At 67.3% G+C, this 54,746-nt stretch carries 59 protein-coding genes (1 of these 59 cut by a window edge); 8 read left to right on the forward strand and 51 right to left on the reverse strand.

Annotated features, from left to right (window positions below; translation table 11 throughout):
* Positions 1 to 209 carry the 3' end of a hypothetical protein gene (locus E1742_RS03865; RefSeq protein ID WP_134383635.1) on the forward strand. 757 nt of this gene lie to the left of the window's left edge, so 209 of the gene's 966 nt are visible here — the last part of the coding sequence; its start codon lies beyond the left edge, outside the window; its stop codon occupies positions 207 to 209.
* Between the two features lie 25 nt (positions 210 to 234).
* On the opposite strand, the gene E1742_RS03870 is transcribed toward E1742_RS03865, so the two are convergent.
* Positions 235 to 522: a putative quinol monooxygenase gene (locus E1742_RS03870; protein WP_134383636.1), complete on the reverse strand. Its 288-nt coding sequence runs from the start codon at positions 520 to 522 to the stop codon at positions 235 to 237.
* A gap of 96 nt (positions 523 to 618) precedes the next feature.
* A complete protein-coding gene (locus E1742_RS03875) occupies positions 619 to 1,833 on the reverse strand; it encodes a sugar MFS transporter (RefSeq protein ID WP_206076727.1) in 1,215 nt (404 codons plus the stop codon).
* 345 nt (positions 1,834 to 2,178) lie between these two features.
* Here E1742_RS03875 and E1742_RS03880 point away from each other — a divergent pair, with 345 nt between their 5' ends.
* Complete coding sequence (locus E1742_RS03880; RefSeq protein ID WP_134383638.1) at positions 2,179 to 2,361, forward strand: hypothetical protein; 183 nt, start codon at positions 2,179 to 2,181, stop codon at positions 2,359 to 2,361.
* A 23-nt stretch (positions 2,362 to 2,384) separates the two neighbouring features.
* Here the strand turns inward: E1742_RS03880 and E1742_RS03885 are convergent, their stop codons facing one another.
* The gene (locus E1742_RS03885; RefSeq protein WP_134383639.1) at positions 2,385 to 3,191 is read right to left on the reverse strand and encodes a ferritin-like domain-containing protein; all 807 of its coding nucleotides are present in this window, start codon (positions 3,189 to 3,191) and stop codon (positions 2,385 to 2,387) included.
* 57 nt (positions 3,192 to 3,248) lie between these two features.
* Entirely contained in the window at positions 3,249 to 4,631 is a 1,383-nt protein-coding gene (locus E1742_RS03890; RefSeq protein ID WP_166793411.1) for a PQQ-dependent sugar dehydrogenase, read from the reverse strand.
* Between the two features lie 416 nt (positions 4,632 to 5,047).
* Here E1742_RS03890 and uraH point away from each other — a divergent pair, with 416 nt between their 5' ends.
* A complete protein-coding gene (gene uraH, locus E1742_RS03895; RefSeq protein WP_134383641.1) occupies positions 5,048 to 5,458 on the forward strand; it encodes a hydroxyisourate hydrolase in 411 nt (136 codons plus the stop codon).
* Positions 5,459 to 5,517: 59 nt separating this feature from the next.
* Here uraH and E1742_RS03900 read toward each other — a convergent pair whose 3' ends face one another.
* Together E1742_RS03900 and E1742_RS03905 are read right to left on the reverse strand one after the other, a co-directional pair.
* Positions 5,518 to 6,012, reverse strand: a complete 495-nt coding sequence (locus E1742_RS03900) for a KGG domain-containing protein (RefSeq protein WP_134383642.1) — start codon at positions 6,010 to 6,012, stop codon at positions 5,518 to 5,520.
* 462 nt (positions 6,013 to 6,474) lie between these two features.
* On the reverse strand, positions 6,475 to 7,569 hold the full coding sequence (locus E1742_RS03905; protein ID WP_134383643.1) for a type IV pilus twitching motility protein PilT: 1,095 nt from the start codon (positions 7,567 to 7,569) through the stop codon (positions 6,475 to 6,477).
* 239 nt (positions 7,570 to 7,808) lie between these two features.
* Between E1742_RS03905 and E1742_RS03910 the strand changes: the two genes are divergently transcribed.
* Positions 7,809 to 8,498: a response regulator transcription factor gene (locus tag E1742_RS03910; protein WP_134383644.1), complete on the forward strand. Its 690-nt coding sequence runs from the start codon at positions 7,809 to 7,811 to the stop codon at positions 8,496 to 8,498.
* Between the two features lie 8 nt (positions 8,499 to 8,506).
* Here E1742_RS03910 and E1742_RS03915 read toward each other — a convergent pair whose 3' ends face one another.
* The 35 genes from E1742_RS03915 to E1742_RS04085 form a co-directional block, all read right to left on the reverse strand.
* Complete coding sequence (locus E1742_RS03915) at positions 8,507 to 8,956, reverse strand: lytic transglycosylase domain-containing protein (protein WP_371860200.1); 450 nt, start codon at positions 8,954 to 8,956, stop codon at positions 8,507 to 8,509.
* Positions 8,957 to 8,976: 20 nt separating this feature from the next.
* Positions 8,977 to 10,341, reverse strand: a complete 1,365-nt coding sequence (gene pilV, locus E1742_RS03920; protein WP_166793412.1) for a shufflon system plasmid conjugative transfer pilus tip adhesin PilV — start codon at positions 10,339 to 10,341, stop codon at positions 8,977 to 8,979.
* A gap of 8 nt (positions 10,342 to 10,349) precedes the next feature.
* The gene (gene pilM, locus E1742_RS03925; RefSeq protein ID WP_134383647.1) at positions 10,350 to 10,835 is read right to left on the reverse strand and encodes a type IV pilus biogenesis protein PilM; all 486 of its coding nucleotides are present in this window, start codon (positions 10,833 to 10,835) and stop codon (positions 10,350 to 10,352) included.
* Between the two features lie 31 nt (positions 10,836 to 10,866).
* Positions 10,867 to 11,439: a type 4 pilus major pilin gene (locus E1742_RS03930; RefSeq protein WP_229466502.1), complete on the reverse strand. Its 573-nt coding sequence runs from the start codon at positions 11,437 to 11,439 to the stop codon at positions 10,867 to 10,869.
* Positions 11,440 to 11,514: 75 nt separating this feature from the next.
* Positions 11,515 to 12,591 carry a type II secretion system F family protein gene (locus E1742_RS03935; RefSeq protein WP_134383648.1) on the reverse strand — a complete coding sequence of 359 codons (1,077 nt, stop codon included), beginning with the start codon at positions 12,589 to 12,591 and terminating at the stop codon, positions 11,515 to 11,517.
* On the reverse strand, positions 12,581 to 14,137 hold the full coding sequence (locus E1742_RS03940; RefSeq protein WP_134387993.1) for a GspE/PulE family protein: 1,557 nt from the start codon (positions 14,135 to 14,137) through the stop codon (positions 12,581 to 12,583). Before E1742_RS03940 ends, E1742_RS03935 begins: the two co-directional genes overlap by 11 nt.
* Positions 14,138 to 14,223: 86 nt before the next feature.
* Complete coding sequence (gene pilP / locus E1742_RS03945; protein WP_134383649.1) at positions 14,224 to 14,733, reverse strand: type IV pilus biogenesis protein PilP; 510 nt, start codon at positions 14,731 to 14,733, stop codon at positions 14,224 to 14,226.
* A complete protein-coding gene (gene pilO2, locus E1742_RS03950) occupies positions 14,723 to 15,985 on the reverse strand; it encodes a type 4b pilus protein PilO2 (protein ID WP_134383650.1) in 1,263 nt (420 codons plus the stop codon). Before pilO2 ends, pilP begins: the two co-directional genes overlap by 11 nt.
* Positions 15,986 to 15,989: 4 nt before the next feature.
* Positions 15,990 to 17,750: a PilN family type IVB pilus formation outer membrane protein gene (gene pilN / locus E1742_RS03955; protein WP_134383651.1), complete on the reverse strand. Its 1,761-nt coding sequence runs from the start codon at positions 17,748 to 17,750 to the stop codon at positions 15,990 to 15,992.
* On the reverse strand, positions 17,747 to 18,349 hold the full coding sequence (locus E1742_RS03960; RefSeq protein WP_229466504.1) for a TcpQ domain-containing protein: 603 nt from the start codon (positions 18,347 to 18,349) through the stop codon (positions 17,747 to 17,749). Before E1742_RS03960 ends, pilN begins: the two co-directional genes overlap by 4 nt.
* Positions 18,350 to 18,481: 132 nt before the next feature.
* Positions 18,482 to 20,512 (reverse strand): type III secretion system outer membrane ring subunit SctC, encoded by a 2,031-nt coding sequence (gene sctC, locus E1742_RS03965; RefSeq protein ID WP_134383652.1) that lies wholly within the window; start codon positions 20,510 to 20,512, stop codon positions 18,482 to 18,484.
* A complete protein-coding gene (locus tag E1742_RS03970) occupies positions 20,509 to 20,925 on the reverse strand; it encodes a hypothetical protein (RefSeq protein WP_134383653.1) in 417 nt (138 codons plus the stop codon). The genes sctC and E1742_RS03970 overlap by 4 nt, the downstream gene beginning before the upstream one ends.
* A 4-nt stretch (positions 20,926 to 20,929) precedes the next feature.
* A complete protein-coding gene (locus E1742_RS03975) occupies positions 20,930 to 21,163 on the reverse strand; it encodes a hypothetical protein (protein ID WP_134383654.1) in 234 nt (77 codons plus the stop codon).
* A gap of 58 nt (positions 21,164 to 21,221) precedes the next feature.
* Positions 21,222 to 21,821: a FliH/SctL family protein gene (locus E1742_RS03980; RefSeq protein WP_134383655.1), complete on the reverse strand. Its 600-nt coding sequence runs from the start codon at positions 21,819 to 21,821 to the stop codon at positions 21,222 to 21,224.
* Positions 21,818 to 22,411, reverse strand: coding sequence for a hypothetical protein (locus tag E1742_RS03985; RefSeq protein WP_134383656.1), 594 nt, complete (start codon positions 22,409 to 22,411; stop codon positions 21,818 to 21,820). The genes E1742_RS03980 and E1742_RS03985 overlap by 4 nt, the downstream gene beginning before the upstream one ends.
* Positions 22,408 to 23,241 carry a type III secretion system inner membrane ring lipoprotein SctJ gene (gene sctJ, locus E1742_RS03990; RefSeq protein WP_134383657.1) on the reverse strand — a complete coding sequence of 278 codons (834 nt, stop codon included), beginning with the start codon at positions 23,239 to 23,241 and terminating at the stop codon, positions 22,408 to 22,410. Before sctJ ends, E1742_RS03985 begins: the two co-directional genes overlap by 4 nt.
* Before the next feature lie 4 nt (positions 23,242 to 23,245).
* Positions 23,246 to 23,650 carry an EscF/YscF/HrpA family type III secretion system needle major subunit gene (locus tag E1742_RS03995; RefSeq protein WP_134383658.1) on the reverse strand — a complete coding sequence of 135 codons (405 nt, stop codon included), beginning with the start codon at positions 23,648 to 23,650 and terminating at the stop codon, positions 23,246 to 23,248.
* 70 nt (positions 23,651 to 23,720) lie between these two features.
* On the reverse strand, positions 23,721 to 24,122 hold the full coding sequence (locus E1742_RS04000) for a hypothetical protein (RefSeq protein ID WP_134383659.1): 402 nt from the start codon (positions 24,120 to 24,122) through the stop codon (positions 23,721 to 23,723).
* Positions 24,119 to 25,225: a type III secretion system export apparatus subunit SctU gene (sctU, locus tag E1742_RS04005; RefSeq protein ID WP_134383660.1), complete on the reverse strand. Its 1,107-nt coding sequence runs from the start codon at positions 25,223 to 25,225 to the stop codon at positions 24,119 to 24,121. Before sctU ends, E1742_RS04000 begins: the two co-directional genes overlap by 4 nt.
* Positions 25,222 to 26,028, reverse strand: coding sequence for a type III secretion system export apparatus subunit SctT (gene sctT, locus E1742_RS04010; protein WP_229466506.1), 807 nt, complete (start codon positions 26,026 to 26,028; stop codon positions 25,222 to 25,224). The genes sctU and sctT overlap by 4 nt, the downstream gene beginning before the upstream one ends.
* A gap of 9 nt (positions 26,029 to 26,037) precedes the next feature.
* Entirely contained in the window at positions 26,038 to 26,301 is a 264-nt protein-coding gene (sctS, locus tag E1742_RS04015) for a type III secretion system export apparatus subunit SctS (protein WP_134383661.1), read from the reverse strand.
* 25 nt (positions 26,302 to 26,326) lie between these two features.
* On the reverse strand, positions 26,327 to 26,986 hold the full coding sequence (gene sctR, locus E1742_RS04020) for a type III secretion system export apparatus subunit SctR (protein ID WP_134383662.1): 660 nt from the start codon (positions 26,984 to 26,986) through the stop codon (positions 26,327 to 26,329).
* Positions 26,980 to 28,044, reverse strand: coding sequence for a type III secretion system cytoplasmic ring protein SctQ (gene sctQ, locus E1742_RS04025; RefSeq protein WP_134383663.1), 1,065 nt, complete (start codon positions 28,042 to 28,044; stop codon positions 26,980 to 26,982). Before sctQ ends, sctR begins: the two co-directional genes overlap by 7 nt.
* A 47-nt stretch (positions 28,045 to 28,091) precedes the next feature.
* On the reverse strand, positions 28,092 to 28,727 hold the full coding sequence (locus tag E1742_RS04030) for a hypothetical protein (protein ID WP_134383664.1): 636 nt from the start codon (positions 28,725 to 28,727) through the stop codon (positions 28,092 to 28,094).
* A 2-nt stretch (positions 28,728 to 28,729) separates the two neighbouring features.
* Positions 28,730 to 29,215 (reverse strand): hypothetical protein, encoded by a 486-nt coding sequence (locus E1742_RS04035; RefSeq protein WP_134383665.1) that lies wholly within the window; start codon positions 29,213 to 29,215, stop codon positions 28,730 to 28,732.
* The gene (locus E1742_RS04040) at positions 29,212 to 30,585 is read right to left on the reverse strand and encodes a FliI/YscN family ATPase (RefSeq protein WP_276528546.1); all 1,374 of its coding nucleotides are present in this window, start codon (positions 30,583 to 30,585) and stop codon (positions 29,212 to 29,214) included. Before E1742_RS04040 ends, E1742_RS04035 begins: the two co-directional genes overlap by 4 nt.
* On the reverse strand, positions 30,582 to 31,598 hold the full coding sequence (locus tag E1742_RS04045) for an FHA domain-containing protein (protein ID WP_134383667.1): 1,017 nt from the start codon (positions 31,596 to 31,598) through the stop codon (positions 30,582 to 30,584). Before E1742_RS04045 ends, E1742_RS04040 begins: the two co-directional genes overlap by 4 nt.
* Before the next feature lie 17 nt (positions 31,599 to 31,615).
* Positions 31,616 to 32,020 carry a hypothetical protein gene (locus E1742_RS04050; RefSeq protein ID WP_134383668.1) on the reverse strand — a complete coding sequence of 135 codons (405 nt, stop codon included), beginning with the start codon at positions 32,018 to 32,020 and terminating at the stop codon, positions 31,616 to 31,618.
* Positions 32,017 to 32,988, reverse strand: a complete 972-nt coding sequence (locus E1742_RS04055) for a hypothetical protein (RefSeq protein ID WP_134383669.1) — start codon at positions 32,986 to 32,988, stop codon at positions 32,017 to 32,019. Before E1742_RS04055 ends, E1742_RS04050 begins: the two co-directional genes overlap by 4 nt.
* A 63-nt stretch (positions 32,989 to 33,051) precedes the next feature.
* Positions 33,052 to 35,142 carry a type III secretion system export apparatus subunit SctV gene (sctV, locus tag E1742_RS04060; protein ID WP_134383670.1) on the reverse strand — a complete coding sequence of 697 codons (2,091 nt, stop codon included), beginning with the start codon at positions 35,140 to 35,142 and terminating at the stop codon, positions 33,052 to 33,054.
* A gap of 33 nt (positions 35,143 to 35,175) precedes the next feature.
* Positions 35,176 to 35,475 carry a hypothetical protein gene (locus E1742_RS04065; protein WP_134383671.1) on the reverse strand — a complete coding sequence of 100 codons (300 nt, stop codon included), beginning with the start codon at positions 35,473 to 35,475 and terminating at the stop codon, positions 35,176 to 35,178.
* The gene (locus tag E1742_RS04070) at positions 35,453 to 35,905 is read right to left on the reverse strand and encodes a hypothetical protein (protein ID WP_134383672.1); all 453 of its coding nucleotides are present in this window, start codon (positions 35,903 to 35,905) and stop codon (positions 35,453 to 35,455) included. Before E1742_RS04070 ends, E1742_RS04065 begins: the two co-directional genes overlap by 23 nt.
* The gene (locus E1742_RS04075; RefSeq protein WP_134383673.1) at positions 35,902 to 36,231 is read right to left on the reverse strand and encodes a hypothetical protein; all 330 of its coding nucleotides are present in this window, start codon (positions 36,229 to 36,231) and stop codon (positions 35,902 to 35,904) included. The genes E1742_RS04070 and E1742_RS04075 overlap by 4 nt, the downstream gene beginning before the upstream one ends.
* A gap of 93 nt (positions 36,232 to 36,324) precedes the next feature.
* The gene (locus tag E1742_RS04080) at positions 36,325 to 36,816 is read right to left on the reverse strand and encodes a hypothetical protein (protein ID WP_189569140.1); all 492 of its coding nucleotides are present in this window, start codon (positions 36,814 to 36,816) and stop codon (positions 36,325 to 36,327) included.
* Positions 36,817 to 36,841: 25 nt separating this feature from the next.
* The gene (locus E1742_RS04085) at positions 36,842 to 37,630 is read right to left on the reverse strand and encodes a dynein light intermediate chain family protein (protein WP_134383674.1); all 789 of its coding nucleotides are present in this window, start codon (positions 37,628 to 37,630) and stop codon (positions 36,842 to 36,844) included.
* 303 nt (positions 37,631 to 37,933) lie between these two features.
* Here E1742_RS04085 and E1742_RS04090 point away from each other — a divergent pair, with 303 nt between their 5' ends.
* Complete coding sequence (locus tag E1742_RS04090) at positions 37,934 to 38,617, forward strand: sigma-70 family RNA polymerase sigma factor (RefSeq protein ID WP_229466508.1); 684 nt, start codon at positions 37,934 to 37,936, stop codon at positions 38,615 to 38,617.
* 78 nt (positions 38,618 to 38,695) lie between these two features.
* Here E1742_RS04090 and E1742_RS04095 read toward each other — a convergent pair whose 3' ends face one another.
* The 6 genes from E1742_RS04095 to E1742_RS26080 all read right to left on the reverse strand — a co-directional run bounded on the left by E1742_RS04095 (position 38,696) and on the right by E1742_RS26080 (position 43,455).
* Complete coding sequence (locus E1742_RS04095) at positions 38,696 to 39,115, reverse strand: hypothetical protein (RefSeq protein ID WP_134383675.1); 420 nt, start codon at positions 39,113 to 39,115, stop codon at positions 38,696 to 38,698.
* A gap of 95 nt (positions 39,116 to 39,210) precedes the next feature.
* A complete protein-coding gene (locus E1742_RS04100; protein ID WP_134383676.1) occupies positions 39,211 to 40,758 on the reverse strand; it encodes a methyltransferase regulatory domain-containing protein in 1,548 nt (515 codons plus the stop codon).
* A 242-nt stretch (positions 40,759 to 41,000) separates the two neighbouring features.
* Entirely contained in the window at positions 41,001 to 42,635 is a 1,635-nt protein-coding gene (locus E1742_RS04105) for a hypothetical protein (RefSeq protein ID WP_134383677.1), read from the reverse strand.
* A gap of 180 nt (positions 42,636 to 42,815) precedes the next feature.
* A complete protein-coding gene (locus E1742_RS26075; protein ID WP_166793414.1) occupies positions 42,816 to 42,977 on the reverse strand; it encodes a hypothetical protein in 162 nt (53 codons plus the stop codon).
* An 8-nt stretch (positions 42,978 to 42,985) separates the two neighbouring features.
* Positions 42,986 to 43,198, reverse strand: a complete 213-nt coding sequence (locus E1742_RS04110) for a hypothetical protein (RefSeq protein WP_134383678.1) — start codon at positions 43,196 to 43,198, stop codon at positions 42,986 to 42,988.
* A gap of 104 nt (positions 43,199 to 43,302) precedes the next feature.
* The gene (locus E1742_RS26080) at positions 43,303 to 43,455 is read right to left on the reverse strand and encodes a hypothetical protein (protein ID WP_166793415.1); all 153 of its coding nucleotides are present in this window, start codon (positions 43,453 to 43,455) and stop codon (positions 43,303 to 43,305) included.
* A gap of 302 nt (positions 43,456 to 43,757) precedes the next feature.
* On the opposite strand from E1742_RS26080, the gene E1742_RS04115 reads away from it, so the two are divergent.
* Together E1742_RS04115 and E1742_RS04120 are read left to right on the forward strand one after the other, a co-directional pair.
* Positions 43,758 to 44,156, forward strand: coding sequence for a hypothetical protein (locus E1742_RS04115; protein WP_229466510.1), 399 nt, complete (start codon positions 43,758 to 43,760; stop codon positions 44,154 to 44,156).
* A gap of 75 nt (positions 44,157 to 44,231) precedes the next feature.
* Positions 44,232 to 45,191: a phytanoyl-CoA dioxygenase family protein gene (locus E1742_RS04120; RefSeq protein ID WP_134383679.1), complete on the forward strand. Its 960-nt coding sequence runs from the start codon at positions 44,232 to 44,234 to the stop codon at positions 45,189 to 45,191.
* Between the two features lie 159 nt (positions 45,192 to 45,350).
* Here the strand turns inward: E1742_RS04120 and E1742_RS04125 are convergent, their stop codons facing one another.
* Positions 45,351 to 47,285: a hypothetical protein gene (locus tag E1742_RS04125; protein WP_134383680.1), complete on the reverse strand. Its 1,935-nt coding sequence runs from the start codon at positions 47,283 to 47,285 to the stop codon at positions 45,351 to 45,353.
* Between the two features lie 192 nt (positions 47,286 to 47,477).
* Here E1742_RS04125 and E1742_RS04130 point away from each other — a divergent pair, with 192 nt between their 5' ends.
* Positions 47,478 to 49,352, forward strand: coding sequence for a hypothetical protein (locus E1742_RS04130; protein ID WP_134383681.1), 1,875 nt, complete (start codon positions 47,478 to 47,480; stop codon positions 49,350 to 49,352).
* A 77-nt stretch (positions 49,353 to 49,429) separates the two neighbouring features.
* Here the strand turns inward: E1742_RS04130 and pelA are convergent, their stop codons facing one another.
* From pelA to E1742_RS26335, 3 genes are read right to left on the reverse strand one after another with little or no spacing between them, the layout of a single operon-like run.
* Entirely contained in the window at positions 49,430 to 50,680 is a 1,251-nt protein-coding gene (pelA, locus tag E1742_RS04135) for a pectate lyase (RefSeq protein WP_134383682.1), read from the reverse strand.
* A gap of 29 nt (positions 50,681 to 50,709) precedes the next feature.
* A complete protein-coding gene (locus E1742_RS04140) occupies positions 50,710 to 52,326 on the reverse strand; it encodes a family 43 glycosylhydrolase (protein WP_134383683.1) in 1,617 nt (538 codons plus the stop codon).
* Positions 52,327 to 52,333: 7 nt separating this feature from the next.
* Entirely contained in the window at positions 52,334 to 54,334 is a 2,001-nt protein-coding gene (locus E1742_RS26335; protein WP_229466512.1) for a TonB-dependent receptor, read from the reverse strand.
* Positions 54,335 to 54,746: the final 412 nt, after the last annotated feature.

A 54,746-nucleotide genomic window follows, 5' to 3' on the forward strand; every position in this document is an offset into this window, starting at 1 on the left:
CGATCCACCTCACATTGGCAGGCATCGACGACTACGCCGGCCGAGGCTTGTTGACCAGCCGACTGGCGGCAGGCCGCTCCGGCAAGAATTACGTGCGCGTGTTCGCGTGGGGCGCCATCGAGGCCGTTCCCGGCAAGCCAGGGTACCGGATGAAGCTGGCGTCGCTGGACAACCTGGTGGTCAAGGTGATCGCGAAAAAAGTGGAGTGAGACCGAGACCGATCCCGCGTACGTCTCAGGCGACCTTGGTCAGCTTGTCCACCCGGATTTCGGCCTTGCCGCCGATAGCGCCCACCAGGGCCAGGAAGTGCGGCGTCGCCTCATGCTCGGCCAGGGCCTCGGCACCGGTCCACTCTTCCAGCATCACGAAGCGTGCCGCGTCACTGTTATCGACGTGCAGTTCATAACGCAGGCAGCCCCCTTCGGCGCGGCTGGGCGGGACGACCTGCTCCAGCGCGGCGCGCACGGCGTCCTGCTGGCCCGGATTGGCGATGATGGTGGCGACGACGATCAGATTGCTCATGGGGGCTTGGGTGTGAGTGAAAAAACAGGATTGTAAACGCAGACGGCGATGGCTGCAGGCGCAGCCATCGCCGTCTCGATTGAAGCGGCTACCGCGTCAGTCCGGGAACGCGTTGGTGGGCTTGGCGCCCCACACGGCGTAGAACAGCACGTACAGCTCACAAGCCGCCGTCAGCAGGAACGAGTTCTGCAGACCGTAATGGTCGGCCAGCCAGCCCTGCACGACCACCAGCGCACCGCCGGCGATCGCCATGATCAGCAGACCGGCGCCTTCTTCCGTCAACGGACCCAGGCCGCGGATGCCCAGCGTGAAGATGGTCGGGAACATTACCGAATGGAACAGGCCCACGGCAATCAGCGCCCACATGGCGGTGGGGCCCGTGGTGAACGTGGCGATCAGCATGACGATGAACGCACCGACGGCGGCGCCACCCAGCACACTCTCGGCCGACATCTTGCGCATCAGGATACTGCCGGCAAATCGGCCCACCATCATGCCGCCCCACAGCAGGAACAGATAATGCGACGCCTGCTCGTGCGTGACGTTGCCGATTTTCGGCTGCGAGACGAAGTTGATGAACAGGTTGGCCACGCCGATTTCGGCGATCAGGTAAATGAAGATGGCGGGAATGCCGAACACCAGGTTACGGTGGCGCCACAGCGAATGGCTGCCGCGCTGCGCCTTCTCGACCCGCTTGCCGCCCATGGCCGGCAGCGGATAGCGGGCAATCGCGATGGCCAGCAGCACCAGCACGGCGGCCACGATCAGATAAGGCAGTTGCACGGCCTGCGCGTCGGCCAGGCGTTCGGCCTGCGTCAGCACCTGTTCGGAGGTGGCGGTACCGCCGGTCGAGCGGCCCAGGATCAGGTAGCCGCCAAAGAGTGGAGCCAGCGTGGCGCCCAGCGAATTGAACGCCTGCACCAGGTTCAGGCGCGACGACGCCGTGTTGGCCGGGCCGACGACGGCGACATACGGATTGGCCGCGACCTGCAGGAGCGTGATGCCGCAGGCGATCACGAACAGCGCGAACAGCGTGACGCCATACGATGGCAGCCGGGCCGCCGGGATCATGCCCAGCGCGCCGACAGCCATCATGCACAGGCCGATGACCATCGATTTCTTGTAGCCGACCCGTTCGATCAGCTTTGCCGACGGAATCGAGGCGACGAAGTAGGCAATGAACCAGACGGACTCGATCAGTGTCGTCTGCGTATAACTCAGCTCGAAGACGCTGCGCAAGTGCGGCAGCAGCGTGTTGTTAATGACGGTAATGAAGCCCCAGATAAAGAACAGGCTGGCCAGCAGGGCCATGGCTGACTTGTAGCTGGAGGCGGTCGCGCCATTGGCTGGAGCGACAGAGGATGCGGATGTGATTGGCCCAGGCACGGATAGTCCTTTCGGATCATGAAAGACGCTATCGTAGAGCGTGGCTTGATGAATTACCAATGACAAATTTGTACCGAGCTATATCAAAATCGATATGGCTGTCATCACGAAAACAGAGATCTGCTCATGGTTTGATCACTGCGAAGCCTCCAGAGGGTGTCCAATGGGATTTCAACGGGGTTCCAAGCTGACATGCGCAATCGGCGTGCGCCTACATCGCCTCAGGGGTGCCTGCTCCATAATCGCTCCGAACGCAATCAAGGAGCATGCATGGCGAACATTGAATTGCATCAACGCGCAACGTCCGACCTGCGTGCGCAATGGCAACCGGAGAGCACTGCCTCATTCAGCGTCACCCATGCCGACCTGCTCGACCTGTTCGAGCGCTGGGAAGTGCTGGCCGATGCAGGCAGCGAGCCGCGCATCGACGTGGCCGTGCGGGCCCCTCTTTAATGAATCCTCAGTGACTCGCGCATTTAATCTCTGAATCGCGCCAGCTCCGCTTCGCTGAAGCCTGCCAGCCTGCGGGCCGGCAGATTGAACGGGCCTTTGACGTGCGGGGCACGGTAGCGCACGACAAGCTCGTCGTAGGTCTTCTCCGGGTCGAGGCCGCGCTCGGCGCACAGCTGCCCATACCAGCGGTTGCCGATCGCCACGTGGCCGACTTCGTCGCGCAGGATGATGTCCAGGATGCGCGCCGCCGCTTCGTCGCCCGCTTGTGCAACCTTGGCGCGCAGCGGCGGGATCGCATCCAGCCCGCGCGCTTCCAGCGTGCGCGGGACCAGGGCCATGCGCGCAACGATGTCTTCCCGGGTCCGCTCGACCATTTCCCACAGGCTGTTGTGGGCGGTGAAGTCGCCATAGGCGTGTCCCAGCGTCGCCAGGTGGGCCGCCAGCAGCGAATAGTGATATGCCTCTTCCTTTGCCACGCGCAGCCAGTCCAGGTAATACTCGACGGGCATATCGCGGAAGCGCCACAGCGCATCCAGCGCCAGGTTGACGGCATTGAATTCGATATGGGCCAGGGCATGGATCAGCATGGCCCGCCCTTCCAGCGTCCCCATCGAACGCCTGCCGACCTCGCGTGGCGGCACCAGTTCCGGCCGCGCGGGCCGGCCCGGCACTGTACCTGCCACCTCCGGCAAAGACGCTGTCGGGTCCACCGGCAAGGAACCGGCGGCGCTGGCTTCGGCCATGGCAGTCACGGCGGCCGCTTTGACGGCCGGCGCGGTTTCAATCAGACAGTACAGTGCGCGGGCGCGCAGTTCGGAAGGCAGGGGCATGGCGGCGGCGGCGACAGGGCAAAAACGCGCAGTGTAGCAAACCGCCACCCCCGTGAGCTAACGCGGCGCGTCGATCCTCATCACGGCACCTGACGTGCCTGTCAGCCGGCCACCCCCACTCGTCAACAGATAGAGTTCCCCGGCAGCGTCCTGCCCCATCCCCAATATGGACAACCCCAGCGGCTCGCGCCGCATCACGTTGAGCTTCTGTACCACGTTACGCGGCCCCAGCGTGAGCAGCGTGCCGCTGCCGCCCGAGCCCACGTAGTCGGCAAAGACGTATTGCCCGCTCAGCGCGGGCATCGACGTGCCCGTGTAGACAAAGCCACCGATGACCGCCTGCCGCGCGACCGGCGCGCCGACGCCATCCGCGTGGTCGTACTCGGCGATCGGATCGATCAGCCCGGCAGGCAGCCCAGGGCTGGACTGGTAGACGAAGCCGGGCCCGGTGCCGTTGGCATCGAACAGGAAGCTGCCTTCCTTGATCCGCCAGCCATAGTTACCGCCAGCGACGATATGGTTGACTTCCTCGATGGCGCCCTGCCCGACGTCGCCCACCCATAGCGTGCCGCCCGGCCCGAACGACATGCGGAACGGATTGCGCAAGCCGTAAGCGTAAATCTCGTCGGCGCCGGCCCGGGCCACGAAGGGGTTGTCGGACGGAATACCGTAGGCGCCGTTCGCCGCGTTATCCCCGAGCGGATCGATGCGCAGGATCTTGCCCAGCACATTGCCCGGCGCCAGGCTTTGCGCGTTGCCCTCCGGCGCATGGCCGGGACCCTGGTCGTCGCCGGCGCCGCCGTCGCCCAGTGCGATGTACAGCATGCGGTCGGGCCCGAACGCCAGCGCGCCCGCGTTATGGTTGGCTTGCGGCTGGTCGATGCGCATCAGCACGCGCGGACTGGCGGCGTCGACATTACCGGCCGCATCCGTGCGCCACTCCGTCAGCACGCTCTGGTGGTTCGGTGCCACGCCCGGCGGTTGCGTGCTGAAGTCCGGCGCCATGGCGGCCGGCTCGGACGTATAAGTATACAGGCGCCGGTTGGCCGCATAGTCCGGGTGGAAAGCCAACCCCAGCAGCCCGCGCTCCTCGAACTGCCCCAGCGGTACCAGCCTGCTGCGTACGTCCAGGAAGAGTTGCTTTTCCCCCTTCTGCCGCGCGCCGGCGCCGATCGCTGTCTTCCACACCAATCCCACCTGGTCGACAACATACAGGTGATCCGTCTCGCCTGGCGCCACGGCGGTGGCAACGGGCGACGCCAGACCGTGCAGCACCGGGCGTAGCGCAACCGTCACAGCGCTGACAGCCAGCGGTCCCGGTACCGGATCGTCCAGTCGCGTGTTTTGCGCCAGTGCCGGGGGCCCGGCCAGCCCGGCCATCATGGCCAGAACGACAACTTTGTCGAGCAAGGGGCGAATCGCGTTTGCTTCACGAACCATGGTTGCCTCCGTTGTGTGGGATTGTCGGAAAAGCATGCGCTTCTATCGGGCGCTCGACAAGCGCTATATATCAGGCGGCGGCGATCCGAGTGGCAGGTTCGCGCCATCGTCGCTGTGGGGCCAAAGGATCGACAGTGCGGGCTCTGCCAGGCTTCGTGGCGGGCGCGCGACAAAAAAAAGCCGCCCCAAGGGGCGGCAAAACTACTCTCGCCAAAGCGCCGGCACCGGCCGACGCTTCATGGAATCAGGATAACGCCGCAGTGCCTTGCGCCTTATCAGGCGTCCGCCAGCAACTTCGTAGGACGGCGACGCACCGGCCGGTCGGATCGTGCGGTCGCATGGCTCGATGACAGAATTGTCATCCTCACGTCAGCCTGCCGCGCGCACTATCTTGTTTTCAACATCGAGAACATTTCATGCGTCCCCTGACCCTTGCTGTTTTTCTTCTTTCCGCCAGCCTTGCCTTTACCGCGGCGGCGCGCGCTGCCAATCCGCTCAGCGTGCACGTTCTTGACCTGCAGACGGGCGAACCGACGGCAGGCATTGCCGTTACGCTGGAACAACGCGCCGGCAACGATTGGCGCCGGCTGGCGACGGGCACCACGGACAATGAAGGCCGCGTCCGCGAACTGTTTCCTGCCGGCAAACTCCTGACAAAAGGCGAATATCGCATCGTCTTCAACACGGGCGACCATTACAACGGCATTGGCAAACCCGGCTTCTTCCCGCGCGTGCCGGTCGAGTTCAATGTCGACGACACGACGCGCCACTATCATGTTCCGCTGCTGTTGAGCCCTTTCGGTTACTCGACCTATCGCGGAAATTGACCTTTGTCGCGACCATGAAAAAACCGCCCCGGAGGGCGGCTTCTGAGACTCAGGCGCGATCAGCGCTTGTCGTTCCTGTGGCTCTGGCGGCCCGCTTCCGCGTGCTGCTCGGGCGTACCGCCGCGGGTGCCGCCACCGTTGCCGCCGCCGTTGCCGGCATTGCCGCTCTGGCGGTTGCCGTCGTTCTTGTGGCTCTGGCGGCCAGCCTCGGCATGCTGCCCGGGGGAACCGCCGCGGGCTCCACCACCGTTGCCGGCGGTGTTGCCGCCGCCGTTGCCGGCACTACCGCTCTGGCGGTTGCCGTCGTTCTTGTGGCTCATCGAGCCGGCGCGGCGTGCTTCCTCGGAGGTGAATTCATGGGCGTTGCCGGAGGCGTGCGCTGCACGGCCGCCTTCGCTGGCAATCTCGCGCTGGCGCTGCGGGTCCATCGATGCGAAGCCGCGGCTGGACGTATCGCCCGACTGGCTGTTGCCGCGGTTACCCGACTGCGAGTTGCCGCTGTTCTTCGTGAACTGGTTATTGCCTTCTGGATTGTTGTTTCGATTCGATGCCATGATGTTTCTCCTTGATAGTTAAAAAACGTTTCAGGTTGACATTGCATCCCGTCGGCGATCGCTTCGGGCCGGGTGGCCTGCAGATCGCGTTAAGGTGTGACCATGGTAACGATGACCGGACTTTGTTTTTATAAGCCGTCGGGCTATCTGGACGTAGGACTCTCTCTTACCGGCGCGTCGGAACGTCCATGCGAGACTTGCAACACTTACGACTAGTAACTTGCGTCATGAAACCGTCACACCGGATTCATATAATTGGCGGGCTCGGCAGTGTTCGCGCGCCTGGCGCCAACACAACGGCAGCGCCACTCAGGTGTGCCGGCGAGAGGATGGAGAGCGATGAGAAAATACCCGGCGTCGGCCCGTAGCGGGCTGCGCTCTGCCCGGAGCGTCACGCCGCGCCTAGCCGGCGGCACACGACGGCGCTGCGCGTGTCACGCCTTGCCGGTGCAATGCCGCCGCTCAGCGCAGGTTGCCGAGAATCTCGTGCAGTTCCAGGCGGTTGTACGCCGCGCGCATGGCGTCGCGCGAGCTGACCAGTTTTTTACTGACGAGCTGGATCAGCGCGTCGTTCAAGGTGCGCGACATATTGTCGTCCTTGCGCTTCATGAAGTCGGCCAGCTGGTGCAGCTTGCCGGGCTCGGCGATGAACGACGCGACTTGGCCGTTATTATTGAAGATCATTTCGCTTGCCAGCACGAAGTCCTTGCCGCTTTCGCTGGGCAGCAGTCCCTGGTAGATGACGCCGACGAGCGCCGCAGCCAGCATCGTCGCGCGCTGCTCGCGCTGCTCGGCCGGGAAAAAGCTCAGCAACTTGGTGATGGCGCCGATGGCATTATTCGTGTGCATCGTCGCCAGCACCAGGTGACCGGACTCGGCCGCGTGCAGCACCGTCTCGGCCGTGGCGAAGTCGCGGATCTCGCCCACCATCAGCACATCCGGCTTCTGGCGCAGCGCCTCGCGCAGGCCACTGGCAAAACTGACAGTATCCGTCGGCACCTCCTTTTGCGAGATAATGGAACGCTTGCGCTCCAGCGCGTATTCGATCGGCTCCTCGATCGTCACGATGTGAGCGCTGCGGGTGGCATTGATATAGTCGAGCATCGCGGCAATGCTGGTTGTCTTGCCCGAACCGGTGGGACCGGAAACCAGTACGAGGCCGTTCGACGCATCCAGCAGCGTGCGCACGTACAGCGGCAGCCCCGTGCTTTCCAGGCTCAGCGGGTGCAGTGGCAGGCGACGTACCGAGACGCCCACCTTCGTGCCGGATGCCATCCGGTAGATGTTGCAGCGAAACCGGCTGTCCTGCAGGGTCAGCGGCCTGTCCAGGGCACGTTCGACAATCTTGTCCTCCCAATCCTCATCCACCGCGTTGAGGAAAGGTTTCATCTCGCTCAACGTGACAGGCGCGTCGCGCAGCGGTTGCCAGCCACGCGGCGTTTTGACCATTGCCTGCGCATCCTGCTCCAGGTGTACGTCCGAGAATGCCTGACCACCCTGGGCAAGCGCCGTCATTTCCCGCAGGAAGTCGATAGGGCTGGAAGACTGGTACGACATTGGTTTCACCTGGAAAATAAAAAAGAGTTAAGATTCGATTAAGAGCCAATTCAGCAGTACCCGGTATTCGGTGGAGGACACCGGGCGGCGAATCTGGCCCCCGCTGCCCGGGTACGGTGAACTAATTCAGTAAATACAACACAATTTTACCTCGGTTAATTAAGGTATGGGCCCTTACCCAGCGGTCCAGCGAGTATCACGGCGGCAAAATGCTTACATAGGAAGTTGATTACTCGAACATGAAGATCGCCTGCTACATCCGTAACTCCACCGTGTCCGACACCGTCAAGGCAATACTTGCAAGGGCCAACCACGAGTCGGTCCATTTTGACAACGAAGCGACGCTGATGCGCACGATCCGGCGCAGCAGTGTCGACCTCATCCTGATCGACATGGGCGTGGAACCGCGGGACGACAACAGCATCTTATCGTGGCTGAACCTGCGCACGGGGGACAATACGCCTGTCATTATCGTGTCCCCATTACGCAGCCCGGAGCTGGCGGCGCTGACGCTCAACAGCGGTGCGGACGACTTCGTCAACCGGCCGTTCGAAGCCGTCGAGTTGGTGGCGCGCATCAACGCGCTGCTGCGCCGCTGCGCACCGCTGCAGGTACGCCGCTCGATATCGTTCGCCGGTTACACCCTCGACCGCGACAGCGGCCGCTGCACGTTCCGCGACCAGCCCATCGAACTGACGCCACGCGAATTCTCCATGGCCTGGATGTTCTTCTCGTCCCCCGGCATCTATATTTCCCGCGAAACGATCGGCTCGGTCATTTGGAGCGCCGACAGCGAAGTGGCCGGCCGGACGATCGAACAGCACGTCTACAAGCTGCGCAAGAAGCTGCAGGTCGGTGAGGAAAAAGTCGTCATGATCCGCACCGCCTATTCGCAGGGCTACCGGCTGGAGCTGTGCGCCCCGGAGTGAGCCGCGCGTCATGATCCGCCACCCTCGGACAGCGCCGCCGCGTCCAGATTCCGATACACCTTCCACGCATACTTGACGCGCAACGCCGCATCGCGCGCGTTGTACGCCCCTACCGCCTCCCATGTAGAACCCATGCGGCGCATATTGTCCGCCAGGATCCACGCCGCCACCTGGATGCTGGTGCACGGGTCGTACAGCTGCTGCTCCTCGATACCGTGCTTGCGCAGCAGCGGCAGCCAGCGGCTGTTAATCTGCATCAGCCCGATATCGTAGGTGCCGTTCTTGTTGGACCGGTTGATGGCGCGCGGGTTCAGTCCCGACTCCGTTTTCGCGATGGCGTACAGCAGGTGCGCGCTGACGCCGTAGTAGGACGCGGCTTCTTCCCAGCAGGCGGTGGCTGGGGTGGAGAGCAGGGTCAGGGACATCGCGATGGCGGCCTGGCCTGCTGCTCGTTTCACGCCGGTTATGAAGTTATCGTTCATTGGACATAAAGGAATTTGTCTTCTGGACCGCAGATCATGAGTCGTGCGTTGGCGTCTGGAACAATGATGCCTCGCGGGTACGTCAGTTCCAGTTTGTGGCTGTACGCAGAATATTCGTAATAGTTGCACGGGCCTCCCAGTGATACTTCCTCGGTTGACAGCGCGATGGCAGGTGCCGACATCCACAGTTCGGCCTCTACGCCTTGTGCCTTGACAGCGCGTTTAACTGTGACGTCGCCTTTGATCTCGACATCGCGTCCGAGGAACGCATCGTGCTCCACGTGTAAGTCCTGTTTCGTCGAGATGTGGCCATCCGAGTGGATCGTTCCATTCGACTTGATATCCACCAGCGCATCCAGCGTTTCCGTGGTGAGCTTTTTCGGCACGACGAAATTGCCATCCTGATCCACCGCCAGCGGCCTCCACTCACGTGCGCTGCTGAACGTAAACGCGCGACCCAGACTAGTCACCATGTGTACGTCGCCGATTTCGGGATCCGCCAGGGCCAGCAGTGCAGGATGATCGGGAACCGGCGCCTTCCATGGCCCCGGCAGAGACCATCTACCATCCGTCCCGCACGTCAACACCGCACGGGTAGCAACGTCGATCGCCAGTCCCGCTGTAGCATCGGTGCCAACCAGGCAGGAGGTTCCAGCTGTCACAACGCCCACACCACCAAAACGCACCGGCGCTCCCATGGTGTTCAATTCCGGCTTACCATCGATCTGGATCCGATACAGGAAATCCGCCGCCTGCTGCGCCGCGCCATCGTAAAACAGGCTGGACACCAGCTGACCGCCATCGTGATCCGGGCCACGCAAGGCGGCGTTCGCAGCCCCCGGGCACGCGACACCCCGAAACGCATCGGTCGGCATCCGCCAAGAAGCGCCGCGCGCAATGCCGGGCGCCGAAGTCGCGATATAGCCGCCGCCGCTGCCAGCCAGCATCGCCACCGATGCCAGGTCCTTGTCGCCGATCCTGTCGCCGCCCGTGGTGACGATCAGCGCGTCGAACTGGCCGGCGTAATTGACCGGGTCGGGTCGGCGCACCAGCACGCACGTGCCCTGGCGATACGGATTGGTTTCGGCGAAATTGTCGGGCAGGAATTTCCCGGTCTTGAGCTGCGCGAGCGTGACGGGCAAGACCGTTCCCGCCGGCGTCAGCGTGGCGACGTCGGCGGCGTTCTTGTCGAGGTAGCGGCGCGTCGCATCCACGACCTGTGCCTGATAGTACGCCGCCTGCTGGCCTTTCATGTCGTCCAGCGAACCTTCTACCAGCCTGGCGAGGCCCACCAGCAGCACCGCGCCGATGGCCAGTGCCGCCAGGACCTCGATCAGCGTCATGCCGCGCTGGTTGTCCATGGTCCGCTTCATTGGACCCCCGCCAGCCAGACCGGCGCGCCATCGGCCAGCTTGCGATGCGCCAGCAATGGGGCCAGCGGAATGTCCGTGTCGCCATGTGCCGGCGAATAAAGAGTGGCGGTCGCCCGGTGATACGTGCCGGCGAGCAGCGAGTTTTGCGCCTGCCGGGCCAGCGCGGTCGCCACGTCCGCCGACGGCGTTCCGTAGATGTAGATCGTGCCGTCGGCGGCGCGGTAATTGTTCCAGCGATCCGCCGGCAATGTGGACCAGTCGCGCAGCGCGCCTTCGTTGCGCAAGGTAGCAAGATCGACGCTCGTGTCGACCTGCCCCGCATGCGCGCTGAAGTAGCGCACGACGGCGGCGCGGTAGACCGCCATGCTCTCGGCCATCGCCGCCTCGCTGCCACGCTGTTCCGCCAGCGCGACCGGCTGCGTGAAATGGGCAAAGGCGCCGATCAGCGAGACGACCACCGTCGATAACGCGATACTCCACATGCTTCATTCCTTTCCGGTTACGGTCGGTACGTCAGGACGCGGAAAACGCGACGGTGTTGCCTGCAACGGTAGTCACGCTGCACAGCGTGGTGGCATTTGCCACCGTTGCCGGAAACGTCGTCAGCGAATTTTGTCCCTGCACGATCGCCGTCCAACCACTCGCGCCGCTGATCAGGTTGATGCAGACATCCTGCGGTATTGCGTTATAGGTGATCGTGAAGCCAGTCGCGGTTCCCGCGACAGTGACTGCGCCTCCCCAACTGTTGCTCAGCGTGCCGGCAGCGGTGCCGCGGGCGAGCGTCGCCGGCACGGCATTGGCCAGAATCAGGCTGGGAATCAAACTAGCCACCGGATACGACTGCCCCATATACAGCTTGCGCACCGCCGTGCGCAGTGCCACCACCTCTTCGCTTAGCTGGTTAGACTTGGCGCTGCCGAACGCCCCATTGAGCAGCGACACGGCGCCCAGGACGACAACGGCTGCAATGCCCAGATAAGCAATCGCCTCCAGCAGCGAAGCGCCGCGCTGCCGCTGTGCGCCGACTGGCCGCTTGACCTGATCGATGGCGCCGGCGGATTTACGTTGTTGGTGCATGCTGTTCATGATCTGACTCCGGATTTCATGGGTTGGGTTGATAACTGCCAAAGGGTCCTGCAAAATTGGTCCTGCAAAAAATCGTTACCGCACCGCGCGCGCCATGGCCGCGATTTCCTGCTGGATGCCGAAGAAGCCCGTGACGAGCCACGCGATGACCAGCGCCAGGGTGACGATGGCAAAGCCGTTCAGCACCTTCATGCGCAGGGTGATCGTCTCGACGCCCTCCTCCATCCATTCGGCCGCCAGCAGCTTCAACGCTTCGGAAAAGCCCTTGTATTCGGCGTAGACGCACAGGTCGTCGATCACCTCGCGCGACGGGAACACGTACCCGGCATTCCTCAGCGCCTCGCCGCAATTGAGGCCGGAGCGCACGCCCAGCAGCGCGCCGTCGAGCCGCTCGCGCAGCCACGGCTGCGCCATGCCGGATAGCCGCAGCAGCGACTTCTCCACCGTCACGCCGGCAGACTGCAGGGCGGAAAACGCCATCAGGAAGCCGCTGCCGACAACCAGCCGGTAGATCGAATACGGCGCAAAGCGGTCGGCAAACACGCGCGCGTCGCCGCGCCACAGCGGCATCGACACGAACAGCCCGGCGAGCAGCGCCAGCATCAGTACAACGCTGGGCAGCATCCAGTTCTGCACCCACAGCGACATCAGGTACAGCGAACGCGCCGTGCCATGCCACAGGTTGGGGTCCATCATCTGCGTGAACTGCGGGATGACGCGGGTGCCGAACATCCAGACATAGCCTGCCGTCAGCGCCAGCACGGCCAGCGGATACGCGACGCCGCCGACGATGACGCCCTTGATCTTGCGCCCCGCCTGCACCACGTCGACGACGGCCAGCAGGGTCGACTCGAGACGGCCGGACTGCTCGCCGGCCATGATGATCATCTGTTCCGTGCGCGGCACCCACCACGCCAGGCCGTCCGACAGCAGGTGGCCGTTCTGCACCATGCGGCGGCAGTCGTCCAGCACCAGCGCCAGCGGATCGTTCGGCTTGCGCTCGTTATCCGAAGCGCGCTTGCGCAGGTCTTCCAGGATCTTCAGCAGCGGCAGGCCGCTGGCCAGCATCTTGGCGATCTTGCGGTACAGGCGCAGGCGCACCGTGTCGGAAAACTGCGTGCGGGCCCACCAGCGGTTGACGTCAACGCGCATCGCGCCCCCCCGTCACTTCGCCCACCACCTGCAGCCGCCGCGTGGGCTGCCCAACGCTGAGCGTCAGGTGGCCGATGACCTTCTCCGCCATGCGCGGATCGATCAGCCCCGCCGCCACTTTGTCGATGGCGTGATCGACGATCGTGCGGCCCTGCAGTTCCTGCAGCCAGTACGCCAGCGCCGCGCTTTTCTCGCCCAGGCGGATATAGCGGAAGAACTGGTCGTCCGGCACGATCATCTCGGCGATGACGGTGCGGCCGATCGTGCCGTGGCCGCCGCAGTGCGGGCAGCCGGGACCCGTCAGGAACACCTGGCGCAGGTCCGGTATCACCTGGCGCACCCGCTCCAGCAGCGCCGGCGCCAGCGCGCCCGGCACGGCCGTCAGAGGCACCTTGCATTCGGGGCACAGCGCCTTGACGAGGCGCTGGCTGATCAGGCCCGTGATGACGGTATGGTCGGCCACCAGGCTGGTTGGCAGCCCCAGGTCCAGCAGCCGGTCGACGATGCCCATCGCGCTGTTCGCATGCACCGTCGTCCAGACCTGGTGGCCCGTCATCGCCGCGCGTAGCGCGTTCTGGGCCGAGGCGCGGTCGCGCACCTCGCCGATCATGATCGTGTCCGGATCCAGCCGCATGGCGTTCGAGATGGCCGCCGCGAACAGGCGCGCCCGTTCCTCTTCCGAGCCGGCGTTCGTGACGGACGTCTGCACGGCGCCGTCGATCGGATATTCCACCGGGTCTTCCACCGTCAGCACGTGCAGCCGGCCGCAGGCTTCCAGCAGCTCCCCGGACAGTACGCGCTGCAACGTCGTCGACTTGCCCGAACCCGTCGGGCCGCTGATGATGTTCAGGCCGATCGGCTGTTCCTTGAGCTGCTGCAGCACGGCCACGTGGGCGGGGCTGAAGCCGAGCGGATGCAGGTCGACGTTGTCGCCGGCATCGTTGTACAGCAGGCGCAGCACCATCAGCGTGCCTTCGCTGGTCGGCACGGTGGCGATGCGCACGCCGTACAGGCCGGGTGGCAGCTTGTCCCTGTCGGCGATGCTGGCATCCTGCCGCTCCGACGGCTTATACGAGCTGTCGGAAACGGACGTCATGGCGCCGTACAGCGTCGCCAGCAGGCGCTCGCCGTATTCGCGGGTCTGGCCGCCCATCGGCACCAGGTCGTTGTGGACGCGGAAGTGGATCTCCGTGCTGGCCTTGCGCACGCGGATATGGATGTCCGACGCGCGCGCCTGGCAGGCGCGGCTCAGGAGGTCCTTGGCCGTCACCTGCATCATCGAGTGTTCCTGGTGCCGGTCCAGCTGCACGCCGGGCGTGCTGTGATTGAGCCGGCGGATCGTTTCGATGCGCACGTAGACCACGCTGAACGGGCAGCCCATCCGCTGCAAGCGTGCCTGGTACGACAGCACGTGCGGGTTCAGGTGCTGGCCGTCGGCCACCAGCAGGCGGCCGTCCTCCAGCAGGCAAAGCAGCTTGCGTTCCTCCGCACTGGCTTCGAAAGAGCCGGCATGGCTGCGCACCTGGGCGTGTCCGAAATCCGTCATGTCGCCTCCCGTTTCCGCCGGCAGGCCGGCAATGCTGGCGCGCGAAGGCGACAGCACGGCAGCGGCCTGCCTGGCCAGCTGCAAAGTCATCGCACTACTCCGCGGCTGGCGGGCATCGGCAGCGCCAGGCCCGGGCTCGGATAGTTCGGATTGAATTCCGTGCTGTTCTGCGTGAAGCCAGCCAGGCGCACGCGCTTCTTGCCGGGCGCCTGGGCCAGCACGGCGTTCGGCTCCACGGCCACGATGCGCATGCCGTTCGGGAGCACCGTGCCGGCCTGCACGTCGATCTGGCTGCCATCGGACATCTCCAGCGTGGCGTACAGCGTCTTGCCCAGGCCCTCGATGGCGCGCACCACCGGCTGGCCGACGACGGGCGGCTGGCTGATCGCCACGCCCATCGCCTGCTTGGCCGCGATCTCGTTCTGCTTCGCGATGATGGAAGACTGCACTTCCAGCTGCTTCTCGCGCGCCTTCAGCAGCAGCGTTTCAGCCTCGATCCGGGTCAGGCTGGCGGCCGTCGTCTGCGCCAGTGCCGCACCGGCAGTCACGGCTAGCAGGCCGGCCAGCGCCATCTTGATGGGGCTATCATTTCGCATAAATCACTCCTTCGATTATCCAGCTCATGCCCTTGTACGTCGCCTTCTCGACCCGCACGCCGGGCTGGTCCAGCAACGCGCCGATCTGCTGCGGCTCGATACCGCCCGCGTCCAGCGCAAAATTGAATGTTTGCCAGGGCTCGGCCGCGGCGACCTGGCCGGGCACCGGTGGGGGCGGCTTCTTGCGCACCACCTTGAACGCGATACCAACACCCTGCAGGCGCGACATCACGGCATCCACCACATCCTGTTCCGCCAGCAGCGCTTCCGCCTCGTGCGGCCTTGCCGGCTTGCGCGGCGTGACTAGCGTGGCGCGGTCGCCCCCCGCGTCCACCTGGGCCGCCGGTACCATCGCGCGCAGCATGGCGATGGTCGATGCGCGGCGCGACCAGGCATAGCGCAGCTGCTCGCGCTCGCACACGTATTCGTCCAGCAGCCATCCGCCCGGCGTCAGTTCGACCAGATTGTCGGTACAGGCGCGCAACGCGGCGGCCGGTGCCGGCAGGGTCGCCCACGGCTTGGCCTGGACGGCCTGCTGCTGGATCAGGCGGCGCTGCGCCGCGAACATCTCTTCCTGGCGCAGCGCTTCCTGGCGCGCGTGCCACGCCTGCCAGTACAGGCCAGCGCCGCCCACGGCGGCAATGGCCGCGCCGGCGGCGATCAGCTTCCACGGCGCCGTGCGTGCGTTGATCTGGCGCAGCCGCCACCACGAGTGCAGCCTGACGCTGCCATCCTTGCGACGCGGCAGCAGGCTGTCCAGATCGCGCGCGTTGAAGTTGTGGAAGCCCTGGTTCTCCAGTTCGGCGTCGCCGATCACGACGTTCCAGCCGCCCAGCGCGTAATCCGTGTGCAGGCGGTCCAGCACTTCTTCCCGGCTGCCGACGAAGTCGCCGTTGGGCAGGAAGTTCGCGTCGCGCACGGCGAAGTAGGCCCACTTGCCGTCCGCCAGCCGCAGCGCGCCCAGCCAGTTGTGCACGGGCTGTTGCAGGCCGTCGTACCAGGCGCCTTCCAGCGCCAGCGTCTTCGACACGGCCGCAGCCAGCGAATACAGCGCACGGCTGGCGCCGTCGCTGCTTTGCGCGAAGCCCGCCTGCGCCGTGGTCTGGTCGCGCCGCACGACGACGAGGTCGGACGCGATCTTCTTGCCCAGATCGGCCGCTTCGCGCTGCAGTTCGCGCGGCCGCGACAGCGACTGCCAGAACAGGCCGCAGACGAAGCGATGCTTGCCGATCTGGGTGATATGGATGGCCATGGCCTCAGGCACCCGACACGGCCACCGGCGTGATCAGCATGACGATCACTTCCTTGTTGCTGTTGGCCTTGACGCCACCGCCCAGCAGCATGTTCCTCGGCGATCCGACACCGCGGTTGTCGACGTTTTCGTCGGTCTGCTCGAAGCCGCTGATGACGAGCGTCTCGCTCGACTTCATCGATACGCGCTGCAGGAAGTTGCGCGTGTCGAGTTCCGGCGATTCGATACGGTTGCCGTTGCTGACAATGGTGCGGATGCCGCGCAACGTGGAGATGTCGATCGAGAACTGCAGCATCACCGTGCCGTTGGTCAGCACGTGCGGCAGGATGCTCATGTTGAAGCCGGACGTGACGACTCCCGGAATCAGCGACGACGTCGTGCCCACCTGCGCCACGATGGACGTCTGCGAGCTTTGCAGGTACGTCGTCTGGCGCGCCACCTGCACGGGCACCGGCTGGTTGTTCAGCGTGACGACGGAGGCCGTCGTCTGGCGCCGCACCTTGCCCTGGTCGGACAGCGCCTTGACCATCACGTCGCTGCCGGAGAACTTCGAATTGCCCATGATGGCCGCCGAGAAGCCGACCGCATTGGTGCTGCTGTCGGCAAACGTGTTCTTGATGCCGAAGCGGCGGTCGAGTCCCTTGTAGACGAGGTTCCAGTCGATGCCGTATTCGTCGCCGCGGTTCAGGCTCACGGACAGCACCGTCACGTTGATGACGATCTGGCGCGACAGCGCCTTGTTCTCGTTGTCGATATAGCTGGCGATGCGGTCGAGCGAATCGGGCGTGTCCACCACCGTGATCGCCCCGGTCGCCGGCGAAGCCAGCACCTTGCCGTGTGGTGACAGCATCACCTTGATCGCGTTTTCGATGCCCGTGTAGACGGACAGCTTCGACGCCACCCCCGTGTTCTGGCTGTTGCTGGCCGAGACGGCGCTGCCGGCACTGCTGCCGCCGGAACCGCCACCGCCACCCCCGCCGCTGCCCCCGGAAACGCCGCCGGTGGACGCGGCGCCGCTCGTCACGCTGGCCGTGAACGTGGAGTCGCCCGGAACGGCATTGATCTGGAACGTACGGGCCTGCGTGTGGAAGAACTGGATTGTACCGTCCGCGTACTTCCACGACACGCCGAAGCGCGCGGCCGCCGTATCGAGCAGGCCCTTGAACGAGCCGTTGGCATACGTGATGCGCACGCCGCCGCCGCCCGGCTCGACCTGGAACGTGGCCTTGGGTGTGGCGGCGCCCGTGCGGGAGGCGTTATCGCCCGCCGCAGCGTCGCCCGGCATTCCCGGAGCGCCGGGCGGCAGGCTCAGTGGCGGTACGCCCGCTGGCGCCTTGAGCGCCGGCGCGCTGCGTCCGCCGCGCCGGAACGCTTCGGCCGCGATGGCCTGGGCATCGGCGTTGACCCGGCTCGGGATCCCCGAGCGCAAGGTCAGGCGCTCGGCCAGTTCCGACAGCGATGCGATGCTGCGGTCGAACGTGGCCGGCTGGTAGAAGATCGGCGGCAGCGGCGCTTCGCTCAGCTTGATGACGTTCTTGCCCAGCCAGATGCCGCTGTCGTACGAGACCAGCGGCGACGAGGCCACGACCGCGCCCGGCGCCGCGCGGCCCACGTCACGCATCAGGCCCGACGTCTTGGTCTCCGCTTCGTCGGCATTGCCGTCGATGCGCTCCGCCAGCGGCGAGCAGCCGCCCAGCATCAGGATACCGGCAACGGCGGCCGCGATGCCGCGCCGTGGCGCGAAAGGATGGACGGCGCGGTTCATTGCGCCCCCTTGGCCATGATGCGCAATACCTTGTTACCACTATAGAAAATTGCCTTCATTGGGATCTCCGCGCCTTCCATGCTGTTGACGACGACCGTCACCGCATCCTCGAACTTGCCGGGAACGGTGGTCTGGGCCTGCACCGCGTAATCGACCGGCAGCTCCCACAGCAGCTGCCACCCCGCCGCGGCCGCCCAGCGGGCCAGTGCCGCGTTGAGCGTGCGGTCGGCAACGACGATGTCCCAGCGGTCGTTGCCGGCCGCCGGCGCCGGGGCCGCGACCGGGCTGGCTGCCACGGCCGCCGAGGTTGTCACGATCGTCGCTTTTTCGACGGCGGCCTTGCGGCGGTTCGATTTGCGCGCTTTCGACCGGGCGGCGGTATCGCCTTTCGGCGCTTCCACCGCCACCCGGGGCGGTGCGGCCGGTCCTTCCGGTGGCAGCAGCGAGTTCACGGCGCCTGCCTGGCGCGGCACGGCCACGGTGGCCAGCGCGACCAGCAGCACGATGGCGGCGGCACGGCAGCGCAGCGGTGCGGCGCCCCCGCTTGCGGGTTGCATCGCGAACGGGCCGGTGCCGGGACATGCGGTTGTGAAGTACAAAAGGATTCTCCTGTTCGCAATCGAGGGAGGCGGCGCGGGCGCCGCGCTCCATGTGTCAGAAATAATAACGAAACGGGGATAAAAGATTCTCAACAAAACTCATCGCCGCCACTGGTGCGGGTTTCGCAAGGGTCAGCGGCCCCGCGAGGATGCGGCGGCCGGGATCAGCGCCCACGGCGAACCGCCCGCGGCGGCAGATTTCTCGGCGGCGCGGGGCGGTGCGCCAGGCGGCAGCGGCACCGCGCCATCGGCATCGGCACGGCGGGTGGGCGAGCGTGGCGCCGGCAGCGGCAACAGCGGTTTCAGGGGCGGCACCGGCTCGCGTACTTCTTCCTGCCGCCTGACCGGTACGGGCGCCGGTACCGGTGTCGGCGCGGTGGTGTTCCCCTCGGCGGCGGCGATGATGGCCCGCCCCCGCGCTACAGCCTGCGCCCGGGCGGATGCCGCGGAACTCGCCGGCGCCGCCACCCCGCCCGTGCCGGACAGCCGGGGTGTGATGAGAAACAGCCGCTCGCGCGTGCTGCTGGACGTGCTCTCGGTGCGGAATAGGCCACCGAACAGCGGCAAGTCGCCCAGTACCGGCACCTTCTGCTTGTCACGCGACAGGCGTTCGGCGCGGTACCCGCCGATCATCAGGGTCTGCTGCGAGTCGATGATGGCCTGCGTGCTGATGGTGGAACGGGTGACGTTGACGTTGCCGTTGCCCCCCTTGCCGCCGGCCGCCGTCGGACTGTCGAGCGAGCCGTCCTCGATATCGACTTCCAGCCGCACGCGCGTGTCGGCGCCTTCGCGGATGATGCGCGGGATCACGCGCAGCATCGTGCCGGCGGTGATGTCGGCCAGATCGGCCACCCGTTCGCCCACCAGCGACACATAGGAACTCTGGCTCAGGTCCAGCACCGCCGCCACGTTATCGATCGTCAGGACCGTCGGCGTGGCCAGCACGCGCGCCTCGCCTTTCGACTCCAGGGCTTTCAGGCGGGCGTAGAAGCGCGCGGCGTCGCTGATCAGCAGCGTGGCGCCGGCCACCGGCAGCGCGGCGCCCAGCGACGTGGCGGCCGTGCCGTTGACGACCGTATCGACGGCGCCGGCGCGCACACCCCATTCGACGCCCATCTCGGCCAGCTTGCTGCGGTCCATGTCGACGATCAGCGCCTCGATCTCGATCTGCTGCGGCTGCACGTCCAGTTCGGCGATCAACGACGCATACATGGCGCGCTTGTCGCCCGTGTCGTAGATCAGGATGGCGTTCAGCGCCGGATTGGCCTCGATGCGGGGCCGGCCCCTTTCCTCGGTGGCGCGCGGCGCGGCTTCGCGCCGCTCCCCGCCCTGGCTGTCCGCGGTGCCTGCCGCCGCATGCGCGGCAGCGCCGCCACCGGCCGGCTGGCCGAAGATCGGCAGGAACGGCGGCGCACCGCCCGATACCTGGCGCGTCTCGCCCGCCTCGACCCGCGCGCGGCGCGAGCGCTTGTTGCTGCCCATGTCCACCGCCGGCACGTCGGCCAGCTTTTCGCCGCCCTGCGAACCGAACAGCAGATTGGTGAGTATCGTCTTGACGCCGGGGATGGTCTCGGTCTGGCCGCGCGCATTGATCACCCGGTCGCTGACGCTGGCATACTTCAGGCGGAACATCATCACGCGGCGGGCCTTCGAATCGGCCTTGCGGGTGTCCGGCATCAGGATGTCGCGCGCCAGGTGGACGTAGGAACGCGGGCCGCTGACGATGACGGTGCCGGTATCGGGCAGCTCGCCCCAGCCGAAACGTTCGTCGTACAGGCCCACGCCGACCATCGCCGCCTTGGCGTCCGCGACGGCATCGTCGCCCACTTCCAGGCGCAGCGAGATATTGTCGTCGGCCGGCACGATGTGCAGCGTGTCGTTGTAGACAAACCAGCGAAACGGGTGGGCCTGCGCCAGCCGGTTGAGGAAGTCAAGGCCGTTATCTGCCTTGACGCGGCCCTTTAGCACGGGATTGGTCTTGATGTCGAGGGCCAGGCGCACGTCGTAGACCTGGGCGAACTGCTCCAGCACGTCTTTCAGGCGCAGGTTGGCCGCATCGATCGACAGGCCGCTGGCCTTCCAGCTGGCCGGCGGGGCCGCCAGCGCCGGCTGGACCAGCAGCACGGCGGCGGCCAGCGCCGCGGCCAGCGCGCGGCGCATCATGGCAAGCCCCCGGTGAAACGGGCCCGGATGCGCTGTTCCTGCGCGCTGACGCCCTCTTCCCGGCGCGGCCGGCCGGGTGCCAGCCACGCGCGCCACAGGGCGCTCTGGTTCAGGATATCCTCCAGCGCACCGGCCGCGTCAAGCCAGCCGTCCACGCCAGCGAGCCAGCGGTTCAGCACAAGCGCATCGTCCTGGACGGCCAGGCCGGCACCGAACTGGCGTGCGGTGTGGAAGCCGGCACGGGCCGCTTCTTCCAGCTGCGCCGGGGTGAACTGGCGCAGCAGAACGACACCCAGTTCGGCACCCGGTTCGGCGCCGTGCGGGTGCGGCCGCAGCCAGACCGTCTCGCCATCCACGACGACGGCTTCGTCCACGGGCAGCGCCGCCAGCCAGAGCTCCAGTTGATCGCTCATGTGACTAGCGGGTCTCGTTGAGAACCGTTTTCAGGGGCTTCTGCAGCAGGCTGAATTGGGCGTTCATCGCGCTGTGCGTGACGGACTGCACTTCGAGCAGCCGCGTAAACTCCTGCGGGTCGGGCTGTTCGCCGTTGGTCTGGCGGCGCTGGAAGTCGGCGATACCGTCGGTACTGTCGTCGAATTTTCTTGTCAGCGACCGCAGGGACTGCAGCACGGGGTTCTGATTGCTGGACATGGGACACTCCGCTTCAATGGTTGCAAGAGACGATGCCTGGAAAAGGCACCGCTTGTCCTTATGAGTGTCGCGACCCGGCTTTCAGTTCGCCCAGCGCGTCCGACAATGCGCTGGCCGCCGCACTGAAGTCGGCGCGCCACTGCCCGCTGTCGGCCTCCAGCCGGCACGCGCCCCGTGGCAACGCGGCATCGCCCTTGGCGGGCCATTCCCACCCTTCGGCCAGCGACAGCTCGTCCGGATGCACACGCAGCACCGCATTTACCAGCCGCGGCGGCGCCTCCTGCAGCAGGCGGCGATAGCTGGCCGTCAGGCGATCCTGAGGCGCCGTCTCCAGCACCAGGCGCTCGTAAAGCTGCCGCGCCAGGTCCGTGACGATGTCCTCGGCGCGCCCGCACAGGTCCTGCGCCGCCGCACGCAGGCCGTCCAGCAGGGCCGTGCCCTCGGCCAGCACCTGCGCCTGGGCATGCGCCAGCGCCAGACGCGCCTCCTCGGCGGCGGCGGCCAGCAACTCGGCGCGTTCGGCCTGCGCCGCCGCCACGATGCCCGACGCCAGCGCGTGCGCGTCGGCCGTGGCACCCAGGCTTGCCGCGCGCAATACGCCGTCGGTTGTCAGCAGGTCGGGCGCCGGTGCCAGCCGCGCCACGCAGAATGTCGTCATGCCGCCTCCTTCATGTCGGTTTGTGCTGCCCGGTCGAAGCACAGGCGCCAGCAGCGCAGCCGGCGGACTGCAGCCGCCGGCGTGGCAATGCCGGCCGTGCGCGCGAAATCGGCTTCGCCCGACCCCAGCACGATGCGCAGCCGAGGCCAGAGCCCCGCGAACTCCGTGTCAAGGGCAACGGCCAGTTCCGCCAGCCCCCAATTCTCCAGCGAGGTTGCCGGGCCGGGCTCGGTCAGCGCCTGCAAGGGCTGGGTGGCGGCAATGCCCATGCACCAGCGCCGTTCGCCTTGCGGCTGCGCCGCCAACGCCCCCTGCCGGCCCGTGCGGACAGCCAGCATCGCCGCGTAAAGACCGGCAGCGCGGCGCAGCAGTGCGGCGTCGGCCGATGCGGCCGCCTGCCAGCCGCTGTCGAACGATACCGGCAGGTCGGCCGGGATACCGGCGGCGTCGCACCACAACCGATAGCCGTGGCGCCGAGCCAACGGACCGGCGTGGCGCGCGAATCCGGGCGGCTCGCCGCCCAGCGCCCAGGGCGCGAACCACCAGTCGAGAAAGCCGTCGCTCAGCGGACGGACGTCCGGTGCGCTCATCCCGCCGCTCCCGCGACGGCGTCGCCCTGCTTGGCAGCGCGCTTCGCCGCGCGCTGCGCCAGCATGCGTGCAATGGCGGGATGGCGCCGCGCCACGTTGAGGCCGGCGTAGCCCAGTCCGGCGACGATCAGCGCGGCCATGCCGAGCAGCGTGGACAGCAGCGGCGTGGCCGATTCGGCCTCGATCTTGAACGGCCCCACCATCGTCCATTCCACGGCGCGCGGCGGCGCCTCGGCCGGCGTCATGACGACGGTGACCTTGCTGCGGCCATCTTCCCCGACCAGGCCGGGGATGCTTGACGCCACCAGCCGCCGCACGCGCGGCGTGATCGCATCCTCGTCCAGCGGCATGCGGTACTTGATGAAAACGGCCGCGGACGACGGCTGGATCGGCTCGCCCGGCGCGATCCGTTCCGGCAGCACCACGTGCACGCGCGCCGACACGACGTTGTCGAACTGCTGCAGCGTCGCCTCCAGTTCCTCGGACAGGCCGTGCAGATAGCGGATGCGCTCCTCCATCGGCGACGAGATCATTCCCTGCTTCTTGAATACCTCGCCCAGGTTGGAGCGGTTGCGGCGCGGCAGGCCGGCCGCCTGCATGACGGCGGTGGCCCGGGGGATGTCCGCTTCCGCCACCTGCAGGCTGACACCCGTCTTGTCCTGGTGCTTGTTGACGACGATGCCGGCCCCCGTCAGCGCCAGCACGATCTCATTGGCGTCGGTATCCTGCAACTGCGCCTGCAGGGTGACGTTCTTGCCGCAGCCGGCCAGCATGACAGCCAGCAGGACGGCAGGCAGAACCGGCAGCAGCGGGCGAAAGACCGTGGCCATGGCGTTACTGCAGCTTGGTGAGGGAATCGACGGACGTGCTGGCCTTCGACACCACTTTCGACACCGTCTGCACGCGCAGCTGGTAGTCGTTCAGCGCCAGCATCGCGCGCATCAGGTTCATCGAATCGCCGGTGGCCGTCGCCTTCTCCAGCAGCCGCGACACGTTCTGCTGGTCTCTCTTGATCTCGCCCGCCAGGCTTGCCGCGCGTCCGGCGATGGCCTGGCCCAGCGACGGCTCGCGGGGCGCGCCCGGCGGATGATTCGATTGCTGCTGCCGTTCCATGGCCTGCTGGAACTGGGCTGCGTCGGTCGTTTCGACGGTCCGGGTGTCGGTTGTCACGCGTACCTGAGTGACTGAGCCCGTCTGGGGGCTGGTGGGGACGGCGGTGGCCGCTGCGCTGACGTTCATCTGCAATTCTCCTGTTGGGTTTCGGTGCCGGAGCTCCGTGGTGGGTGGCGGCGTGGCACCGCCAGGTTCCTTAATACAGCCGCCCCTCGAATCCGAGGCAGTATTCGCCGCCGCAGCCGAACGGGCTGGCCGGATCGCACTGTCCGGCCTTGCCGCAGCGCCGTTCGCACGCCTGGCGCGACGCCGGCCGCAGGGCCTGCAGCCGCTCCGCCGTCGCGGCACGGGGTGGCCGCAACGCGACCGCTGCGGTGCCGGCGACCAGAGCCAGGTGATGCGCGCGGTCGCCCGAGCCGATGATCGGCTCATGGCGCACGGGCGGATCGCACAGCCGGTCGTTGTCGGCCGGCGCATGCGGTTCCAGTCTGGCCGGCGGTACGGGCCGTGGCGGCTTTGGAGCGGGTGTCGTGACAGCGGTCGGGCGCGGCCCCGCCGAGGGCGGCGGTGCCGGCGGCAGTTCCGGTTTTTTCATCATGGTGCGGCCCGATGACTGTCTGGCGGCTCGCCCAGGCTTTCCAGCTCGGCCTCGCGCACGTCCGTCGCCAGCAGCTCCTGCACGACGGCATAGACATGGGCGACGGCCTCGTAGCTGGCCTTCGGCACGGGGGTATCGGCCTTGCCGGTCGCGTACAGCGTGCGCGCCAGCCAGACGTGCCGGATCACGGGAATACCCAGCGCGCGGGCCCGTTCGATCATCGCGTGGGCTGTGGCGTCCTTGCCCTTGGCCAGCACCAGCGGCACCATCGCCTCGGCGGGGTCGTAGAACATCGCCACGGCAAAGTGGGTCGGATTGACGACGACCGCGTTGGCGTCCTCCGTGCGCGCGACGGGCGCCTCGTTGGCCCACTGCCTGGCCAGCTGGCGGCGCTGGCCCTTGACCATCGGGTCGCCTTCCGACTCCTTGTACTCGCGCTTGATCTCCTCCATGTCCATCATCAGGTCCTTGCGGTGGAAGTGCTTCTGCACGGCGAAGTCCACCAGCGCCAGGCACAGGCAGATGACGATCACGGTGTGGAAGATCGACCTGATCAGCTGGAAGAAGATGCGGTAGACGTCCTTCGGTTCGCCCACGGCCAGCTGCACGATGTCCGGCAACGCACTGCGCGCCAGCAGGTAGACCATCCAGCCGATCAGCGCCGCCTTGCCCACCGTGATCAGGAGTTCGATCAGTTTCTTTTTCGAGAACAGCTGCTTGATGCCGTTGACGGGATTGAGCTTGTCGAACTTCGGCACGATCGACTCGCCTGAGATCAGCACCCCGAACTGCCCCCAGTGGCCCGCCACGCCGGACACCATGCAGACGACGAAGCAGACGCAGAACACGACCAGCAGCAGGATCACGGACGACGTGACCATTTCCTTCAAAGCCGCTTCGAACGGCTGGCCGACCGCCGTCACGCTGAACGTCATCAGCGATTCGATCGCTTCGCGCCACAGCGGTTCGGTGGCGAACGCCGTTTCCGCCATGGCCACCAGCGTCACCAGCTTGGCCAGGTCGCGGCTGACGGCGATCTGCCCCTTCTCGCGCGCGTCCTGGATCTTCTTGTCTGTGGGTTCTTCGTTCTTTTCGTCGCTCATCGGCCGGCCCCCAGCAATTCCGGCACGATGTCCACCAGGTTGGCGAAGTCGCCCGCCACGTAGTGCGAGAACGTGGGCCAGTACAACAGCAGCACCAGCAGGCCGGTCAGGCTCTTGATGGGGGCCGACGCGAACGACACCTGCAGGTTGGACGCGAACACGCCGATCATGGCAAACGCGAATTCGATCAGCACCAGCGGGATGATGACGGGCGCGCCGTACACGACGATGTGCCAGAACAGCGTGGCGAAGCGGCGCACCACTTCGCCCATCTGCCCCGGTTCGTACGGCGGCAGCAGCGACCAGGCCGGCCAGGTACCGTAGCTTTCGATCAGCATGCGCGCCAGCGCCAGGAACAGGCCCGCCTGAACCATCGTCAGCACGACGGCCTGGATCAGCATTGCGCCCACGGCGCTGGCATCGCGGTCGACGCTGGCGTTGTTGGCCTGGATCTGGATGGGTGAGCGCTGGCTGTCCAGGATCGAGCCGACCGACTGCGCCACCCACATGGGGATGGCCGTCAGAACACCCAGCAGCAGGCCGATGGCCGCCTCCTTGAAGATCAGCAGGCCGCAGTAGAGAAAATCCGGTCCGTTCTGCTGCACGAAATAGAACGTCGGCAGGGCCGCCGGCAGCGCGATGGCCATCGCGGCGCAGTTCTTCGCCATCCCCGTCAGCACGTTGATGCCGAAACCGGGCAGGATGACGAGGCAGACCAGCAGGCGCGGAGCGATCAGCGCCATCGTGATCAGCGCGTTCTGCATGTCCAGCAGCAGCGAGGCGGGGGCCATCGGCACGGGCATGAACGATCCTCAGCGTCCGGCCGACTGCACCAGCGTGAACGACAGCTCCGTCAGCTGCAGCAGTTCGACGCCGATCCAGCGGCCCATGCCCGTCAGCGTGACGGCCACGGCGACCAGCTTGACGACATAGGGCAAGGTCTGGTCCTGGATTTGCGTCACGGCCTGGATCAGCGAGACCGTCACGCCGCACAGCGTGGCGATGATCAACGGCGGCGCAGACAGCATCACGGCCATCCACAGGCCCTGCTGGAAGAAGGTCAGGGTTTCGGTCATCGGGTTCTCCGGTTATGAGGGCAGATCACGCGTAGGACATGGCCAGCGCGTTCAGCAGCTTGCCCCAGCCGCCCACGAGCGTGAACAGCAGCAGCTTCAGGGGGATCGTGATCGTCTGCGGGCTGACTTGCTGCATCCCCAGCGCCATCAGGAGGTTCGAGATCAGGAGGTCGATGACAACAAACGGGATATAGATCAGGAAACCGATCTCGTAGCCCGCCTGCAGCTCCGACACGACAAACGCCGGGATCAGCACCAGCGCATCGCTGGAGCGTGCTTCCTTCGCCACGTCCGGTGGCCACAGCTTGCGGGCCGAAGCCAGGAACAGTTCGCGCTGGTCCGGGTTGCTGTGCTTGAGCATGAAGGCGCGCATCGGCTCGAACGTGTCCTGCGCGCGCGCCAGCAGCGGCGTCGGCGCATTGGCGGGTGCGGCCGGCACGGCGGCCGTGGCCCGACGGCCGATTTCCTGCGCGGTGGGCGCCATCACGAACAGCGACAGCGCCAGCGAAATACCGTAGATCGCCAGCGTGGGCGGCACCTGCTGCACGCCGATGGCGTTGCGCAGCACCAGCAGCACCATCGAGATCTTCAGGAACGACGTCGTCGTCACGACCATGAGTGGCACCAGCGCCAGCATGGCCAGCATGACGGAAAACGACACGACATCGTAATTCCCGCTCAGCATGGCACGTCCCAGCGCGTGATACGGATGCCCAGCCGGCCGGCAACGTCCACGGCCTCGCCCTCGCCCAGCCGCTGGCCGCCGCAGACGATGGCGATGGCGCCGTCGGCCGAGCCGTCCAGCTGGAAGATGGCGCCCGGTGCCAGCGTACGTAATTGGGCCAGGGTCAGCGCCAGCGCGCCAAGGCGGAACTCCAGCCGCACCGGGGTGTTGTCGATGTCCGGGAGTGCGACGTCAAGGACAGCGCCGTCCACGCCTGGCGGGACGGCCATCTCGTCGTGCGCTTCCGTTGTTTCGTTCATTGCTTCCATTGCTGACTCCAGAGAGAGAATTTCAACCGTGCCCGCGTGGCCGTAGCGCACCCGCGCGAGCCGGCCGGCGCAGCGCAGCCAGCCCTCGCCATGCACGTCCACGTCAGGCCGCGACGGCACGATCACGTCGCCGGCCTGCAAGGTGCGCAGCACGGCCGGCGCCAGGGCATGGCGAGCGATGCGGGCGATCAGCGGGACGGTCAATAAAGTAAAAGCGTCCAGCGGGACGAACGTACGATGCAGCGGCTGGGCGGCCAGCAGCGCATGCCAGCAGTCGGCGCCGGCCGTTGCCAGCGTGCCGACTGCGTGGCTGCCGTCGCGCAGCGACAGGCGCAGGGTCGCCGCATCGGGGACGTCCGTCAGCGGTGCCGGATGGCGCACCAGCCGCGTCATGCCGCCGAACGGCGAACCGGCCAGGCGGCCCAGCAGGCTGGCGTGCAGCCAGTCGCGCTGCGCGGGCGGCGCCGTGTCGAAGGCGGCAATGTCGATGCCCGTCAGCGCCAGCAGGAACGGCACGCCGGCGTGCAGGGTCAATGCGCCGTGCAGCCCTTCCAGCGCCACGTCGTCCTCTGACGCAACCTCCGCGCCGGCAAACGCCACGTCCAGCGTGACGCCGCCGGCAAGCGGCACGTGCAGGCCGCGGCCGACCAACAGCGTCAGGCCGGCGTGGGCGACGCTGATCCGCTCACGCGCCAGTGGGCGCGGCCGCACATCGGCGTCAGGGGGAATGGTCAGGTGGGCAGTTCGCATCGCGTTCCAGGTCGGCTTGGGGCTGTGGGGCGCGCCGGGAACCGCAACTACAGCACGGTGATCCTGACGCTTCTGCCTATACGTTGCCCCAGCTGCCCCGCCAGTTCCATTTGCCGTCCCCGCAACTGCGCCGCCAGGCCGGCCGACGGGGGTGTCAGCAGGTAGTCGATGGCCTCCGGGCGCACGTCCACCGCCACGCCCAGCGTCTCGCCACCCGGCAGCAGCACTTCGAACATGCCGCTGTCGTGCGACTGCGCCAGCAGCGCGGTAATGAGCTGGCTGTCCAGTTCATCCTCCGTCGCCGCTTCGCCGGCAGCCGCGGTGGCGATATCCGAGCCTTCGCTCTGGCTGTCGCTGTCGCCACGGCTTTGCTGCCGCTCGCCGCGTGCCTCGACGCGCACGCCGTCGCAGCGCCAGTCCGGCGCCGTTTCCTGCGATTCGCGCGTCCCTTCCCGCAGCGGTGCTACCCGTTCCCCGGGCTTGCGCGACGGACGAGGCATGACGGGCGGTGCTGCAGGCTGGCCGGGTCGGCTGGGCGGTGGCGGCGGCGCGGGAGTGGCCAGCTGGGCCCGGCGCGCCTCCGCCTTCGCTTGCGCCGACCGCGCCCCCGTGGGCGACGACGCCGGCAGCAACGCCTCGATGCGGCGGTCCAGCGTGAACGCCGGGCCGATGGGATATGCCATGCTTACTCCTCGTTGCGCGCGGCCAGCTGCCGCAGTTCGTCGTTCAGGATGCCGAGTTTTTCCTGCTGGCGGTTGGCCGCCAGCACGCAGGCCAGCGCGTCGAAGAACGTGCGCTGCGCCGCGTCGCAGCGGGCCAGCTCCTCCTGCCAGTCCAGATACAGGCGCGCCGCGTCCTCCTTCATGCGTTCGTACGTCGCCTTGGCCTTGCGCAGGTCGCCGCTGGTCGTCGTCATCTGCAGGAAGCCTTCGCGCGCGGCCTGCCAGAAATCCTGGGCCGCGCCGACGGCCTGGCGCCGCGCCTCCTTGCGCGCGCGCAGTGCAACCCGGTTTTCCCGCCAACGCTGCCGCGCCTCGTTGCGTTCGCGCTCCAGCCGGCCGAGCCGCTGCTTGCGCACGTGCAGCAGCCGCGCCAGGCTCTGGTCGGGCCGGCGCGGCTCGGGTACGTCGACGACCTCGCGCTTGCCCCGCTTGCCCAGCGACGCACTCATGCCGCCATGCCTTTCAGCGTTTCGATAGCTTCGTCGTAGTCCGCGCTGGTACTGGTGTCCTGGCGCAGGAAGGCCAGCTGCTGCGGCCGCAGTTGCACCGCCCGATCCGCCACGGGATCGGCGCCGGACTTGTATTCGCCCAGCCGGATCAGCAGCTCCATTTCCTGGTAGCGCGCCATCAGCTCGCGGAAGTGGGACGCGGCCTTGCGGTGCTCGCGCGTCGTCACATTGCTCATCACCCGGCTGATGCTGGCCAGGACGTCGATGGCGGGATAGTGGCCCTGCTCGGCCAGTTTGCGCGTCAACAGGATGTGCCCGTCCAGCAGCGACTTGGCTTCGTCGCCGATGGGGTCGGAGGCCGACTCGCCATCCACAAGCACCGTGTACATCGCCGTGACCGAGCCTTCCGGCGTGCTGCCGGCCCGTTCGATCAGCCGCGGCAGCATCGTATAGACGGATGGCGTGAAGCCGCCCCGTGCCGGCGGCTCGCCGGCGGCCAGGCCGATTTCGCGCTGGGCCCGGGCAAAGCGCGTCAGGGAATCGACCAGCAGCAGCACCTTCTTGCCACGGGCGCGGAATGCCTCGGCAATCGCCGTGGCCGAAAACGCTGCGCGCGAACGCTCCATGGACGTACGGTCGGACGTGGCGCAGACGATGATCGTCTTGCGCACCAGCTCCGCATCCAGCTCGTGCTCGAGGAACTCGTTCAGTTCCCGGCCGCGCTCGCCGATCAGGCCGAACACGATCGCTTCGGCCTCGCAGCCGCGCGCAATCGCCGCCATCAGCGTCGTCTTGCCGCAACCGGGGCCGGCAAACACGCCGATGCGCTGGCCCACGCCCATCGTCAGCATGCCGTCGATGGCGCGCACGCCGGTCGCCAGCGGCGTGGCGATGCGCGGCCGGTCGGTGGCGACGGGCGCGTCGCGGATGACAGGGACGGTGTCGCGCCACGTGGCGACATTGCCGGCCGCCGCTGGCGCGCGAAACATATGCCGGCCGAAGCCGTCCAGCACGCAGCCGAACAGGTGGTCGCCTACGTCGATCGTGTGGGCGCGCCGCAGCGGCTCGATCACGGTGGTGGTCGACACGCCTTCGAGCGGGCTGAGGGCGGACAGGATCGCGCAGCGCTCCGTGAACCCCACTACCTCGGCCAGCATCGGCTTGCCTTCGTTCCCGGGATTGACCAGGTGGCACAGCTCCCCGATCCGCACGGGCGGCACCTGCGCCTCGATCAGCGTGCCCAGCACCTGCGACACCTTGCCTCGGCTGCTGAAGCCGGGCTGGCGCGGCAGGGTTTCCGTCCACGCAGGCAGCGTCGCGCGCAGGCGCGCCAGTACGGCATCGAGGTCGCCCGCCGCGCCGGCGTTCACCACTTCACCTCGATCGGCTGGGTGCCGTTAAAGCTGATGCGGTTGCCGTTGATGGCGACCAGACGCACACCCTTGTAATCGTCGCCGGGGTACAGGCGCTGACCATCGTCCGTGACGATGCTGGCGTTAGCGCCCGAGATCACCTGCCGCACCTTGAACGGCAGCATGGCATCGGCACCGCCGATGCGCACGTCCACCGGGAAGTCGATATGGTGCGCCGCCACGAACGCGGACAGAATCCGGCGGAAGCGTGCCGCCTCTTCCTCGTCCAGCGCCGCGCGCATAGTCCAGGAGCGGTCTTCCAGCGTCAGGTCGAAACGGCGCAGCAGGTCCACCTCGGCCAGGCGCTGGCGGAACGCTTCCCGTAACGCCTGTGGCGACGGTGGCCGGGGCTCGGCCGGTTGTGTTGCCGGTACCGCCAGCGCAGGCGCTGGACGCAACGGTTCGGGGGAGCGTGCCGAGTAGGCGTATCCGGCCGCGGCCACCAGCCCGGCGCCCAGGACGACAGGCAGCATGACGATGCGCGAGCGGCGCTTGCGCGGCTCCCGGGCAGGCGCAGCAGACGCCAGCCCAGGTTCGGCCCGGGGCAGCAAAGGCTCGGGGTCGTCTGGCAACGGTTCGGCCGGTTCCGGCGCCGATTCCTCGATCGGCTCCGCCAGATCGGGTAGATCGGCCGCAATGGCCGGCGGATCGGCCGGCGGGTCCTGCCACGGGCTGTCCGGGGTCGTCACCGTCAGCCAGATCCGCCCGACGCGGGCGCAGTCGCCCGGCGCAAGCCCCGGCTGATCCGCCTCGGTGTCGTCCAGCGCGCCGCGCACGGCGCCGTCCAGCGCCAGCAGCGACCAGCTGTCCGCTTCCAGCCGCAGCACGGCGTGGCGCGGTTCGATGCCCGGGTCGACCAGCACGACGTCCGCGTCGTCGGCGGTGCCGATCAGCTGCGGCTGGTCGTCCAGCGGCAGGCTGGCGCCGCGGTGCAAGCCGTTGAGGATGCGCAGTTCCAGAGTTGTTTCCATCGTCTTTTCCTTGCCCTTCATTGCTCGTTGGTGCCTGCGGCCAGCAGCAGCGCGCCCAGCGCGCTGTCCTGCGGCTTACGGCTGGTGGCCGGGTCGAGCGGATCCCAGGCCGGGTTGTCGTGGTTGATCAGGGCGCCCAGCACGAAGGCCTCCACCAGCTCGCGCCGGCGCTGCGTCTCTGTCTGGCGCTGGCGCGACATCGTGCGCAGTGCCAGCACATTCATTGGCATACTTGTCGGCGCCGGCGTCGGATGATCGGCCGGCCGGGCCGGTGCGGCGCCGAGCCGCTGCGACAGCAACGCCGTGGCCTCATCGACCAACTCGGCCAGCGCCGCGTAGGCCTGGTGCTGCGCCCGTTCCACCTGATGGGCCAGCACGGGGTCATCCTGGGCCGCGGACAGCAGCGCGGCTGCCGCCGTCATGGCGCCACTCCCGGCTGCGAAGCGCCAGCCGGCGGCCTGGCCGGCGCCGGCGTGGTCGCGGCGCCGGGCTGCGTGGCTGCGCCAACCGGCAACGCCGGCGCATGCGTGTCCGCAGACGCTTTGCCCGCATGCCCGTGGGCCGGCTGTGCGTCGCCCGCTGCCGGCTGTGCGCCGACCAGGTCCATCGCATTGCGCTCGCCGGCCTCCGTCAGCGCGTGCAGCAGTTCGGCCGCAGCCGCGCTGCCGTCCGGCGTGGCCGGCGCCGGACCGGTTTCGGCCGCCAGCGGCGGCGCAGCAGCAGGTTTTGCTGCCGCGGGCTTTGCGGCCGGCGGCGTCGTGGCAGCGTCCGACGCCGACGTCACGGCGTTCCCGGCACCCGGTGCAGCCGCCGGTGCGGCAGCCGGTGGCTGGCCGGCCTTTTGCAGCAGCGGCGCCAGCTCGTCGTTCAGTGCGCGCAGGCGCGGACCGATGATCGCCAGCATCTCCTCGCCGATCGCGCGTCCTCCGACCACCGCGGACGTCAATCCGCGCAGCGTCGTCTCCAGGTGGTCCCACGCACGGGCCAGCAGCGGCGTCAGCTCGCCGCCTGCGGGCATCGTGCCATCCACCGAAGGTCGGGGCGAAGGTGGCGGCATGGCAGGCAGTGGCGTATGCGCAGCGGGGTGCTTCGGAGGTGCCAGGGTCGGCCTGGACGGCACGGCATCGCGCAGCGCGGCGGCCAGCGCGCCGCCCGGCCGCCGTGGCGGCAACGGCGGCGGCCGGCCCATGTCGGGCGGTTTCGTGGTTCCCGGCTGCAGCAGCGTCGCCAGCATGGCAGGGTCGAATGTGCGCAGTTTATTGGCCAGTTGCTGAAACGCGGGCGCCAACCGGCTGCCCCGCGCCGCCGTCATGGCAGTCTGCATCGCGGCACCGGCCATGCGTCCCAGCCCGGCCGCAGCCGTCATTGCACCGGCTATCGGAAGTGGCATTGCATTCTCCTCATTTGTCGTCCTGATATATGTCCGTGCGGGCGCACGGGTTCCCGGCCGTCGTCATAGTTCGATCATCCCGACCGGCTGGATGCGCGCGTGCTGCGTCAGCTCGGAGAACGCAAACACGGGCACGGGGAAGAATTCCTCTTCGATCAGCTTGCGCACGGACCGGCGGATGTCGGCGGCCGTGACGAGGACGGGCGGCGCGACCGGCGAACTGACGTTGCGCGACAGCTCGCACAGGCGGTCCAGGATTGCCTGCTCCGTCTCGGGATCGATGTCCAGATAGCTGCCCTGGCTGGTCTGGCGCATGGCGTTGCGCAGCTGGTCTTCCAGCTCAGGCGACAGCAGGATCACTTCGATCAGCCCGGAGCGCGCCACCTCGAAGCACAGCTGGCGTTTCAGGGCGAGTCTCACGTAGTCGGCAATCACGTCCGGGTCGCGCTCCTTCGGCGCCCAGTCCAGCGTCGTTTCGAGCAGCAGGCGCGCGTTACGCAGCGAGACGCCTTCGCGCGTCAGGCGCTGCACCACTTCCGTCAGGCGCGGCAGCGTGACGGATTTGTTGACCTCCTTGCCCAGCTCCGGATAGCGCCGCTCGGCCCAGCGGGTAAAGCGTATGACCTCGTTGACGCCGACGAACATCTGACAGTTGCGCAGCATCTCGACCTCGATATCGGATGCGAACACGTGCTCCCAGCGCTGATACAGCACGCCGGCCGCCGCCAGGGCTTCCTCGTCATCCAGTCGCACCCAGACGCGCCGGCGGCGCGACCCGGCGATGTTCAGTTCCTCGGCCGGCAGGCCCAGTTCGCGCAGCCGTTCCAGCGGTTCGCGCGTTGCGCCCCAGCCCAGCCGAACCTCGTCGTCCACGAGTGGCACTTCGGACATCAGGAATTGCACGCGCCCGGCCGGCACGCTGTTGTGAAACTCGAACTCGATGGGCTTCAGGTCGGGAATGCCGCGGCGCTGCAGCATGCCGTTGCGCATCAGCCGGACCGCCACGCGGATCGTCTCCGCCTCCGCGGTGTCGCGCATGGCCTCGGGCATGCGCAGGATGAACGGCGTCGTGGCCGAAAAATTGACCAGGTCGACGATGGCAGCATTCTGGCGCTCGCGCTCCTGGTCGGCGCGCTGCACTTCCGCGTCCGCCAGGGGCTTGAGCAGGCCGACGATGCCGGCGCCGGCCAGCAGAACCGCCAGCGTCAGGAACACCGGCAGCGGCATGCCGGGAATGACGCCGAACAGCAGCATGATGCCGGCTGCCGTCAGCAGCGCCTTCGGCTCGGCAAACAGCTCGCTGACGATGTCCTGGCCGATATTGGTGACTTCGCCCTCGCCATGGTCGCCGCCCACGCGGGTGGTGATCATGCCGGCGCCCAGTGAAATCAGCAGCGCCGGGATCTGCGCGATCAGCGCGTCGCCAATCGACAGGATGGCGTAGACCTGCAGCGCCTGGCCTGCGTCCATGCCGCGCTGTACGATGCCGATGGAGATGCCGCCGATCAGGTTGATGGCGACGATGCAGATGCCGGCAATGGCGTCGCCCTTGACGAACTTCATGGCGCCATCCATCGCGCCGTGCAGCTGGCTTTCAAGGCCCAGCAGCGCGCGCTTTTCCTTCGCCTCCTCCGGCGTCAGGATGCCGGCGCGCAGGTCGCTGTCGATCGACATCTGCTTGCCGGGCATGGCGTCGAGCGAAAAGCGGGCCGACACCTCCGAGACCCGCTCGGAACCCTTGGTGATAACGATGAACTGCACCACCGTCAGGATCAGGAAGATGACGAGCCCCACAACCAGGTTCCCGCCGACGACGAAATTACCGAACGTCTCGACGATATGGCCCGCGTCGGCCTCCAGCAGGATCAGGCGCGTGGTGGAGACAGAGATCGCCAGCCGGAACAGGGTCGTCAGCAGCAGCACGGCAGGAAACGTGGAAAACGCCGTGGGCCCGGACATGTACATGGCGACAACGACGATCAGGCCGGAGGCGCACAGGCTGCATGCGATCAGAATGTCGAGCAGCCAGACGGGCATCGGCAGCACCAGCATGAACACGATGCCGACCACGAGGCCGGCGGCGGCAAGTTCGGCGCGCTTCGCGCACCTGGCCGCGAACCGGTTGAGCATCATTACGACAGCCATCGACTGCATGGGGGACTTCCTCTCGATTCGATAACGGCAAGGTCAGGGGGCCGCACCCGCGCGGCGCTCGACCAGCGCGATCCACGCCGCCTCGTCGGCCGCGCGCGCGGGATCGGCGCCGGCCTGGCTGCGCAGAGCCGCCAGGTCGATGGGTTCGGCCAGCTCCGCGGCCGCGTAGGCAGCCATCAGGGACAGGCTGCGTTCTCCGGGCCACAACTGCAGGCAGCCGCATGCCAGGTCGTAGGCTTGCTCCGGCTGCTGGGCGTTCAGGTGGCCCCAGATCAGGCCTACAGCCATCGTCAGTTCGTCCCGCAGGGGATCACGCGCAGGCTTGTGCCGCATCCTCGGTCTCCTTGTTGTCCTGTGGTGCGTCCATCGGCCCTTCGCTGTCGCTGCGGGCCATCTGCTGCCAGCGCAGGCGCAGGCGGATGTCCCGCTCCAGCACGCGCACCGCGTCGAGCCCGATCCTGCGGTCGTCCTTGTCGCGCGTCAGCGAGTGGGCGATCAGGGCCTTTTGCAAGGCACGCAGGCGGGGAATCGGATTGCCGCGCCAGACCGGATTGTCGGTCGTGACAGCGCTGCCCAGCGCGCGGCCGAGCAGTTCCATCTTCGGATCCGCCAGCGCCACAGGCGGCAGCGACAGCTCTTCTTCGTCCGGCCGCAAGGTGGCGCGCGACTTCGGCGCCAGCAGCTCGGTTTGCAGCGTGTGGATCTCGGCGAATTCGGCGGCGTCCGGCGCGGCGTGGCCGACGCCACGGGTGGTGCGGATCATTGCAGCAGCTCCATGGCGGCGGCCAGCGCCGCCTCGTCCAGCGTGCCCCCGTTCCCGTCCACCGCCAGCCGGCGCACGACGTACCAGCCCCCGTCGTTGAACAGCGCCGGCAGCCAGTCGCCATAGCGGGCCAGGTCGGCGCTGCGCCGGCGCAGCAACGTCTCGCCCTGGACCTGGCGGCCGCTGGCGGCCGGCCAGCCCAGCGCCGCCAGCCGGCCCTGGGCCAGCGGATAGACCAGCAGGCGCAGGCCGCTGTCGAGCACTGCCTGCGCCACGGCGCCTTCCATCTCCGCCGCGTGCGACAGGCGGTTCATCAGTTCTTCCATCTGGTGTCCTCTCTTGCTTCAATAAACCGCGGACAGCCACCTGCTTTCGGCAATATTTCTTGAAAATAGGTGGCTGTCCCGGGTTTTCTTCTCCTAGCGCTGCGGGGCGCCTCGCTGTACCGACTCGCGCCACTGCTGCTCCATGACTTCGAGCTTGCTCGGCAGCGGCGGCGTTTCCGAGCGCGCCGCGTTGGCCTGGCGGTCGATGTCGTCGATCAACTCCCGCCGCGCCGTGAGCTTCTCCTGCGCCCACAGCGTCGTCGGCAGGCTGGCGATCGTGTCGCGCAGCAGGCTCCAGGCCCGCGCACGGCAGACGCAGTCGTGGCCGCGCAGGTCCACCAGCTGCGCCATCAGGTGCGTGGCCTTGCCCTTGCCCCAAGCCGCTTCGGCAGCCGTCAGCAGCTGCACGGCCACTTCCGGCGCGCTGATGAGCGTGACGATATGGGCCTGGTCGGCCATGTCGCGGCGCAGCGCATCGGCAATGCTGATCGACGAGCGCACCAGCGTGAACGCGCTGGCGTCCGACATCGCCAGCCAGTAGCGCCCCATGCTGCGCTGTGGGTTTTTCCGCAGATCCGATTTCATGACAGTCTCCCTGTAAAGCGCGGGCCTACAGCCCGGACAGCATTTGCGAACACAATGTCGCGATGGCCTTTTCGCAGTTCTCGGTGCCGAGATGGCGAATGATGGCCTTCAAGGTGGTCAGAGGCGTGAGCGGCTTGTCGATGCTGCCCTTTTCGGTGATCAGGAAGCGCAGCTCGCGGGCGGACTTCGGCGCGGAGCCTTCCACGGCTGCCTCCAGCGTGCCCGAGACGTCCGATTCCTGCAGCGCCTTGCGCACGCCCGAATCGCGTTCGACCACGTCGGCCATCATTTCCCCGATGGCTTCGCGCAGTACCTTCTTCTTGTAGTTCGACAGATTCTGGTTGTCGACGCCGGCCAGCGCATCGCGCAGCACGCGCCACTGCTCCATCGGCTCGTGCTGCTCGGTGAGGATTGCTTCGACCTCTTCGCGGCCGCGCCGGCTGCTGTCGTCGCGCAGCATGTCCAGCGTCTGTTCCACCGCGTCCATGTGCAGCGCCACGTCCTCGCCCGTACTGCGGATCGCCGCGCGGCCCGTCTTGCGCTCGCCATCCGGCGCGCCCTTGCTCCTGCCGCCCTGGCGCTGCGCCTGCGGCGCCACGCGCGGACTGGCCTGCTGACGGCGGCTCAGGCTTTTCGGCTGGAACGACAGGCCGTCGCGCACGCCGCTTTCGCTGTCGATCGTGGCATGCGGCAGCATCGAGACGTTTGCCTGCTGCGGCGCGCCACGCGGCGCCGGTCCCGTGGCAGGACGGCTCTGCGGCGGCGGCGCCGCGACGGGCACCTGGGTGAACTGGCTGATTGGACGGGTACTCATGCTGCTTGGTGGCAGGGGTTGCGGCCCTGGTTCCATGGCGACCCGCGCAGGCGCCGTTACGGATCGGCGTCAACCCCGGCAACCGGCGCGTTCGCGTGCGGCGTGCCGGTTGCCCGGCGCCCGGTTCCATCGAAACCGGCAACCGGATGCACGGATTTCCTCAACATTTTTCAATGTCTCAGCAATGTTCAAGAAACAACGCCGGCGCGACGGAGCGCTGTTATCTTGACCACATCGACGGGCCCCACACCAATCCGGCCCGCTGGAACAGACGAAACGCCACACTATCCGGGAGAACATGCCATGCAGATCACGAGCTTCGAGACCGCCAAACCAGCCGCCGCACCGCTGCCGATGACCGCGCACGATGCCCACCACGCCGGCCCCGCCGCGCTGAAGTTTGTCGTGCCGGAACCGGTTCCCCTACCCGCCGTGCAACCGGCCGTGCAGATGGCCATACCGGCGGATCCGCAAGCGGCCACGCCGGCCGTTGCCATCGACGTGACAGCCCTGTACCGCCAGCACCGCACGCACCTGCTGCGCTTCGTGCAGCGCTACCTGGGCAACCAGAGCGACGCCGAGGATGTCGTGCAGAACACGTTCGTCGAGGCGCTGCGCTGCGCCGACCGCTTCTCGGGCCTGTCGAAGCCATCGACCTGGCTGTTCGGCATCGCGCTGAACCTGGCGCGCAACCAGGGCCGCCGCAACGGTGCCGACCGCTATGAAACGGTGGAGGAGGATTTCATGGAGGGACTGGTGGACGTGCATGCCGACCCTGCCATGCAGTATGAATGGCGCCAGATGGCGGCCAAGGTAGACCGGCTGATCGACGACCTGCCGGCCAAGATCCGCGCCACGTTCGAGGCGGTGCTGGAGGGCGACCTGACTTACGAGGAGGCGGCGCGCGACCTGGACATTCCGATCGGCACAGTGCGCTCGCGGGTGTCGCGCGTGCGGGCCGCGGCGCGGCTGGAGTGCGGGCGTTGAGTTAATCCGGTCGACGATTACGTCGGGGCTGGGGAAACCGGAGCCTGGCACCGGTTTTCAGGCAGCACGTCCCCAGGTTTAACATGTCAGCTGTGCATGCCACTCGCGCGCGGCATCGGCCGTGTCGAGAATGGCGTCCATCAGGGCCTGCTCGCTGCGCAGCGATGCCAGCGGCACGCTGCGCACGGCGACGTGGCAGCCTTCGTCGGCATGCCAGCGGCATTCGATGCCGTGCCGCGCCAGCCGCTGCGCCAGGGCCGCGCCGGCAGGCAGGTAGCCGGACGCGCCACAAGACGGCAGGCGCGCCGCCACCGTCAGGCAGTCGCCATCGGCGGCCACCGACGCGAACGTGACGATCTCACCGATCATCAGTTCCAGCACCGGCGTGCTACCGCACGCCTGGCCTGCCAGCATCGCCAGCTCCCCCAGCAGCCGCGCCGCGGCGGCGGCCGAGCCGTCCAGCGCGACGCCCTCTTCACTGTCATCCGTCTCCATCATTCCCGCCTCGCTCGATCCGCCCCTGCGCATTCTACCAAGAGCGCAGGGGCGGCCGGCCGCGAACGGCCGGAGCACGGGCACGTCTGCCGCGCGTCTCACAAGACCTGCAGAGCGCGCCACACGGGCACGCGCAGGCGCAGGATGGCCGACACCGTCTGGGGCAGCGTGGCATACAGCGATTCCAGTTGCGCCGCCTGGCGGCTGTCGCAGCCGACGGCCTGGCGGTAGCGGTCGAGCTTGTGGCGCACGGCCGCCAGCACCGTATCGACGTCGTCCACGCCGGGACGGTCCGTCAGCACCGTGTAGATCAGCCGTTGCAACAGGCCGGCGCGCAGGCCGCCGCCCAGCACGGGCGACGCCAGCACCTGGTACTGGTCGCCGTGGACGGCGTCGCGGGCGATGGCGCGGTTCAACGTGCGCGAGCGGCGCCCATCGTTGATGACGCCGTCGAGCATGAACAAGGCGGCCTGGCCGGATGCGGCCAGCAGCGCCCCCAGTTGCGCCACCTGTGCAAGGGGCAGGCCCAGCGCGTCGGCCAGCGTCGGCAGCGGCAGCGGACCGTCCGTCACCATGCCAAGCATGCGCCGCAGCTGTGGCAGCAGGGGCTCGGCCTGGCCGGCATCGATCCCGGGCGGCAGCAGCTCGATGGCGGCATCCGTACCCGCATCGACGCTGACGCGCGCCAGCCCCACGCGGCCCAGCCACTCGGCCTGGCGCGCGGCCGACATGCGGCGTGCGCCGCGCACCAGCACGTCCTCGCGGAACGGCGTGTTGTGCAGGTAGTCGTTGACGGTCTCGCGCATGACGCCATCGTCGATGGACGCCAACAAGGCGCGCTGTCGTTCGTTCAGGAACAGCGCGGGGTACGCGTGCGCCGGATTGGCCGCGCCGGCGAAATCGAGCTTGGCATTGGCCATGTCGCGCACGACGTCGACGTGGTACAGCGGCTCCCAGCCGCGGTTGAGGTATTCGTGCGCCAGGTAGCCCGCCTTGTCGTCGGCCAGCGAGGCCAGGCGGTGGCGCAGCATCGGATTGTCGTCGAAATAGCGGGCGCCGGCATCGATCATCGTCTGGACGAACGCGCGGGCCTGCGCCACCTGGCGCTCGCGGCCGGCCGGATGGCGCTCGGCATGCTCCAGCACCATGCGTTGCAGCGGCAGCGCGCCGGCCCAGCCGGGCATCGTGTTGTAATTGACGTAGACGATGCCGCCCGGCTTCAGGTAGCGGCCGATGAAATCGACGATGCAGCGGCGGTTTTCCGGTGTCACCCAGCTGTACACGCCGTACAGCGTGATGAAGTCCAGCGGCGGCAGGTCCGCCTTGCCGGCAGCCAGGTCGGCGAAGCTGCATTCGAGCAAGGTCAGGTTGTCGAGCTCTCCCCGTTCGGCCAGCTCGCGGGCCGAGGCCACGTGCGCGGGCTGGAAATCGTTGGCGTAGAAACGGCCATGCGGGTGGCTGGCCGCCAGCACGGCGGACGTCAGCCCCATTCCCGCGCCCAGCTCGAAATACGTGAACGGGCGGTCCAGCGGCATCGGTTCGACACCGTTCAGGATGCAGGCGATGGAAAGATGCGTGGGGCTCTGTTCGGGGAAGAATGCGGCGGGATAGGCGATGTCGGACACGTAGCCGTCGTTCCAGTCCATGGGGGCTCCTGTTGTTGTGCGAATGGGGGCACCGGCCATGCTGGCCGGTGCGGGTGTTCAGGCCTTGCGGCCCATGCGGCGGATGCGGTGCCACTGGAAGGTTTCGTCCAGCCGGCGATCGGCGGTGCCGCGGCCGGTATCGGACTGCGTGAAGTCGTTCGATGTCATGAGTGCTCCTTTCAGATCCACGATGCCGGGGGCCGGACGCATCCCGTCCGCCCCGGCTGTTTCGGGTGACGGGGTTACGCGCTGATCGTGCCGTCCTTGATGGCCATGCCGTAGTCGCCCTGGCCCAGCTTGCCGTCATGCTTGCCGTCCGTGGACGCTTCCAGCTTCTTGAACAGCTCGCCGTTGTTGTCCATCAGCTTCTGCGCCGCGGCCTGAACGTCTTCCGGCACCTGCACCGTGTTGCCGTTCTTGTCCTTGGCATAGCCGGTTTCCGCCATCATCTTCAGATTCTCGACGGACAGCAGGCCGATGTCCTTGTGCTTCTGGAACTCGTTGATGGTCTTGGCCGCGTCCGATCCCGTCGGCAGGCCACCCGTGGAGATCGGCGTATTGTCCGGCGCCGGCGCGCCGCGCGTGCCCGTATCTTTCGAGATCGTGCCGTCCTTGATGGCCTCGTTGTAGTCGCCCTGGCCCAGCTTGCCGTCGTGCTTGCCGTCGGTGGCGGACTCGAGCTTCTTGAACAGTTCGCCGTTGTTGTCCATCATCTTCTGCGCGGCCAGCTGCACGTCTTCGGGCACCTGCACCGTGTTGCCGTCCTTGTCCTTGGCATAGCCGGTTTCCGCCATCATCTTCAGGTTTTCCACCGACAGCAGGCCGATGTCCTTGTCCTTCTGGAAGTCGTTGATGGTCTTCGCGGCGGACGCGTCCGAAGGCAGGCCGTCCGTCTGGCCGCCCCATTGGGTCTTCTGCGGGCTGTCGAAGGACAGCGTGACCGTTTCCTTGCCGTTGTCCTTGCCGATCGAGCCGTCCTTCAGCGCCTCGCCGAAGTCGCCCTGGCCCAGCTTGCCGTCGTGCTTGCCGTCGGTGGCCGATTCCAGCTTCTTGAACAGCTCGCCGTTGTTTTCCATCATGCGCTGCGCGGCGCCCTGTACTTCTTCCGGCACCTGCACCGTGTTGCCGTTCTTGTCCTTGCAATAGCCCGTCTCGGCCATCATTTTCAGGTTTTCCACCGACAGCAGGCCGATGTCCTGCTCCTTCTGGAAGTCGTTGATGGTCTTGGCGGCGCCATATTCCGACGGCCGCGTGGTGGCGATATTGCCGTTCATGATGGCGTTCATGAAGTCCTTGTCGGACAGGCCGCGCACGCTGGTGCCGCCGCCGTCCTCGCCGCCGTTTTTCGAGATGGTGCCGTCCTTGATGGCGTTGCCGTAGTCGCCCTGGCCCAGCTTGCCGTCGTGCTTGCCGTCGGTGGCCGACTCCATCTTCTTGAACAGCTCACCGTTGTTGTCCATCATTTTCTGCGCGGCCAGCTGCACTTCCTCGGGCACCTGGAACGTCTTGCCGTCCTTGCCCGTGCAATAGCCCGTCTCGGCCATTTTCTGCATCTGTTCGACGGACAGCAGGCCGATATCGTGTTCTTTCTGGAAGTTGTTGATCGTTTTCGCCGCGCCCGATTCGGACGGCAGATTGCCTTCGTCGCCGACGCCCAGGATGTTCTTGGCGAACGCCTTGACCCAGGAAGGGACGGCCATGTCGTCGATGGCGTCGGACAGCGATTCCTTGTTGGCCTGGGAGCCGTACGGGCTGTGCGAGATATCGTGCAGCTCGGGACCGCCGTCGCCGCCGCGCGGGCGGACCGTGCCGCCGAACAGCGGCTCGTTGGAAGTGTAGGTCGTCGTTGTTGTGGTTGTCGTGATCGTCGCTGACATGCTGTTTTCTCCGGGACGTGAAAGGCGGCTTGGGCGCCGTAGGGTTGATGCCTGGAGCTGGCGCTCCGGCAGTACTGAGTGACCGGAAAAAATCGCTGGTTCCATGGGAGCAGGCGGGGCATCGCGGGGTCGCACGCGCGCGCGAAAAAACACGGCCGCGCAGGGCGGCCGCCGCCAGGGCTACAGCGCAGCCTGCGCCGTTTCCTCGGCCTTCTTGATGAACTTGGTGAATACCGCCACGTTGTTGACGTCGCTCTTGGCGGCGGCAACGGCCTCCATCTCGCGGATGACGTCCCGGCCCGCCGCGGGCGTGCCGGTCCTGCTGACTCTGCTGTCGGCCATGGGCCCTCCTACTGCTGGTCGTTGATCGACTTCGCCATCGTGTTGAAGATCTTCAGCTTTGCCAGCGACGACGCCTGCTGCGAGACCCACAGCTGGAACTCCATGGCATGCGCCGCGCCCTGCTGCGCCGCATCGCCCATCGGCGTTGTCGTCGTGCGTGCCATCTCGGCGCCCGGCTGGGCGCTCGCGATGTTGTTCTTCGCGTTCAGATAACTGCTCATCGCATCCTCCTGACGCGGACCGCGCCGCGCACGGCGCGGCCCACCGTTGTGGGCGGTCGGAACGGCCGCTGCTGGCCGTTCCCTGCCGCCCGCCTGGCAGTGCCTTAGATCAGACCCATGGCGTTGTCTTGCCCGGCCTTCTCCATTTTCAGACGCGTGTTGCTTGCGTTGACCGCGGTTTTTGCCGCGCCTGCAGCTTCCTGATCCGCGATTGCGTTTGCTGCGCCTGCACCTGCTGCCGCTCCGACTGCTGCCATGTGAACCTCCGTGATAGTTGAGAATTGCCGCCCTGGCTGATTGCTTCGGGTCGGTATCCATTAGTGGCGCCCTCCCGGCGGTAGTTCCATCGGGTTTGCACGAGATCGGCGTCACAACACAGTGCATATAAATGACATCGGCTGCGGATCGCATCGGCTTTTACGCCGCATCGCCTTTAGATCGGATGCGCTGGAACCCAAACGGGTACCGCCCACACCCATGGTGGCAGTCGCGGCCTCGGGCCACGCTGCACGGCGGCGCGCCCGCGCCGCCGGCCAACCCGTACAACAAAGGACACATCATGAACGTAGGCTTTTCCCCCGCCGGCTTCGGCGGCCCACAAGGTGTCATGTCGACGCAGGACTTCAAGTCGGAACTGAAGAACCAGACCAACGAAGACCTGATCAAGATGCTGGGCGACAGCAAGGTGTCGCCGATGGCCAAGGAGATGATCGGCAAGGAGCTGGAAGAACGCATGAACGCCAAGGGTGCCGAAGGTGCCGGCGGCGCGGGCGAATCCGAAGGCGAAGGCGACGACCTGAAGAAGCTGCTGAAGAAGCTGCAGGACGGCACGATCTCGTCGGAAGAACTGAAAAAGCTGTCCGGCATGCTGGGCGTGGACGTGGCCACGCTGGAAAAAGCCAAGGGCAAGGAAGCCGGCGGCGGCGCCGCGGCGGAGGGCGAGATCCAGGGCGGCTGATCTCCCCGGCGGATTGTCGCGCCGCCGCGCTTAGCGCGGCGGCATCCGTTTACACCAGCCCTTTTGGGAGAACACATGAATGCACCCCTCGAACATGCGCACTGGCCGCTGCGCGACGCGCACGAGATCGGATTCTGGCGCACGCTGAACCCGGACCTGACAATCAGCGCCAGGCCGCTGGCGCCGCAGCCTGCGACCGGCCTGGCGCGCGATCCCGCAGTGGCCGGCACCGTGGCCCGCCTGGCCGCCGACACGGTCCGTGAAGGCTATTTCCAGGCGCCTCCCGTCATCGGCCCGGCGCACGCGGCGCGGCTGGCACGGGCGGTCGAAGGCCTGGTCCAGCGCGGCATCCCGCCCGTATTCTGCCTTGTCTACGACGAATTCTGGTCGATGTTCGCGGGCCTCGATCCGCTGCTGCGCGCCCTGCTGGGCGACGGCTACCGCATGATGCCGACCGATATCTGGGCCTGGCACGTGGCCGCGCGCGAAGGGTCCACGGGCTGGGGACCGCACCGCGACCTGCCGCGCCAGGACGCCGTGCGCGCCAACGGCCTGCCCCGCCTCCTCAACGTGTGGCTGCCGCTGACGGACGTCTCGCCGGACAACGCCTGCATGTACGTGCTGCCGGCCCACCTGGACCCGAACTTCCCCCAGCACGTCGACGGCGGTGAATTCAGCCTGGGCGACTGGCAGAATATCCGCGCCCTGCCGGCGCAGGCGGGCAGCCCGCTGGGTTGGAATACGCAGGTGCTGCACTGGGGCGGCCGCAGCAGCGGGCGCGCGGCCGTGCCGCGCATCAGCGTGGGCATCTATTTTCACAGCGACGATTGCGACCTGCACGACCTGAATCCGGACGTGGCACGCCAGGGCTTCGCGTCGCTGCCGTTCGGCCCTGCGCTGGAGCTGCCGTTCGCCACCCGGCTGGAAGCGATCGCCGGTGCGATCTATATGTACAACCGGCGCATTCCCGGCGATTTTCCCGCCACGTGGGAGGCCGTGTTTGCGTTTGCGCGGCAGCATCGGCGCGCTGGCTGAGTCATACAGTTACGTCGGGGACGGGCTTGTCCCCGACGTAAAACCCTCCGACGTCTCCCCGTATGCGTAGCGACGCCTCTACGGCCCAGGGCGAAATCACACTGCATCCTGCTACCAGGCACCTCCAGCCCAAAAACGGCAGAGGTGCCTGCGCCTCCCTTACGGTGCCGGATTGTCCGCCGAGAAGTGGCTGGTGCGGCCGAACTGGTTCAGCGTCACCTGCCAGGCCTTGTCCGCCGCCGCCCGCAGCGTGTCGCGACCGTTCTCAGGGCCAAACGATTCGATGAAGCTGTCGTAGTCGGACACATACTTCGCCGGATCGCCGCCGGGCATGCCCATGCCCAGTCCCAGCTTTCCGTCGAGCTGGTTGCCGACCCACATGGCTTCATGCATCGAGTGGCCGCCGTCATGGGTCAGGAACATCATCGTGCCCAGCAGCGCATCCTTGGCGTCGATGTCGCCGCCTTTTGCCAGCATGTGGCCGACCGCATGCATGACGATATTGGTGGAGCCGGAGACGCCGCTGACGAACGGTTCGCCATGCTGCAGGGCGCTGCGCAGCTCGGGACTGGTGTCGTGCAGCTTGGGCCGGTTGCGGTCCCCCGGATGCATCGCCGCCTCGGCCGGGTGCGTGCGCACCGTATCCGGCTGGTGGTGCGACGTGATGCCCGCCTTGGCCGTCGCCCGGTTCGGGTTCGGCTGCATTTCCGTTTCACGCGCCGACGCCGGTCCCACGACATCGCGATAGTTGACGTTTGCACGTCGCATCCACGGTGCGCCGTCACCCATGCACAGCGACATCTTGACGGTCAGGTAGGGCACGGCAATGCAGTCGAAACCCGTCTCCTTGGGTGCCCGCAGCAGATTCTTCAGCGCCCGCAGCTCGTGTCCCGGCGGCGCCTGGAAGAACGCCTCCAGCTCCGGCGCATTGGCCTGCCAGCCGCGGCGCTCATGCCGCATCATGTCCTGCACCGCCACCGCCGTGCGTTGCTGGTCCCCGGGGGCAAGCCGCGACAATGCATGGTCCAGGTGACCGCTGAGCGCTTCCATGCTGTCCTTGACGCTGTCCGGCGTGTTGTGCACCAGCTCGTTGATCATCACCGACTCCAGCGCCCGGCCGTAGACATTGTCGTGCAGTTGGGTGGCGTGGTCGCGCAATTGCGACGGCGCGGGGATATCGTCGCTCAGCTGTCCGGCGAGTCGGGCCAGGCCGCCCAGACCCCGGTCCTCGCAGTCGTCCGCGACCTTGTCCAGCCACGCCTTGGTGGAACCGAAGCTCAGGCGATGCTGCATCACCCGGTCCATCGTTTCAAAGCCCAGCTTGCGCAGGAACTCCTGTTGTCCCGGGCCGGCGTTGCGCTGGGCGTGGCGAATCTCGTACCCGAGATGCGTCATGCAGTCCATCGGCATCCGGCCCGTCTGGCGCGGCGCGCGCGACGGGCCGGCCCGCTGCATCTCCTGCGCATGCACGGCTTCGCTGACGGCCTTCATCATGCCGCCGAACGCACCGGCGGTCAGGCGATTGTCGGGGTTGGCCAGCCACGTACGCGCACGCTCGATCTCCCGTCCCGCCGGAGTACCCTGCAGGCGGAACGCGTGTTCCGTGTTCTCCAGGACCGTCAGCGCCGCCTGGCGCCCCTTGGCCTCGCCGCGATGGAAGTCCTGTACCGGCATCGTGCTGTCCGTGTACAGGTCCAGCCGGGTGTCCGGCCGGCCGCCCACCTGGGCATGACCGAGGCGGGGGTCGCCGCGGCGCTGGTCGTGGCCCAGCACGATCAGGTGACCGATATCTTCCAGATTGGCCTTGCTGTTCCAGTCCACCGTGTCGAGCACCGTGGTGCGCGCACCGACCACCGGCGCAGCCGGCTCGGCCGCGGCCGCCGGCTGTGACGGTCCCGCCGGTTGCGTCCCGCGCGCCTGTCGCTGCAGGGGGTGCGGCCCTGCCGGCCGCGTCCCGCGCGCCGACGGCAGGCCACCGGATCCCTGCGCGGGCGGCCCCGCCGGCCGCACCGGTAGCGCCTGGCGCGGATCATTCATATTGCCGGGAAAGCCATGGGGGATATGACCGCCCCCTCCTTGCGTTCGATTGAACATCGTATCTCCGTACTCACTAAGCCTCGGGTTGTCCGCCCCACCCGTACAGGGAACCACCCAGGTGAGTGGGCCGAGGCGGCCAAAGGTTCGCACCGTACCGCTTTTGAACCAAAGCCGCGCAGGCGCCACTCATCGGGTGATCCCTGTACGGGTGGGGCAACAACCCGGACCGCCAACAGCGAAGGTGCGGCAATGAGATTCAATTTACTGCGAGGATTGACGGGTCATGACACCCCGCCCGCGCCAGCCGATGCGGCCGGCGCCCGCAGCAGGGCTGCCAGCGCGCCGCCGGCGTCCCTGCCGACGCAGCGCCCACGCGCGCCGGGCGCCCGTGCCACCTGCGCCCAACTGCTCAGGCGTGCACGCGACACCGCGGCCACGGCGGTACGCACGGCGGGTCCCGGCAAGGAGGCGCCGCCGCCCCGGCTTCCCGTCGTCGGCCCGAACACCACTGTGTTCGATACGGTGGCCTGGAACTCCGGCAAGCCCCCTGCGGACGTCGGCAATATCCTCGTGCTGGGCCGCCCCCAGCGTACCGGCGACCCCCGCCTTGGACCAGCACAGGTGCAAGGCCATGCGGTCGCGCTCGACCTGCACGCGGATCCGCGTGTCCCGGCCGACGCGGACGCCATCCGGCAGGGCCGCGATGCCGTCATGAGCATCCTGGGCAATACGGAACGCGAGTATGCGCTGACGGGAACGCATGCGGGCCGGGTGATCGACCATGCCCGCGACTGGCTGGCGCAGCCGGGCTGCCGCGTCACGGCGCGCGACCTGGGCGCCATCATGAAGTCCGTCGGCGAGGCGATCCACCTGCAAACCGTCGGCACGCTGGGCGCTTCGCGTGAAGAGCGCACGGCCGGCCGCATGCCGATGGAATGCATGACGCACCTGGGGCACCAGATCCGCGCTGCCATGCGCACGGCAGACCCGGTACAGCGTCGCTACCTGCACAATCTTGGCGCGGAAACCATGGGCCGCGTATTGCGGCATGACCTGTCGTTTGCCAGCACGCAGAACTTCCTGCAGGAGGTGCAGGCCGGCTGCCAGCGCGCCGGCCTGGGTGCGCTGGCGGAGCTGGCTGGCGAGCTGGGCAGCCAGATCCCGTCAGCGGACAAGGCGGGCGATCATGCCACCCGGCTTCACGACAATATCTATGGCCGGGCCATGGAAACCGTGCTGATGGCCGAACTGGTGCGCCAGCCGCCGGCCAGTGTCGGCGCGGCGATGGATGCGATGGCGCAGCAGCTGCTGGAGACACTGGAAGCTCTGACGCCGGACGATCAGGAAAAAGTGGCCGGCAGGGTGCTGGAGATGGTGCAGGCCGAACGCCGCAGCTGGCAGACGGAGTCGCCCAAGCTGGAAGCGTTCGCTCAGGCACCGTATGGCGCCGACGCGCTGCGTGCGTTGAAATCCCTGCTGAGCCAACCGGCACGCAACGGCGCGGACTGCCTCGCCATCCCCTATCTGACCGTCAAGCTGTCGCTGAAACTCGACCAGATCCGCCCCGCGCCCTGGATGGCGGCTGCGAACGCCAACTACACCGGCGTCGTGGGACCGGCTTCGGCACGGGAAACAAGGGCGTTCAACCCGAACCGGATGTCCCGGAAGGCCGGCGTCACGGCGCACCACCAGCCGCCGATTGCCTGGTCGTCGGAACCGGCCATGCACCCGGCGGACCGCAATATCCCGCTGCTGAACAAGCCGAGCCCGGAGCTGACGCAGGCGTTGCAGCACGGCGTGCCGTTCGTCAGCGGCGTCTCGGGCTCCACCAATATCGCGATGCACATGGTGGACCATATGCTCCGCAACGGCAAGACTGTCGATGCCAGGGATGCGCTGCTGGGAACGATGATGTTCCTGACCCACGATGGCGGCCATTCGATGCACGAGGCCATGTGGGTCGGCAACCAGCTGGAGCAGACGCGCGGGCTGCCGTTGGGGTTAGGGGCGGTACCCCGGCCGATTTCGTGGCCGATTACCAGCATTTCCTCGGTGGATTCCCGCCCCACAAGGGCGGCGCCACCATCGACGCCGCCGTCAACACGGCGTGGCATGCGACGCTGAACCACTTCGGCCGGCACAGCCACTTTTCGCCCGAGCGGCCGGCCGGCTAGCAGTGCGGCGGACGGGGCGCCGCACCGTCAGCGCTGCCGCGCCGTCCAGCGTCGATACGCCGCCAGCGCCGTTGCCGGCCCCGTGCCGTACCACGCGTAACCGTCGCGGCGCTCCCGACTCAGCTCATTCACGTCCGTATGAATGGTGCGGTCGCGGTCCCCGAAGACCGGCCGCATCGTGACGGGACCGACGAGGCGCGGCCACAGCGGTCCGGCGCCCGGCCGCGAGACGAGCACCCTGCCACGCTCGCCGTCACGATGCCATTCCACGTCCTGGACGGCAACGCGCTGCAGCCACGCAACGCCCTCCTCGACCGCCGCGACGATCTCCGGGCGGGGCTGCGGCAACGCCATCAGCAGCATCAGCAGGCGCGCGCTTTCCGCCGTGGACAGCGCCACCGGTTCGAAATTGCGCGCGCCGACCGGCGCCAATGTCAATGCATCGTGCTGCTGGCACCAACCCGTGCGCACGCCGCCGGCGCGCACCTGGCTGGCCAGAATGACCTCGATCGCGCGCGCCTGCGCGGTGGCGGCGCGCGCCGCCAGGTCGGCGGGCACGAAAGCATAGTCCCCCTGGCGCGCCGCCACGTTACCCAGCAGGCCGACCACCTGGGCGATGGCGTCGTCGTTGAATGTGATGGCATCGTGATAACCGCCCTGCAGCGGATACACCTGCGGGTAGCCGCCGTTGGGATACTGCGCCTGCAGAAGATAGCCGATGCCCTTCAGCGCCGATGCGCGATACGCGTCGCCGGCGCTGTCCGGGCGGGCCGCCTGCACGCGCGCGAGGAAGCGCAGTTCCGCGATCGTGGCGTCGTTGTCGATGGTGCCGACATAGCTCCAGCCGTCCGCGCGCGACACCACCCCACCGCTTGGATCGTCGTCAACGGGCGCGTAGTGTTCGCCGCGCCGTCGCGGCGGGCCGCGCCGGTCCACGTTCTTGCCCCAGCCGCCCGCCGGCGTCTGGAAGCTGACGATATTGTCCGCCACCGTTGTGGCATCAGCAGAGGCATACCACACGGCCGGACGATCCACCGGCATGCCCGACTCGCCCTTCAGATGCGGCGCCGCCGACACGGACCCGGGCCCGCCGTCGCGCTCCGCCGCCAGCGCCGCCTTGTCCGCCGCCATGGATGCCTGCGAACGGGCCAGGTAGTCGCGCCATGCGGGCTGCTGGTTCGCCGGCAGCGCCGCGATGCGGGTTGCGGTGACCGGCTGCGCCGGGGTCATGGTGCCGATGACGCCGGCCGCTGCAGGCAACGACAGCGCGATTGCCATTGCTGCCGCTGATACTGTCCGTGCTGCTTTCACTGCTGTCCTTTCACCGCTTCGCCAAACGCCCGATAGCGGAAATCGCGGAAGCGCACCGTTCCCTTACCGACCGCGTACAGGGCCGGCTTGAGCGACATGAAGCCGCCGCGCACATTGTGGTGGTAGCCGGAGACTTCATAGCCGCGCGGACCGCGCTGCCACGTCTTGCCGTCGCCGGACATGTGGATGCTGACGATGTGCCGGCGGTTGCGGATGCGAATGAACAGGCGCTTGCCATAAGTGTTCGCCAGCTTGCCGTGCTCCGTGCCGTAGCGGTGCAGGGTGAACTGTTCGGCATCGAAGCCCAGGCCGCAATACAGCTTGTGGTCGTAGAACAGCAGCAGGCCGCCGCGCGTGCCGGCGTCCACGTCGATCTCGCACTGGAACTCGTAATCCTGGTCCGGCGCGACAAACACCAGCGGCGACGAATCGGACGGCTCGCTGCCGCTGGCCTGCAGGTGCAGCGTGTTGTCCCTGCGTGCCAGGCGCCGGCTTTCCGTTGGCGCGGGGCTGAAGAAGTTCCACTGGATGCCGTATTTGTCGGTGCCGAAGTCGTCGGACAACGCCATGCCGTGCGGCCCCGTGGCACCGCCGGCGGGCTTCCTGAGCGGTTGCGACAGGTCGCCGCCGCCGAACTCCGGCCAGCCGTCGGCAGACCAGGTGACGGGCGCCAGCAACGCCTGCCGGCCCAGTGTCCAGAAGCCGTTCTCGTAGCCGTGGTAGACGCCCCACCAGTCGCCGGCCGGCCCCTGCACCAAGGTCGCATGGCCGCGCGACCACCATTTTTCGTCCACGCTGGTGGTGCGCACGAGCGGGTTGCGCGGATGGTGCTGCCACGGACCGTGGATGGACTTCGACCTGGCGGCGATCACCATATGCCCGGTCGGCGGGCCGGAAGTTCCGCCCACAGCCAGGATCAGGTAATAGTAGCCGCCGTGGCGCAGCACTTTCGGCCCCTCGGGCGAAAACGCCTCGACTTCCCAGTCGTCCGGATAGCGCCACGGTTCGTAGACCCGTTCCGGTTGGCCGATTGTCGACAGCCCGTCGTCGGCCAGCCGCACGCGATCGACCCCGGACAGGAACAGCCAGCGCGAACCGTCCTCGCCGACGGCATGGCCCGGGTCGATGTGCTTCGGCAGGTTCAGGTCGATGGGATCGGACCACGGTCCGCGGATGTCGTCGGCCCAGATCACCCACGACGTGGTTTTCGCCCCCGGCACCGCCGTCTTCTTCGTCGGGATGTACAGGTAGTAGCGGCCCTTGTGCTTGCACAGTTCCGGCGCCCAGACCGACCCGATATTGCGCTGCAGGGTTGCGACCAGAGGCTGCCAGTTGACCAGGTCGCGCGAATGCCAGATCACGAGGCCCGGATAGGCGTCGAACGTGGAAAACGTCATGTAGTAATCCGCGCCGTCCTTCAGGATCGACGGGTCGGGCCGGTCGCCAGCCACGATGGGGTTGAGGAAGGTGCCGTTGCCCAGATCCGCCTTGCGCTGCCCTTCCGGGCCGCGCGCCCAGGCCGGCAGCGCCGGCGGACATGCGGCCTGCGCGGCTGGCCCCAGCAGCAGCGTGCCCAGGCCCGCCGACTTCAATGCGTTGCGTCGTGTGACCATCGTGACCTCAGAATTTGTAGCGGGCGCCGAGCAGGTACTCGCGGCCCGTGACGTTGTAGACCATGACGCTGTTGCGGGCACGGCCCACGAACTGGTCGGTCGCCTCGTTGGTCAGGTTGACGCCTTCGAACGTGAACTCCAGGTTGTCGTTCCATTTATAGGACAGCGAGAGATCGACGTTGAACGTCTCGTTCTTGCCCTGCACGTCGTTGTTGTTCTGCGCCGGCACCACCTGCAGGTAGGCGGAGCGGTAGGCGCCCGTCAGCCGCGCGCTGAAGCGGTTGTCGTCGTAGTAGAACGTCGTGTTCCAGGACTTCGGCGACAGGTTCACCAGCTCGTCGCGCACCGTGCCGCTGTTGGCCGTGTTGGCGGAGATGATGTAGTCGATCTTCGAGGCCACCTTCGTGTAGTTGGCGATCAGCCCGAAGTTGCGGCCCCAGGAGGGGAGGAACGTGAACGGCTGCTGGTAATTCAATTCGAACCCGCGCAGCTTGCCGCCCGGCGTGTTCAGGAAGCTGCTGACGTCGAACATCTCCGTGCCGTTGAAGTTCGCCGGCAGCAGCGACAGCGGCAATCCCGTCTGGTTGTACGGCATCGACTGGCGCACGCCCTGGATATAGCTGGCGATGTTCTTCTGGAACAGGCCCAGTCCCAGGAAAGCCTTGTTGGGGAAGTAGTACTCGAACGACGCGTCGAACGTCTTGGCGCGGAACGGCTCGAGCGTCGGGTTGCCGGACGAGATGCCCAGCGCGCCCACGGTGCTGATGGTGCCGCCGGGATTGAGGTTGCCCAGCGCGGGCCGCGACATGACCTTGGCCGCCGCCAGCCGCACGAGGAAGTCCTTCGTCACGCTGGCCGTCACGTTCACGGCCGGCAGGAAGTCCTTGTACTCGTTGGTGGCGGTGACCAGCGTGCCGCCGCCGGTGGCGACGTAACCCTGCGCCGTCAGCTTCGTTTTCACATAGCGGCCGCCCACGTTGCCGCGCACGGGAATGCCCCACAGTTCGCTGTCGAAGTCGCCTTGCAGGAACACGCCACGGTCCTCTTCTTCGATGGCGCGGTTGTTACCGCGTGCGCTCGTGTTCTCGATGGACGTCAACGTAAAATCGCCGGGGCCGCCGGCCGGACCCGTTTTCAGGCAGTTGCAGTAGGCGTCGTACAGCGCCGTGATGGCGCCGATGTCGGGCTTGACCCAGCTGGTGGCCGTGCCGGCCGGCAGGTCCTGGTCCGGACCGAAGCCGGTGACAAGGCCCGTCAGGCCGTTCAGCGACGTCCCGGCCGGCAGCCCGTAGATCGTTTCGGCCGTGTTGGCGCGGCGCGATTCCCAGGTGCGGAACTTGTACTTCTTCAGGTTGATGCCGCCCTTGACGGTCCAGGCGTCGCTGGCGCGCCAGGCCACGTCGGCCGACAGCACGTCGTTGACGTTCGACGTGCCCTGCGGGCGGATGCGGATCTCGCTGGGGAGAGCATTGGCGGCGGCAGTCGCGCCGGCCGGCACGCCGTATATTCCAAGTACGCCGGCCCGCGTCACGTCGAACGGGTAAGAGATCAATGGCAGCCGGTCGTTCTGGCGGAAGTCGAGCGTGTAGCCGTTGACGTTCGGCGCATCCAGCGTGACGGTGGTCTGGATCGGATTGTCGAACGTGGATTTGGCGCGGCCGATCGCCGCGCTGACGCGCCAGTCCTCGCTGATCTGGTGCGACAGGTTCAAGGTCGGCTGCGTGAACTTCGTGCTCATCTCGTCGTAGCGCGACTCGGAGCGGATATCGACGCCGTTGAAGACCCCGTACCGCAGCCGGCCCAGCGCGTCGTACTGCGCCTGCACGACGGACGTTTGCGGCTTGCCGCCGGACGTGGCGTTGCGGCTGAACGAGAAGCCTTCGAGATAGTGTTCCTCGCGCGTCGCATCGAGGTCGGCGTACAGCATGTCCACCGAGATGCGCGTGCCGCGGCGCGGCTTCCACTCGAACGACGCCGTGATGCCGAGGCGGTCCTGCTCGTGCACCATGCGGCCGTAGCGGGGGAAGCGGGGGTGGTAGTTGGCCGGATTGCTGGCGTCGTTGTAGGCGTCCGTCGCCCCTGGCTGGCCGGCAGGCGCGTGGCGACGGGGAAGCCGGCCGCGGTCGTGCCGCAGTTGGGCGACGCCGACGTGCCCACTCCCATTGGCGCGCACCAGCCGCCCACCGAGGGCCCGTGGTCCCAGCGGCCGCTGGAAAATCCGTCTTCCAGCACATTCCTTTTGCCCCACGCGGCCGAGACGAGGTAGCCCATCGTGTTGTTGTTGAACGTATCGGACAGCATGACGGCGCCGCGCGGGTCTGTCCTTTCGGACAGGCTGTTGTAGCGGCCCTTGATCATCGCGGTGGCATTGAAGCCCCGTTTGGCCATGTCGAACGGGCGCATCGTCTGCAGATCCACCG

Source organism: Pseudoduganella plicata, assembly GCF_004421005.1.
In the GTDB taxonomy this organism is placed as follows: Bacteria; Pseudomonadota; Gammaproteobacteria; order Burkholderiales; family Burkholderiaceae_D; genus Rugamonas; species Rugamonas plicata.

Coding starts and splice junctions, on each gene's coding strand:
- E1742_RS03870 (WP_134383636.1), bottom strand. CDS start 522: ATGAGCAATCTGATCGTCGTCGCCACCATCATCGCCAATCCGGGCCAG.
- pilO2 (WP_134383650.1), bottom strand. CDS start 15,985: ATGGCCATCCATATCACCCAGATCGGCAAGCATCGCTTCGTCTGCGGC.
- sctQ (WP_134383663.1), bottom strand. CDS start 28,044: ATGCGAACTGCCCACCTGACCATTCCCCCTGACGCCGATGTGCGGCCG.
- E1742_RS04115 (WP_229466510.1), top strand. CDS start 43,758: ATGAACGTAGGCTTTTCCCCCGCCGGCTTCGGCGGCCCACAAGGTGTC.
- E1742_RS03940 (WP_134387993.1), bottom strand. CDS start 14,137: ATGACGGATTTCGGACACGCCCAGGTGCGCAGCCATGCCGGCTCTTTC.
- E1742_RS03880 (WP_134383638.1), top strand. CDS start 2,179: ATGGCGAACATTGAATTGCATCAACGCGCAACGTCCGACCTGCGTGCG.
- E1742_RS04050 (WP_134383668.1), bottom strand. CDS start 32,020: ATGACGGCGGCAGCCGCGCTGCTGTCCGCGGCCCAGGATGACCCCGTG.
- E1742_RS04075 (WP_134383673.1), bottom strand. CDS start 36,231: ATGGAAGAACTGATGAACCGCCTGTCGCACGCGGCGGAGATGGAAGGC.
- E1742_RS03970 (WP_134383653.1), bottom strand. CDS start 20,925: ATGAGCGATCAACTGGAGCTCTGGCTGGCGGCGCTGCCCGTGGACGAA.
- sctS (WP_134383661.1), bottom strand. CDS start 26,301: ATGACCGAAACCCTGACCTTCTTCCAGCAGGGCCTGTGGATGGCCGTG.
- sctJ (WP_134383657.1), bottom strand. CDS start 23,241: ATGGCCACGGTCTTTCGCCCGCTGCTGCCGGTTCTGCCTGCCGTCCTG.
- sctT (WP_229466506.1), bottom strand. CDS start 26,028: ATGCCCGTGCCGATGGCCCCCGCCTCGCTGCTGCTGGACATGCAGAAC.
- E1742_RS26075 (WP_166793414.1), bottom strand. CDS start 42,977: ATGGCCGACAGCAGAGTCAGCAGGACCGGCACGCCCGCGGCGGGCCGG.
- pilN (WP_134383651.1), bottom strand. CDS start 17,750: ATGAACCGCGCCGTCCATCCTTTCGCGCCACGGCGCGGCATCGCGGCC.
- E1742_RS03900 (WP_134383642.1), bottom strand. CDS start 6,012: ATGGCATCGAATCGAAACAACAATCCAGAAGGCAATAACCAGTTCACG.
- E1742_RS04055 (WP_134383669.1), bottom strand. CDS start 32,988: ATGCCACTTCCGATAGCCGGTGCAATGACGGCTGCGGCCGGGCTGGGA.
- E1742_RS04030 (WP_134383664.1), bottom strand. CDS start 28,727: ATGGCATATCCCATCGGCCCGGCGTTCACGCTGGACCGCCGCATCGAG.
- E1742_RS04125 (WP_134383680.1), bottom strand. CDS start 47,285: ATGTTCAATCGAACGCAAGGAGGGGGCGGTCATATCCCCCATGGCTTT.
- pilV (WP_166793412.1), bottom strand. CDS start 10,341: ATGGACAACCAGCGCGGCATGACGCTGATCGAGGTCCTGGCGGCACTG.
- E1742_RS04105 (WP_134383677.1), bottom strand. CDS start 42,635: ATGTCAGCGACGATCACGACAACCACAACAACGACGACCTACACTTCC.
- E1742_RS03985 (WP_134383656.1), bottom strand. CDS start 22,411: ATGAGCGCACCGGACGTCCGTCCGCTGAGCGACGGCTTTCTCGACTGG.
- uraH (WP_134383641.1), top strand. CDS start 5,048: ATGCGTCCCCTGACCCTTGCTGTTTTTCTTCTTTCCGCCAGCCTTGCC.
- sctR (WP_134383662.1), bottom strand. CDS start 26,986: ATGCTGAGCGGGAATTACGATGTCGTGTCGTTTTCCGTCATGCTGGCC.
- E1742_RS03930 (WP_229466502.1), bottom strand. CDS start 11,439: ATGAACAGCATGCACCAACAACGTAAATCCGCCGGCGCCATCGATCAG.
- E1742_RS04095 (WP_134383675.1), bottom strand. CDS start 39,115: ATGATGGAGACGGATGACAGTGAAGAGGGCGTCGCGCTGGACGGCTCG.
- E1742_RS04065 (WP_134383671.1), bottom strand. CDS start 35,475: ATGCGGCACAAGCCTGCGCGTGATCCCCTGCGGGACGAACTGACGATG.
- E1742_RS04080 (WP_189569140.1), bottom strand. CDS start 36,816: ATGAAATCGGATCTGCGGAAAAACCCACAGCGCAGCATGGGGCGCTAC.
- E1742_RS04090 (WP_229466508.1), top strand. CDS start 37,934: ATGCAGATCACGAGCTTCGAGACCGCCAAACCAGCCGCCGCACCGCTG.
- E1742_RS03995 (WP_134383658.1), bottom strand. CDS start 23,650: ATGAACGTCAGCGCAGCGGCCACCGCCGTCCCCACCAGCCCCCAGACG.
- E1742_RS03885 (WP_134383639.1), bottom strand. CDS start 3,191: ATGCCCCTGCCTTCCGAACTGCGCGCCCGCGCACTGTACTGTCTGATT.
- E1742_RS04070 (WP_134383672.1), bottom strand. CDS start 35,905: ATGATCCGCACCACCCGTGGCGTCGGCCACGCCGCGCCGGACGCCGCC.
- E1742_RS04140 (WP_134383683.1), bottom strand. CDS start 52,326: ATGGTCACACGACGCAACGCATTGAAGTCGGCGGGCCTGGGCACGCTG.
- E1742_RS04000 (WP_134383659.1), bottom strand. CDS start 24,122: ATGATGAAAAAACCGGAACTGCCGCCGGCACCGCCGCCCTCGGCGGGG.
- E1742_RS04085 (WP_134383674.1), bottom strand. CDS start 37,630: ATGAGTACCCGTCCAATCAGCCAGTTCACCCAGGTGCCCGTCGCGGCG.
- E1742_RS03910 (WP_134383644.1), top strand. CDS start 7,809: ATGAAGATCGCCTGCTACATCCGTAACTCCACCGTGTCCGACACCGTC.
- E1742_RS26335 (WP_229466512.1), bottom strand. CDS start 54,334: ATGGTGCACGAGCAGGACCGCCTCGGCATCACGGCGTCGTTCGAGTGG.
- pilP (WP_134383649.1), bottom strand. CDS start 14,733: ATGCGAAATGATAGCCCCATCAAGATGGCGCTGGCCGGCCTGCTAGCC.
- E1742_RS04120 (WP_134383679.1), top strand. CDS start 44,232: ATGAATGCACCCCTCGAACATGCGCACTGGCCGCTGCGCGACGCGCAC.
- sctU (WP_134383660.1), bottom strand. CDS start 25,225: ATGAGCGACGAAAAGAACGAAGAACCCACAGACAAGAAGATCCAGGAC.
- E1742_RS04100 (WP_134383676.1), bottom strand. CDS start 40,758: ATGGACTGGAACGACGGCTACGTGTCCGACATCGCCTATCCCGCCGCA.
- E1742_RS03905 (WP_134383643.1), bottom strand. CDS start 7,569: ATGTCGTACCAGTCTTCCAGCCCTATCGACTTCCTGCGGGAAATGACG.
- E1742_RS04045 (WP_134383667.1), bottom strand. CDS start 31,598: ATGGAAACAACTCTGGAACTGCGCATCCTCAACGGCTTGCACCGCGGC.
- E1742_RS04110 (WP_134383678.1), bottom strand. CDS start 43,198: ATGAGCAGTTATCTGAACGCGAAGAACAACATCGCGAGCGCCCAGCCG.
- sctV (WP_134383670.1), bottom strand. CDS start 35,142: ATGCAGTCGATGGCTGTCGTAATGATGCTCAACCGGTTCGCGGCCAGG.
- pelA (WP_134383682.1), bottom strand. CDS start 50,680: ATGGCAATCGCGCTGTCGTTGCCTGCAGCGGCCGGCGTCATCGGCACC.
- E1742_RS03980 (WP_134383655.1), bottom strand. CDS start 21,821: ATGACGACATTCTGCGTGGCGCGGCTGGCACCGGCGCCCGACCTGCTG.
- E1742_RS03975 (WP_134383654.1), bottom strand. CDS start 21,163: ATGTCCAGCAATCAGAACCCCGTGCTGCAGTCCCTGCGGTCGCTGACA.
- sctC (WP_134383652.1), bottom strand. CDS start 20,512: ATGATGCGCCGCGCGCTGGCCGCGGCGCTGGCCGCCGCCGTGCTGCTG.
- E1742_RS03875 (WP_206076727.1), bottom strand. CDS start 1,833: ATGGCCCTGCTGGCCAGCCTGTTCTTTATCTGGGGCTTCATTACCGTC.
- E1742_RS04130 (WP_134383681.1), top strand. CDS start 47,478: ATGAGATTCAATTTACTGCGAGGATTGACGGGTCATGACACCCCGCCC.
- E1742_RS04035 (WP_134383665.1), bottom strand. CDS start 29,215: ATGAGTGCGTCGCTGGGCAAGCGGGGCAAGCGCGAGGTCGTCGACGTA.
- E1742_RS03935 (WP_134383648.1), bottom strand. CDS start 12,591: ATGCGCGTTGACGTCAACCGCTGGTGGGCCCGCACGCAGTTTTCCGAC.
- E1742_RS26080 (WP_166793415.1), bottom strand. CDS start 43,455: ATGGCAGCAGTCGGAGCGGCAGCAGGTGCAGGCGCAGCAAACGCAATC.
- pilM (WP_134383647.1), bottom strand. CDS start 10,835: ATGTGGAGTATCGCGTTATCGACGGTGGTCGTCTCGCTGATCGGCGCC.
- E1742_RS03890 (WP_166793411.1), bottom strand. CDS start 4,631: ATGGTTCGTGAAGCAAACGCGATTCGCCCCTTGCTCGACAAAGTTGTC.